Source organism: Amycolatopsis ultiminotia (assembly GCF_039536925.1).
Taxonomy (GTDB): Bacteria; Actinomycetota; Actinomycetes; order Mycobacteriales; family Pseudonocardiaceae; genus Amycolatopsis; species Amycolatopsis ultiminotia.
On sequence record NZ_BAAAZN010000014.1, the window covers coordinates 57,451 to 114,196 of the forward strand.

Genomic DNA, 56,746 nt, shown 5'->3' on the forward strand with positions numbered 1-56,746 from the left:
GGCCGCGGTCACCGGATTCGACCGGGCCGGATGGTACGTCGTGACGAAGGAGTGCTCGTGAAACTCGATGGCGTCGAGCTGCTGCGGGTCCGGATGCCGCTGGTGGCACCGTTCCGGACGTCGTTCGGCACGCAGCACGTGCGTGAGGTGTTGCTCGTGCGCGTGGTGACCCCGGACGGCGAGGGCTGGGGCGAATGCGTGACGATGGCCGATCCGCTGTATTCCTCGGAATACGTCGACGGCGCCGAACACGTGCTGCGGACCTTCCTGGTACCGGCGCTGCTGCACGGTGGAGAGGTGACCGCGAACAAGGTCGCTCCGCTGCTGGCGCCGTTCAAGGGACACCGGATGGCCAAGGCCGCGCTGGAGATGGCGGTGCTCGATGCCGAACTGCGCACGCACGGGATGTCTTTCGGGACGCTGCTCGGGTCCACAAAGGACTCCGTGCCGTGCGGGGTGTCGATCGGCATCATGGACACGATCCCGCAGCTGCTCGACGCCGTCGGCGGTTACCTCGACGCCGGGTACCTGCGGATCAAGCTCAAGATCGAGCCCGGCTGGGACGTCGAGCCGGTGCGGGCGGTCCGCGAGCGCTTCGGCGACGACGTGCTGCTGCAGGTGGACGCCAACACCGCCTACACCCTCTCGGACGTACCGCAGCTGCAGCGGCTCGACCCGTTCGGGCTGCTGCTGATCGAGCAGCCGCTGGAGGAGGAGGACGTGCGCGGGCACGCCGAACTGGCCCGGCACCTGCGGACCCCGATCTGCCTCGACGAGTCGATCGTCTCGGCCCGCTCGGCCGCGGACGCGATCGCGCTCGGCGCCTGCCGGATCGTGAACATCAAGCCCGGCCGGGTCGGCGGGTACCTGGAGGCCAGGCGGGTGCACGACGTCTGCGCCGCGCACGGCGTGCCGGTGTGGTGCGGCGGGATGATCGAGACCGGACTGGGCCGGGCGGCGAACGTCGCGCTCGCGTCGCTGCCCGGGTTCACCCTGCCCGGGGACACCTCGGCATCGGATCGCTTCTACCGCACCGATATCACCGAGCCGTTCGTGCTGGACGGCGGGCACCTGCCGGTGCCGGCCGGGCCGGGCCTCGGCGTCACCCCGATCCCGGACGCGCTGGCCGCGGCCGGTACCGGAAAGGTCTGGCTCGGTTCGTAGCCGCGGACGAATCCGGTGCTAGATTCGGTGCACCCGGACCAACCCGGTCCGGTGTCCGCGCGGTTTAAGGTCGGGTGGTGCTGACGCCGGTGCCTGCCAAACCCCACACGAGCCTGGCGCGCGTGCTCGAAGACCTCGGCGATGTGCTCCTGGAACCGGTCGCGGGCGTGCGGAGCCCGCGACGCACGCTCGGCGGGGTGGTCATCCACGATCCGCTGGACACCGCGCTGCCTTCGGCCAGTGCGGTGGTGCTGGGCGTCGGTGTGCGGGAGCCGGACGAGGTCGTGCGGCTGCTGCACAGCTACGGCGGCCGGGGCGCGGCGGCACTTGTCGTGCGGGTACCGGTCGAGCCGACGCCGGAGGTGCGCCGGGCCGCGGAGAAGTCCGGCGTCGCGCTGCTCGGCCTTGCCACCGGCGCTTCGTGGGCGCATCTCGCCGCGATGCTGCGCACCCTGCTGGCCGAGGGCGACGTCGGCGAGGGCAGTCCGCAGACCCTGGGCGGAGTGCCGTCCGGGGATCTGTTCGCGCTGGCCAACGCGGTGGCGGCGCTGCTGGACGGGCCGGTCACCATCGAGGACCGGGCCTCGCGGGTGCTGGCCTTCTCCGGACGGCAGGACGAGGCCGATCAGGGCCGGGTCGAGACGATCCTGGGCAGGCAGGTGCCCCAGCGCTACACCCGCGGCCTGACGCGGGCAGGCGTCTTCGAACGCCTCTACCGCGAACCGGGTCCGGTCTACGTCGACCCGGCGGAGCAGGACTTCGAGATGGACGTGCCGCGGGTGGCGATGGCCGTGCGCGCGGGCGACGAGATCCTCGGGTCGATCTGGGCGGCGGTGCCGGGGCCGCTCACCGCGGAGCGCACGCAGGCGCTCATCGACGCCTCGAAGGTGGTCGCGTTGCACCTGCTGCGGTTGCGGGCCGGCGCGGACGTCGAACGCAGGTTGCGGGCGGATCTGGTGAGTACCGCGCTGGAAGGCGGTCCGGCGGCACCCGAGGCGATCGCGCGGCTCGGACTGCTCGGCCAGCAGGCGACCGTGCTGGCGATGGGCCTTGCCGGTGATCCGGAGACCGAGCGCGGGGCGGACGACGTCCGCCGGGTGGCCGAACGCCAGCGGCTCGCGGACGCACTGGCCATGCACCTGAGCGCGGTCCAGCCGCGATCGGCGGTCGCACTGGTGGGCGAGGTCGCGTACGGGATCGTGCCGATGCCCGGCGGTGAGGAGGATTGCGCGGACCGGGCGGTGCGGCTCGCCGGTGCGTTCCTGGAACGCACCGGTCACCGGGTGGCCGCGGCGATCGGTATCGGCCCGCCTGCCACGGACGGGTCCGGATTCGGGCGTTCCCGCGCGGGCGCGGACCGGGCGCTGCGGGTGCTGCTCGCGCAGGACGGGCCGCGCCGGGTGGCCATCGTCTCGGACGTGCACGTGGACGCACTGATGCTGGAACTGGCGGATCTGGCGGCGGCCCGCGGCGACGAGGTGGGCGGGCCGCTCGCGCGGCTGCTGGACTACGACGAGCGGCACCAGTCGCAGCTCGTGCACACGCTGCGCTGCTGGCTCGACGCTTTCGGCGACGTGGTGGCAGCCGCGGCGAAGGCCTACGTCCACCCGAACACCTTCCGGTACCGGCTGCGCCGCCTGGCGGAGGTGGGCGAGATCGACCTGGACGATCCGGAACAACGGTTCGCGGCAATGCTGCAGCTGCGCCTGCTGCCAGGGCCACCGCCGGGCTCCGGCACCCCGACGGCGGGCGAGGGTTGATCGGGTTGGTGTTCGGGCCTGTGGTGGGTTGCGGTGGCCGGGTGGTGGGTGGTGCTTGACCGGCTTGGTGTTCGGGCGGCCGGTGGGTTGCGGCAGCCTGGCGGTGGGCGGGGGTTGATCGGGTTGGTGCTGGGGCGGCTGTCGGGTTGCGGCAGCCCGGTGGTGGGCGGGGGTTGATCGGGTTGGTGTTCGGGCCTGTGGTGGGTTGCGGTGGCCGGGTGGTGGGTGGGGGTTGATCGGGTTGGTGTTCGGGCCTGTGGTGGGTTGCGGTGGCCGGGTGGTGGGTGGTGCTTGACCGGCTTGGTGCTGGGGCGGCCGGCGGGTTCTGGCGGTCGGGTGGTCGAGGCGGGGCCGACCGCCTGCTGTCCGGGTCGGCTCCGGTCTTCTGGTGGTTCGGCGGTGGGCGGCGGGGGCTGACCGTCTGCTCCTGGTGGCCCGGTCCGGAAATGCCGCGCAAGGTTCGTGGTGCGGTACGAACCCCGGCCTCGCCGGGTTGTCCAGACTGGGGCACCGGCGGCGCAAGCCCCGGTCCGCGGACGAAAGGTCGACGATGACCACTGTGGACACCCAGGCCGGCGAGTTCTGGACTGCACGGCGGATCAACCGGACCGCGCTCGTGACCATGGGCGTCATGCTGCTGGCCTGGTCGGTCGACTACATCGACCGGTTCGCGATCAGCATGGCGCTGCCCTCGATCGGCGCGGAATTCGGGCTCGGCAAGACCGCGCAGGGCTGGCTGGTCACCGTCTTCGCGCTGGTCTACCTCGCCTGCCAGATCCCGGCCGGGTTCCTGGCCGACCGCTACGGCTCGCGCGTGCCGATGCTCGTCACGCTCGTGCTGTGGTCCGGGTTCACCGCGCTGACCGGGATGGCGGGCACCTTCGGGGTGCTGCTGCTGGTGCGTGCGCTGTTCGGGGTGTGCCAGGGGTGTTTCCCGGCCGCCTCGTTCAAGGCGATCGCCGAGCGGACCACCCCGGCCAACCGGGGCACCGCGGCCGGCGTGATGCTCTCCGCGAGCGGTATCGGGTCCGGGCTCGCACCGCTGATCGTCGGGCCGCTGCTGATGGCCGTCGGCTGGCGGCACACCTTCCTGTGGATGGCAGGCTGCGGCGCGCTGATCGGCGTCGCGGTGTGGGCCGTGCTGCCGAAGCGGCTGCCGGACCGGCTGACCCGCCTGCCGGGGGAGACCGACGCTCCTGCGGTGCCGCGGTCGCGGGTGCTGCGCGCGGGGGTGATTTGGAAGTTCGCGCTGCTGTTCTGCGTGACGAACATGCTCAGCTAGGGCCTGATCACCTGGGTGCCCAGCTACCTGGTCGAGGCGAGGCACCTGTCGCTGACGCAGACCGGCGTGCTCGCCGCGATCCCGATGCTGGTCAGCATCGGCACGACGATCCTCGGCGGCTGGCTGTTCGACCGGTTCTTCCACGACAAGGCCCGCTGGTTCCTCAGCGCCATCGCACTGGTGACCGTGGTGCTCCTGCTGCTGATGCTCTCCGCGGGCAGCACCACCGCGTTCACCGTCTACGAAACCCTCGCGGCCGGCGTGTTCGGCCTGGCCACGATGGGCGTGTTCGGGCTCCCGCTGCGGGTGCTGCCGCCCGCGCTGACCGGGGTGGGCGCGGGGATCATGAACTTCGGCGGCCAGGTGGCCGGCGCGGTCGCGCCGGTGGCGATGGGCTGGCTCGCCGAGCACTTCTCCTATTCGGCGGCGTTCGGTTTCCTCGTGGTGACCACCCTGCTCACCGCCGTGATCGCGTTCTGGGTGCCGCAGCGCGCCGAGGACTTCAGCCTGGCCGGGTGAAGACGGAAGGAGTGTCCGGTGCGGACAACGGAGATCACCGACCGGGCCGCCGCCCTCGGCGTGCGGGTCCGGTTGCATGCGGCCGACCTCGACGGGCCGGGCCGGGTGGCGATCGGAGCCGCCGAACCGGTGGTCACGGCGTCGGTGTTCAAGGTCCCGGTCGCGCTCGAACTCGCCCGGCAGGCCGCGGCGGGTGAGCTCGACCTGGCGGAGCCGATCACCGTCGCGCCGGGGCATCCGACGCCGAGCCCCTACGGGCTGGCCACCTTCCGGCACGAGGTCACCATGTCGTGGCACGACCTGGCGGTGCTGATGATCGGCATCAGCGACAACGTCGCGACCGACCTGATCCTCGCGCGGATCGGCCGGGACGCGGTTGCGAAACTGTTGCGGCATCTCGGTTTCGAGCACACCGTGGTCCCGCAGGACTGCGGGGAACTGCTGCGGACCATCGGGACGGACCTCGGCGCGGATTACGCCGACGGCGAACGGCAGCTCACCGCGCTCAGCCCGGCGCAGCTGGCGTCGTTGCGAGCGCTGCAGCCGGAGCACACCTGCCGCACCACCGCCGAGGAGATGACCCGGCTGCTCGGGCTCGTCTGGCGGGACGAAGCGGCACCACCGGCAGCCTGTGCGGACGTGCGGCGGTGGATGGGCCTGCAGGTGTGGCCGCACCGGCTGCGCTCGGGCTTCGCCGACGACCGCATCCGGATCAGCGGCAAGACCGGCACGTTGCCGACCGTGCGCAACGAGGTCGGAGTCGTCGAATACCCGGACGGCGGCCGGTACGCGGTGGCGGTCTTCACCGAAGCGGCCGACGCCAGGGGACAGGTGCCGGAACGGGACCGCTTCCTCGGGTTCGCCGCCGCACGAGCGGTCGGGTGGCTGCGGCCGTGACGTCCGGGCACGCCGGGTTCGTACCCGGTACCCGAAATCCGGCACCGGACTCATCGGTTCGGACGAACCGGCCTGCCCGCCGCCGACCTAGCATGGCGGCATTGCCGCGGACCGATCCGGACGGAAGGTGATCATGGCCGGACCCGACGAGCTGCGTACCCGGCTCGAAGATCCGCCAGTCCCGGCGCCCGGCACCCCCGTGGCCAGGGCGTGCACCGCCCGTCGTCCCGCCGATTCCGCCATCCCCAGGAGGCCGCTCGCATGACCCGACGCCCGCGTATCGACGACCTGGCCGGCCTGGCGTTCCCGCAGCAGCCCGCGTTGTCCCCGGACGGCGGCCGGATCGTGTACGTGCTGCGGACCGCCGACCGGGACACCGATCGGGACACCCATGCGCTGTGGCAGATCCCGGCCGGTGGCGGGACGGCGCGGCAGCTGACCCGGGGCAGCGCGGACACCGCCCCGGCGTGGTCGCCCGACGGTGCGCGGATCGCGTTCGTCCGGGCGCAGGACGGTCCGGGCCAGGTGTGGCTGCTGCCGTCCGACGGGGGTGAAGCGGAGCAGGTCACGACGCTTCCGCTCGGCGCGGGCAGCCCGGTGTGGCGGCCGGACGGCGGTGCGATCGCCTTTTCCGCACCGGTCGACCTCGCCGCCGAACCGGGGGAGGACGATTCCGCCCGGACCCGGCGGACGAGCGGGCCGGTGACCACCGAACGGCTGGACTTCAAGGCCGACGGTGCGGGACTGCTGGGCACGACCCGCAAGCACGTGCACGTTCTCGACGTCGCCTCCGGCGAAGTCCGGCAGGTCACCTCGGGCGACTGGCACGCCGGCGACCCCGCGTGGTCCCCGGACGGCGGTCTGCTGGCCTTCGCTGCCGCCCCCGATCCCCGTGCGGACCTCACTTTCCGTTCCGGTGCCTACGTTCTCGACCCGGCGGACCGCCTCGCCGAACCCCGCCTCGTCGGCTCCGGTGACGGCGTCTGCGACACGGTGACCTGGACCCCCGACGGCCGCGCCCTGCTCGTCGTCGGCCGCGCCGACACCCGGCCCGGACACGCCGGTCTGCTGCGCGTGCCGCTCGAGGGCGGGGAAGTCACGGATCTCGCGGCGGTCCTGGACCGCAACGTCATGCCGGGCGGTCCGGCCTACCCGGGCGCGGCCCCGCAGCCGAGCGGCGAGGGCGCGGTGCTGTTCTGCGTCCGGGACCGCGGGTGCACCCACCTCTACACGGTCGACATCGAGGGCGGCACGCCACGGCTCGTCGTCGGCGGCGCGGGCACCACGGTATCCGGGCTGTCGGTTGCCGGTGGCACCGCGGCGATCGTGCTGGCGACGCCCGCGTCGTACGGCGAAATCGCCACTGTCACCGGGGACACCGCGGAGGTTCGCACGCAGCACAGCCCCGCCGACATCGAGCCGTTCACCCACGAGGAGCGGGAATTCACCGTGTCGGACGGTACGGTCGTACAAGGCTGGTTGCTGCGCGACCCCGAGCGCAGTGGCCCGCTTCCGTTGCTGCTCGACATCCACGGCGGTCCGCACAACGCGTGGAACGCCACCGCCGACGCAGTCCACCTCTACCACCAGGAACTGGCCGCGCGCGGCTGGGCGGTGCTGTTGCTGAACCCCCGGGGCAGCGACGGGTACGGCGAAGCCTTCTACACCGCGGCAGTCGGCGCGTGGGGCCGGAACGACGCCCGTGACTTCCTCGAACCGCTCGATCAGCTCGTGGCCGAAGGGACCGCGGACGCGGACCGGCTCGCGGTGACCGGCTACAGCTACGGCGGCTTCATGACCTGCTACCTGACCAGCCACGACGACCGGTTCGCCGCGGCGGTCGCGGGCGGGGTGGTCAGCGACTTGGTGAGCATGGCGGGGACGTCCGACGCCGGGCACTATCTGGATGTCGCCGAACTGGCCGGGGCGGAGCGCGCGGACTCGCCGCTCGCGCAGGTCGGGCAGGTGCGCACCCCGACGCTCGTCCTGCACGGCGCCGCCGACGACCGGTGCCCGGTGGGGCAGGCCGAGCAGTGGTTCTCCGCACTGCGCGAGCGGGATGTGCCGACCCGGCTGGTGCTCTACCCCGGTGCGGCACATGTGTTCATTGTGGACGGACAACTGTCGCACCGGCAGGACTTCAACCGCCGCGTCCTCGGCTGGGTCGAGCAGTACGCCACGCAGCGGCCGCCGATCGACGCCGGGCACTGGCGGCGGCGGTTGGGCGAGCTGGCGCGCAAGCACCGCGTTCCCGGTGCCTCGCTGGGCATCCTGCGGCTCGGCGACGAGCGGCCCGCGCTGGCGAGCTGGGGTGTGCTGAACAAGGCGACCGGGGTCGAGGTGACCGAGGATGCGCTGTTCCAGATCGGCTCGATCACCAAGGTCTGGACCACGACCGTGGCCATGCAGCTCGCCGAGGAGGGCCTGCTGGACCTGGACGCGCCGGTCGCGGACGTGCTGCCGGAGCTGGCGCTGGCCGATCCGGACGTCGCGAAGCAGGTGACGATGCGGCACCTGCTGAGCCACACCAGCGGTATCGACGGTGACGTCTTCACCGACACCGGCCGCGGCGACGATTGCGTCGAGAAGTACGTCGGCCTGCTCGCCGACGTTCCGCAGAACCATCCGCTGGGTGCCACGTTCTCCTACTGCAACGCGGGGTTCGTGCTCGCCGGCCGGGTGCTCGAGAAGCTGACCGGCAAGCCGTGGGACGCGGTGCTGCGTGAGCGGCTGTTCGAGCCGCTCGGCCTGACCCACACCGTGACGCTGCCGGAGGAGGCGCTGCTGTTCCGCGCCGCGGTCGGGCACATCGCGCCCGAGGACGCCGAACCGCAGCCGGCGCCGATCTGGACACTGCCTCGTTCGATGGGCCCGGCCGGTCTCGTCACCGCGTCGGCGGAAGACGTGCTGGCCTTCGCCAGACTGCACCTCACCGGCGGCCTCGGCCCGGACGGCGGGCGCGTGCTCGGCGCGGAGCAGGCCGCCGCGATGACCCGGAAACAGGTGGACCTGCCGGACAAGCACAGCGTCGGCGACTCGTGGGGCCTCGGCTGGATCCGGTTCGTCTGGGACGGCCACCTGGTCCTCGGGCACGACGGCGGCACCATCGGCCAGTCGGCCTTCCTGCGGTTGCTGCCGGAGCAGGGACTGGCGGTCGTGCTGCTCACCAACGGCGGCAGCACCGGCGACCTGTACCACGAGCTGTTCCACGAGATCTTCGCCGATCTGGCCGGTCTCGAGGTGCCGAGCCCGGTGGAACCGGCCCCGGAACCACAGCCGGGCGACGTGCGCGAGTACCTCGGCGAGTACGAACGGGCGTCGCTGCGCATGGAGGTGTTCGAGGGCGAGCACGGCCTGCGGATCCGGCAGACGGTGCACGGCCCGCTCGCCGAAGTGGTGCCGGACCCGACAGCCGAGTACGACCTGCTCCCGGTGAGCGGTTCGCAGTTCGTCTGCCGCGCGCCCGGCACCCGCTCGTGGAGCTCGGTGGTGTTCTACACCCTGCCGACCGGGCAGCGATACGTGCACACCGGCGTGCGGGCAACCCCGAAGGTGTCCTGAACCGGTCACCCGGCAGCTGACCGGGAGCGTCCGGTATTTCGTCGTAGCCAGAGAATGCCGGCGGCGCGGCAAGGAGATCCGCCGCCGGCGCGCCGACGTGGCCGGCAAACGGCAGCGACGCCGGCCCAGTCCTCGTGATCGGACCTCCAGCAGCAACCCTCGCGACGGGGAGGCCGCCGCGAGGGCTGTCGTACGCTCGTCGTGATCGGAGCGTTCCTGGCCGAGCGAACCAGCAACCGACCGGAGACAGCCGTATGAGCTTGCCGCTGCCCGCCTCCTTCACGCGCCGTTCGGTGGACGCCGACGGCGTGCCGATCCACTGCGTGGTCGGCGGTTCCGGACCGCCGGTCCTGCTGCTGCACGGATACCCGCAAACGCACGCGATCTGGCACCACGTCGCGCCCGCGCTCGCGGAAGACCACACCGTGGTGCTGGCCGATCTGCGCGGCTACGGGGACAGCGGCAAACCCGCGCCGTCGCCCGGCGACGCCGAGTACGCCAAGCGCACCATGGCCCGGGACCAGGTGCTCGTCATGCGGTCGCTCGGTTTCGAGCGGTTCGCGGTGGCGGGCCACGACCGTGGTGGCCGGGTCGGGCACCGGCTCGCGCTCGACGTGCCGGAGGCGGTGTCCGCACTGGCGGTACTGGACATCGTGCCGACCCGGCACGCCTTCGCGCACGCCGACCGGGAGTTCGGGCTCGGCTACTACCACTGGTTCTTCCTCGCCGCGGGCGGCGGGATCCCGGAACGGCTGATCGGCGCCGACCCGGAATTCTGGATCACGGCCAGGATGCGCGCCCGCCACCACGGCGGAACACCGTTCGACCCGGCTGCGGTGGCCGAGTACGTCCGCTGTTTCGACGAGGCCGCGATCGCGGCGTCCTGTTCGGACTACCGCGCGGCGGCAGGGCTCGACCTGACCCACGACGAGGAGGATGCCGGCCGCGCGGTGCTCCCGCCGGTGCTGGCGCTGTGGGGCGAACACAGCTTCGTCGGCCGCACCTACGACGTCCTGCGGGTCTGGCAGGACTACGCCGGTGACGTGCGAGGCCAGGCACTGCCGTGCGACCACTACCTCCCGGAAGAACAACCGGAGCAGGTCACCGCGGCGTTGCGCGGTTTCTTCCGCAGCAACGGGTGAACCTCGCCGCGCACCGGGACGGTGCACCGACCGGAGCCGCTGCTCCGGCACGGGCGGCCGGTGCCGGACCATGCGTCCCTTGTGGATGGTGCCCGAAGCCGGAGAGGTTCCCGGGTCAGGGTGCGCCGAGCCAGGTGCGCAAGGCCTGGTCCAGCGTGTCCCGGTCCGGTTCGCCTGCCCAGGCGACGTAGCCGTCGGGCCGTACGAGCAGGGCGGCCGGTGCCTCGCCGTCGACCGGGGCCGTGGTGACGGTCCGCAGGCGGTCGCGATAGGGGACCGCCAGGTCCTGCCGGGTGCCGGACGGGTCCAGCAGGAGCGCGCGGCCGTCGTGCAGGTGGTCGGCGATCCGGGATCCGTCGGCCAGTTCGTAGTCGGGTGTGCTGGCGCCGACGAGCGGATGATCGCCGGGGAGCTGATATCGCTGCCCGACGCCGGAGATCTTCTTCGCGAAGTAGGTGGCACCGTCGACGGTCCGTGCCAGGTCGCCCACCACCTCGCGCAGCGCACGCGCGTGGCGGTCCGGGCGCATCAGCGCGATCTGGGCACGCGTCCAGTCCAGCACCCATGCGCCGATCGGATGCCGCTCGGCGGGGTAGGTGTCCAGCAGTCCCTCCGGTGCCGTCCCGCGTGCGGTGGCGGCCAGTTTCCAGCCGAGGTTCATCGCGTCGCCGAGGCTCAGATTGAGCCCCTGCCCGCCGAACGGGGGGTGCACGTGGGCCGCGTCGCCCGCCAGCAGCACCCGCCCCCGCCGGTAGGTGGTGGCCTGCCGGGTGTTGTCGGTGAACCGGGTCAGGCTGGTGATCCCGGTGACCGTGACGTCGGCGCCGGTCACGTACCGGATCGAGGCCTGCAGCTCCGCGGCGGTCGCGGGGGTGTCACGGTCGGCCGGTGCACCATCGAACGCGATGGTGGTGATCCGCCTGCGCGGCGGGTCGTTGACATAGACCCCGGTGGTGCTCGCGTGCCACCCGATCTCCAGGTCCGCCCCGCCCGCGATGTCGGCGACCGCGTGGTATGCGGTGATTTCCGGTGCGGTGCCGGGGAAATCGAATCCGGCGAGCTTGCGCACCGTACTCCGCCCGCCGTCGCAGCCGACGAGCCATCCGCACCGGATCGGGCCACGGCCGGTCGTGACCGTCACGCCCTCGGCGTCCTGTTCGAAACCGGTCACCGCCACACCGCGGCGGACCGGCACCCCCAGTGCGGCAGCGTGTTCGGCGAGCAGCGCCTCGACCTGCTTCTGGTGGACCAGGACGACCAGGTCCGGGGGACAGAGCCCGGCCAGGTCGGGGTCGGACTCGTCCAGCATCTCCGCATTCAGCGAAATCGCCGCGAAATGGCCTGCGAACCTCGGCAGCGCACTCGTGCCGTCCGGACGCCGGGTGGCCAGGAAAGAGCCGGACCACTCCTTCGCCGCCTGGGCCCGCCGCAGCGCGGGCAGCAGGCCGCGCCGGTAGAGCGCTTCGATGCCGGGCCTGGTGAGGGTTCCCGCCTTCAGGATCGGCGCGATCTCGGTCAGCCGTTCGAACAAGATCACCGACGCACCACCGGCCTGCACTTCAGCGGCCAGCATCAGGCCCGCGGGACCGGCTCCGGCGATCACCACGTCGTAGTCGAATGGGTACCCGGCGGCCCGGGGCTGCGGGCCGATGGCGGGGTCGGGCATGGTGCCTCCCTCCGAAGTGGACTGTTCCGGCCGGTGCCGGAGAAACCGCCGGGGCACCTGGATCAGCAGGGCTGCCGGGCGGTGTCGATCAGCCGCCGGAGGATCGGCCCGGCGACCTGCATCGCCAACCGGAGCGACGCGTTGTCCTCGGGGGAGAGCGTGCCCAGCAGATCGGCCAGGCGGTCGTGGCGATCGCGGAGACGGCCGGCCACCAGGGTGCGACCGGCGTCGCTGAGCGCGATGAGCGACGCCCGCCCGTCCTCGGGATCCCTGATCCGGACCACCCAGCCCTGCCGCTCCAGACGCTGCACCAGCTGGCTCATCGAGGGCTGGCTGACGCCCTCCGCCGCACCCAGCGTCGTGAGCCGTGCCGGGCCGTCCCGGTCGAGCCTGCCGAGGCACATGATCGCGGCGAACGTCGGGCCCCCGTGGTCGGTCAGGTGACGGAGCACCAGGCGCATGACCTCGTCGAAACCCTCCGCGATGTCGTTCTGCCCGTCGTCCATGGCTCATTTATATCATAGGCCTATGTAAATCTCCAGTGTCGGACCATGGCTGGCGAGACGCGAGACAGAAAATGGCAGCAAGTCCTGAGGTTCTCCCCTGGCTGAAATTATCCTAGGTTCATATGCATGCCATGCCTATGTATTTCCCTGGCTGCGGGCGCACAGTGGGTGACGTTCGACCGAATGCCCTGTCAGTGCCCGAGTGCTCGCCAGAAGCCGCAGTGGTGCTCGCGGTCGAAGTCGGCCGGTCCGATCCCGCCGTTGCCCGGCGCGAGCGACTGCACGTGTGCACCGGGGCCGTAGGCAGGCCAGTCCGGCGTGCCGGGGCCGTTGGGGTTTCCGGTGCGGGCGAACCGGGTCCAGTACTTGATCATGGTTTCGGACAGCCGGTGCTGATCGGGGTCGAGTCCGCGCTGCAGGCCTGCCACGTCGTAGAGGTACTGCAGTTCGGCGCTGTGGTAGGCGCCGGGGCGAAACGGCGGTTCCGGCTCGTCGCTGAGCCAGGGCGCGTGCCGGTCGGCGAACTCGTAGACGTAGGTCGGCACGTGACGGTCGAGGGAACGATCGGTCTGCGGGCGGGTGCAGGCCCAGGTGTGGTCGGTGAAAACGGCCGCGAAAGTCAGATCCGGCGCGCCGTACCGGCTGGTCGGGTACTCGGCCACGACCTTCGCGGTGTCCGCCGTCCCGAAGAACCCGGTCAGCTGCTGCCGGTAGTCCGCGGTGCTCATCCGCTGCCCGGAAAGCTGGTCGTAGGCGGCGACGTGCTGGCGCATCTCCTCACTGTTGCCGCCTTCGAGCACCGGCGCGTGGTGGAACCGCCCGTCGGCCAGCGCCGTCGCCGGCGGGACCGGGACCAGGCCGGCACCGGCCACCGGACCGAACATCTGCTTGACCGCCAGCAGCTTGTCCACCGGCCGGCGGCGCAGGCAGGCGGCGACCCGCGACCGATCGGTGCAGCCGAGATCGGCCGCCATCCGCGTGCCGTCCCGCTCGGCGTCGGCTCGGAGCCTGCCGAGCTGTTCGCCGGGATACGACCACGAGGCCGTCAGCGGGCACATGCCGCTCTCGATGATGGCCCGCTGGAACAAACCCGCGGACGACGGCGCGGTGAGCTGGGCACAGGTGCTGATCCCGCCTGCCGACTCGCCGGAGAGTGTCACGTTGTGCCCGTCGCCGCCGAAAGCCCCGGCGTTGCGCTGGATCCAGCGCAACGCGGCTTGCTGATCCTGCAGTCCGTAGTTGCCCGACAACGCGCCCGGTTGCTCGCGGTCCAGCGCCGGATCGGCCAGGAACCCGAGCGCGCCCAGCCGGTAGTTCACCGTCACCACCACGACATCGCCTTCGACGGCCAGCCGCCGCCCGTCGTACTGGTCGCTCGCGCCGGAGTAGAAACCACCGCCGTACAGGAAAACCAGCACTGGAAGGTTCCTCCCGGCGTCATGGTGCGGCGTGCTCAGGTTGAGGTACAGGCAGTCCTCGTCGGTGCTCGGTGTGGTCGCGTCGAATCCGGCGGTCTGCGGGCACGGTGAGCCCGGCCGTGTCGCATCCCGCACGCCGTCCCAGGCTGCCGGTGGTTGTGGTGCTCGCCATCGCAACGGACCGACCGGTGGTGCGGCATAAGGAATGCCGTCGAACGTGTCGTAGCCGGCGTGGACGGTGCCCTGCACCACGCCGGTGCCGATTCGTGCCGGCGCGGAGCCCGCTGCGGACGTGGCGCTCGCTTGGCCGCTCAGCAACGCGGCCACGACGGCGATCGCCACTGCGACGCCGGCCGTGCCGATATGCCGCCGCCCGACCCGGTCCGGTCCGGTGTCCCTGGTACCCAACGTCGCCCCCTCCACCGGCGGTCGCCGGTCACGAGGGAACGGTAGGGCGGCTGCGTACCCGCCGGCCATCCGGAAAGTCCCGGAGATTCCCCCCGGGCGTCTCCGGGCACCGAACCGGGTGTCGTACGGGCAACGCGGGATAGTGTCCGAAGTGGACTCCGCTACTCGTCGGCCGTCCGCCGGGCGGGCCCGTTCGCACTGCGGGGGACGATCGGGACGGCGCCGAGCGCGCTCAGCACGGCCATGAAGCCGTTCTCGATCTGGGTGCCGGTGCTCGGCCAGTAGCCAGGGGTGGAGCAGACCTGCTCGTCGCAGACGGTCGGGGGCGGCCCGGCGCAACCGGTCGCGGCGAGCACGACGGCGCTGGCCAGTGCGGCGAGGCGGAACCGGGACACTGCAGGACGTTTCATGGCAACCGGTCTCCTCAGGCGCGGGCGGGTCGGGGAGTGCTCGTGGACACCAGCCACAGCACGCCGATGGCCAGCAGGATCGCGATCACCGCCTGGTAGTACCCGGTGAGCACGCTGACCAGCGAGCCGAGCGCCGCCACCACTTCCACGAACAGCGCGAGCCCGCGGGCCCACGGGCGCCGGGGCAGTGCGGCCGCGGCGAGCGCGACGAGGACCACGATCACCGGGTTGAGCACGATCACCAGCCACACCGGCACCGGGACGTCCTGGCCGTGGTCCAGCCGCACGCCGATGGTGAGCAGCTGCACGATCCAGATCCCGAGCGAGGCCACCGCTTGGCCGAACATCACCGCCTGTGCGGTCCTGACCTGCCAACCGATCACGATCGGCTCCCTCCTCGACGCCCTTGCAGGGACGATAGCCGCCGGACCCGGGGACCCCTCCCGGTCCGTGCCGGAAGCGCGCCCGGCGGCGCGGATCAGCCGCGCCGGCGCCTGCCGACGATCAGCCGGTATCCGCCGAGGATGACCAGCGCGCCGAGCACCGCGAGCCCCCAGGTGCGCAGGTCGAAGAACGTGCCGAGCTGCGTGTGGAACAGCGTCTTGCCGATCCAGCCGCCCACGAAGGCACCGCCGATGCCGAGCAGGATGGTGATGATGCAGCCGCCCGGGTCCTTGCCCGGCATGAGGGCCTTCGCGATCACCCCGGCGATCAGTCCCAGCACGATCCACCCGATGACGCCCACGATTGTCCTCTCGTCCGTCCGCTGTTCGAGCGCACAGGATGGCATGGACCGGTGGGCGTCCGGTGCGGGGGCGGGGTCAGCCGGGCGGCAGGGTGAGCAGCCGGCCGCAGAGGGTTTCCACGGCCACCGCGATGCCGGGGTCGAGGCGCAGGTGGGGAGTGCGCGCGGTGTCGTGCGCGACCGACAGTGCGGCGTGCACCCGGATCCGCGCGGCGACCGGATCGAGTGCGGGCCGGGTCAGCCGCAGCAGGTGGGTCCATTCGCTGACGTAGTCGTGCTGGGCACGGCGCGCGAGGTGGAGTTCGTCCTCGGGCAGGTGGTCCATTTCCGTGATCAGCAGGCCGAAGATCTCCGGGTGGGTGTGGCTGTGCGCGACGTAGGAGGTCACGAGCCGGCGCAGCGCGTCGGCCGCTCCGGTGGCCACCCGGTAGCTGGTGGAAACGTCCATCGCCAGGCCGGCCGCGCCCCGCTGCAGTGCGGTGACGAGCAGATCGAGTTTGGTGGGCCAGTGGTTGTAGACGCTGGGCCCGGTGATGCCCGCCGCGTTGCCGATGTCCTCGATGCCGACCTTGGCGTACCCGTGCGCGGCGAACATCGGGATCGCCCGGCCGAGCAGTTCCTCCCGGCGCGACGCGGGCACCAGCGGGGGTCGCGGTTCGCCCGCCGGGACCGCGGGGGGCAGCCGGATCTCGGTCTCCAGCACGGTGGTGACGAGTTCGGCGATCAGCCGCTCGTGCTCGGGGCGGGGAAGGTCGAGGTGGTGGAACGACGGACTGGCCAGCACGGACAGGACCGACCAGGCCAGCAGGTCCGCGGCCCGGCCGTCGAGTCCGGGGCGCACCGAACGGGCGTGGTTCGCAAGGCCGGCACCGAGCTCCCGGATCATCTCGCGGAGCCTGCGGTGTGCCCCGGTGCCGAGGTCGCGTGCTTCGCGTTGCCACAGCAGGCCGAGGTAGCGCCGGTCGAGTGTCAGTGCGGCCAGCGCACCGGCGGTCTCGTCCGGGTCGGCACCTGCCAGGGTGCCCACCAGGTCGAGCGCCGGGCGCAGACCGTACTCGACGGCGTTCGCGAGCACGTCCTCCTTCCCGCTGAAGTGGCGGTACAAGGCGGAGGGGCCGATGCCGACCGCGGCGGCCAGATCGCTCATCGCGACCTGGTGGTAGCCGTGCTTGGTGAACAGATCCACCGCGGCGGCGAGGATCAGTTCGCGCCGGTTGCGCGGGCGGGTGCCCCGCGCCGGCACCGGTACGTGATCGGCCATCGGCTCCTCCTCGGATGCGTGCCCGCCCGTGATCCGCAGGCCACGGGCGCCGCCATCGGGTCCGGACGCTAGTTCTGCGGGGCGAAGAAGGTCCGGACCGCGTAGCCGAACCACTGGTTGCGGAAGGCGATGGCGGCCCGGCTGACCGTGGCCTTGGGGGCCACCATGTCGAAGCCGTGGAAAGCACCGGGGTACTCGCGGAACTCGACCGGCACGCCTGCCGCACGCAGGTTCTCCACGTAGTGCACGGTCTCGTCCCGGAAGGCTTCGATACTCCCGACGTAGGTCATCGTCGGGGGAAGGCCGGCGTAGTCGGTTTCGCGGGCGGGTGCCGCGTAAGCGGGCACATCCGGGGTCCCGTACAGGTCCCCGAGGTAGAGCTTCCACGCCGAGCGGTTGGTGCCCGCGTCCCAGACCGGCGCGTCGTTGTCCAGCGTGGACGGAGTGTTCCCGCGGTCCTCGATCATCGGATAGATCGGCATCTGGAAAGCGATCCGGACTTCGGCCTTGTCCCGGGCGTACAGGGTCGTGGCCGCGGTGAGCCCGCCACCGGCGCTGCCGCCGCCGACCACGAGCTGATCGGACCGGACGCCGAGGCGGGCGGCCTGCTCCTTGAGCCACCGCAGGGCGTGGTAGCAGTCGTCGAGAGCTGCCGGGTACGGCGCTTCGGTGCTGAGCCGGTAGTCGGGTGCCACGACGACGGCACCGCTGCCGAGGATCAGCGGGGTGAACGCCGATGCCTCGAGTTCGGCGGCCCCGGAGGCGTAGCCGCCGCCGTGGATCCACAGCAGGCCGGGCGCGTCCGGCCGGTGGGTGGCCGAGCGATAGACCAGCACCCGCAACGTGGATCCGTCCGGCCGGGCGATGCGCTCCTCGTGCCGGATCAGGCCGCGTGGCACCCTGGCTCGCAGCCATCGGTCGGCGAAGCCCGGCAGCGGACCGGATCCACGCAGGTCGTCTTCCGAGCGCGAGGACTTGAGGACCCGGCGCAGCACCTGTGCCCGTCGGCGGAGTTCCGGATCGATCATGTCGTGGCTTACCCGCATTCCCGCTCCCTGCGTCACTGCTCGAACCGGTGTGGTCCGGCGCAGGCCACCAGGTCGTGCCACTTCGACCGGTGGCACCCGCGAGGACGGTGCACGCGGTTCTGAAGGCCTCCCGGCATTCTCCCAGTCTGCCGAGGCCGATCCGATCCGGCCCGCTGCGGCGCTAGATGAAGAACCCGCCGCCGCAGATCAGGGTCTGCGCGCTGACGTAGTCGGATTCGGGCAGGCACAGCAGGTACACCGCGCCTGCCGCCTCGGCGGGGGTGCCCGCCCGCCCGAGCGGGATCATCCGCTCCATCGCGCCGAGCAGGTCCGGGTTGACGCCCACCGCGATCTCCCTGCCCTGGATGTCGATGCTGGCCCCGCCGTCGGCGGGGGCCTCGGTGAGCCGGGTCCGGATGAGTCCGAAGGCGACGGTGTTCACCGTGACGTTGTACCGGCCCCATTCCTTGGCCAGTGTCTTGGTCAGACCGGTCACGCCCGCCTTGGCCGCCGCGTAGTTGACCTGCCCGGCGTTGCCGCCGAGACCGGCGATGGAGGAGATGTTGACGACCTTCCGGCACGGCACCGGCTCCCCGGTGGCCTTGGCCTGCTTGACGAAACCGGAGATGATCGGCTGTGCGGCGCGCAGGATCCGGAACGGAGCCTTCAGGTGCACGTCGAGGATCTGGTCCCACTGCTCGTCGGTCATCTTCTGCACCACGGAATCCCAGGTGTAGCCGGCGTTGTTGACGATGATGTCGAGTCCGCCGAAGGTGTCGACGGCGGTCCGGGTGAACCGCTCGGCGAATCCGCTGTCGGTCACGCTGCCGGAGCAGGCGATGGCCCGTCCGCCCGCGCTCTCGATCGCGACGACGGTGTCCTTGGCCGGTTCTTCGTCGAGATCGTTGACCACCACGGCGGCGCCGTCCGCGGCCAGCTTGCGGGCGATCTCGGCGCCGATCCCACGGCCGGAGCCGGTGACGATCGCGACCTTGCCGCTGAGCTTTCCCATGTTCGTCCTGCCTTTCAATCGAGATCGACGACGGCGTCGCCGGTGAGGGTGACCGTGCCGTCGTCCAGCGCGACGGTCAGGTCGAGGGTGGCCTGTCCGTCCACAACGGACGCGACGCGGGCGGTGCAGGTGGGCCGGGCGTGCACCGGGGTGATCGCGGAGAACCGCACCTGCCACGAGCGGATGCGTTCCTGCGGAACCAGTTCGGTCAGCAGCCTCCCGAGGTAGGCCATCGACAGCATGCCCTGGGCGAACACGTCCTCGAGCCCGGCCGAGCGGGCCACGTCCAGATCGAGGTGGATCGGGTTGTGGTCGCCGGAGGCGCCTGCGAACAACGCCAGCGTGGTCCGTGAGATCGGCTCGGCGGCCAGCGGGGGCAGCTCGGCCCCTTCGGTGAGTGCAGTCATGTCCGGACCTCCGGGTTGCGCACCACGATCACGCTGGTCGCGTCGGCGATCGGTGTGCCGTCGCGGGTGATCTCGGTGAGTTTCGTGAGCAGTTCCAGCGCGCCGCCCTTCTTCACGGTCACGTCGGAGATACGCGTGGTGAGGGTGAGCGTGTCCCCGGCGTAGGCGAGGGCGTGGTAAGTGAACGACTGCTCGCCGTGCAGCACCCGGCGCAGGTCGACGCCCAGTCCGGTGAGCCAGCCGAACGGGTCGGGCCGTTCGAGTTCCAGGCTGAAGTAGAAGCTCGGCGGAACCGGGAGGTCCGGGTGCCCGGCCGCGACGGCACTGTCCACATCGAAGTAGTCCGGATCGGTTTGCCCGGTGGCACGGGCGAAGAACGCCAGCCTGCCCCGTTCGACCGGCACAACCAGCGGCGGGAACTCGCGTGCCAGTGCGGCGTCGGCATCGACGGCCATGCTCAGCCCACCTTCTCGTAGAGGGTGACCACGGCGGCGCCGCCGAGGCCGATGTTGTGCTGCAGGGCAAGGGACACGTCCTCGACCTGCCGCGCACCCGCATCGCCGCGCAGCTGCCAGACCAGCTCCGCGCACTGCGCCAGGCCGGTCGCGCCGAGCGGATGCCCCTTCGACAGCAGCCCGCCGGACGGATTGGTCACCACCCGGCCGCCGTAGGTGTTGTCGCCGTCCGCGATGAACTTCTCCGCGGTGCCCTCGCCGGTGAGCCCGAGTGCCTCGTAGCTGAGCACCTCGTTGGTGGTGAAGCAGTCGTGCAGTTCGACCACGGCGATGTCCTCCGGAGCGACCCCGGCGGTTTCGTAGACCTGCCGCGCAGCCGTGGCGGTCATGTCGTAGCCCACCAGCCGGGTCAGGTCACCGTCGAACGAGGCCGGGGTGTCGGTGGTCATCGCCTGTGCGGCGATCGCGACGTCGGTGCGCAGGCCGTGCGCCCTCGCGAACTCCTCGCTGACCAGTACCGCGGCGCCGGCCCCACAGGTGGGCGGGCAGCATTGCAGCCGGGTCAGCGGTCCGAAGATCTGCGGCGAGGCCAGCACTTCCTCGACGGTGACCGCGTCGGTGAACACCGCGTACGGGTTGTTCGCCGCATGCCGGCGTGCTTTCACCGAGATCTGGGCGAACACCGCCGGGTCCATCCCGTATTTCTCGCAGTATGCCGCGCCGGCACCGCCGAAGTACCGGGGTGCCAGCGGTACTCCCGCATGCTCGCCCTGCACCTTCGCGGCCACTTCGTCGAAGCGGTCGAACGCACTGGGCCGGTCGTCCCAGTGCTGTTTGAGGGCGCCGCGTTGCATCTGCTCGAACCCGAACGCCAGTACACAGTCGGCCGCCCCGGAAGCCACTGCCTGGCGGGCGAGGAACAGTGCCGAGGACCCGGTCGAACAGTTGTTGTTGACGTTGACGACCGGGATCCCGGACATCCCGACCCGGTAGAGCGCGTTCTGGCCGCTGGTCGAATCTCCGTACACATAGCCGGCGTAGGCCTGCTGCACCGCGTCGAGTTCGATCCCGGCGTCGGCGAGCGCCGCCTTCACCGCGCCCTCGGCCAGTACGTCGTAACTGTCGCTGCGGCTCGGCGTCGAGAACGGGACCATGCCGACCCCGGCCACTGTCACTCGATCCATGATCAATCACCTTTCGACTAGTAATTATTCACTTAGTACCGCATCAGCAGTTGACTTGGGAAGAAGATCCGAGCACTGTGTTCGGTAACACGCTTGCCGAGATTCACAAACGGAGTGGCAGATGTACCTGACCCAAGGCCTGCACCGCGGTGTCCAGCAGCGGCCGGACGAGGTGATGACAGTGTTCGGGCAGCGCCGCCGTACGTTCACCGAGGTGGCCGAGCGGGTGGCCCGGCTGGCCGGTGCGCTGCGCGGGCTCGGCGTCGGCCGCGGCGACCGGGTGGCGATCCTGGCCTTCAACTCCGACCGGTACCACGAGTACCTGTTCGCGGTGCCGTGGGCGGACGCGGTGCTCAATCCGGTGAACATCCGCTGGAGTGCCGAGGAAATCGCCTACTGCCTGCGCGATTCCGGGACCCGGGTGCTGTTCGTCGACGACGCTTTCGCGGCCATGGTGCCCGCGTTGCGCGAGGCCGTGCCCGAGCTGGCCACGGTGATCCACCTCGGCGAGGGTCCGGGCCCCGAGGGCAGCCTCGGGTACGAGGAGCTGATCGACGGTGCGGATCCGGTCGACGACGTGCGCCGCGGGGGAGCCGAGCTGGCCGGGCTGTTCTACACCGGCGGGACCACCGGGAGTCCCAAGGGCGTCATGCTCTCCCACGCCAATCTGCAGGTGTCCTGGCTCGGCTCGGCGGCCACCGGCAACCTGTGCCCGCCCGGTGCGCGGGTGCTGCACGCGGCACCGTTGTTCCACCTCGCCGGTCTCGCCGCGTGGGGCGCCGCGGTACTGGTCACCGGCAGCCACGTGTTCATCCCGGCGTTCGAGCCGGTCGCCACGCTGTCCGCGATCGCCGAGCACCGGATCACCGACGCATTGCTCGTGCCCACCATGATCCAGCTCCTGGTCGACCATCCGGCACTGCACCGGCACGACCTCGGCAGCATGCGCAACGTGCTCTACGGCGCGTCGCCGATCCTGCAGGCGGTGCTGGAACGGGCGATGAAGGCGTTCCCGTCCGCCAGGTTCACGCAGGCCTACGGCATGACCGAACTTTCGCCGGTCGCCACTTTGCTCGGTCCCGACGACCACGATCGCGGCTTCCTGCGCTCCGCCGGTCGTGCCGGGTCGCACTCCGAGGTCCGGGTGGTCGGCCCGGACGGGAATCCGCTCCCCGCAGGGGAGGTGGGGGAGATCGCCGTGCGCGGCGGGCATGTGATGCAGGGTTACTGGAACAAGCCCGAGGAGACCGCGGCCGCGATCCGCGACGGCTGGATGCACACCGGCGATGGCGGTTACCTGGACGAGGAGGGCTATCTCTACGTCGTCGACCGGCTGAAGGACATGATCGTCACCGGTGGCGAGAACGTGTACTCCGCGGAGGTGGAGAACGCACTGGGCCGGCATCCCGCGGTGGCGCAGTGCGCGGTGATCGGCGTGCCGGATCCGGACTGGGGCGAGCGGGTGCACGCGGTCGTCGTGCTGCATCCGGGCGAGACGCTGACCGTCGAGGAGCTGCGGGCGCACGTCAAGGAGTCGATCGCCGGCTACAAAGCACCGCGGAGCCTGGAGATCGTCGACGGCATGCCACTGTCCGGCGCGGGCAAGATCCTCAAACGCGAGCTGCGCGCGAAGCACTGGTCCGGAGAAGACCGGCAGATCCGCTGATGCACCGGCCGACCGGCTCCACCGGCTCCACCGGTCCACCGGCCGACCGGTCCACGGCCTACCGCCCGCGGCTCACCGGCTCCACGGGCCCATGGTTCACCAGCCCATTAGCCCGGCCAGCCTCATTAGCCCGTCCAGCCTCATTAACCCGACCGGTCCCGCCAGTCCATCGAGCTCACTAACCCCATCAAGCCCGCCAGTCCGTCCAGCCCCACTAGCACTATCAAGCCCGCCAGCCCGGCCAGGCTCACTAGCACCATCAAGCCTGCCAGCCCGGCCAGGCTCACTAGCACTATCAAGCCCATTGGCCTCATCGGGCCCATCAGGCCCATCAGGCTCCGTCGAGTCTCCCGAACCCACGATCCGGTGACCTGCTATATAGTCGTTGCCTAGGTTCTAGGCAGTGTCTAGACTGGTGGTTACGCAGGACGGCTGTCCGGCGTTCGTCCCGCTCTGGAGGTGGCTTGAAGTGACAGGTGCGCAGCGGCCGGGAACCGTTGCCCGGTGGTACGACCGGGCGATGGCACGGCGGTGGAAACTGCCGGCAGCGCGGAACGAGGTCGCGGTGCACCGGGATCTCGCGGTGCGCGCGCGGGACGGGATCGTGCTGCGTACCGATCACTACCGGCCGGTCGGCACTGCGGGGCGGGGGACGGTGCTGATCCGCACCCCGTACGGACGGGGCTTGCCGATCAACAGCGACGCGCGGCTGTTCGCCGGACAGGGCTACCACGTGGTGGTGCAGAGCTGCCGCGGCACGTTCGGCTCCGGCGGGCAGCTCGTGCCGCTGGTGTTCCCCCTGGAGACCGACGATGCGCTGGACACCGTGGCCTGGTTGCGTGAGCAGCCGTGGTTCGACGGGCGGCTGGCCACCTACGGCGCGTCCTACGTCGGCGCGACGCAGTGGGCGCTGCTGGTCGAGCCGCCACCGGAACTGCGCACCTCGATCGTCATCGCCGGTCCGCACGACGCCGGCCACTTCGCTTTCGGCACCGGCGCTTTCCTGCTGCGCGACCTGCTCGTCTGGGCGAAGGTCTCGCTGGTCAACCAGAAGCGGTTCGGTGTGCTCGCCACCGTGCTCCTGTTCGCCAATTCGGCCAGGGTCACCGCGTCCACCGTGAACGCGCTCCCGCTCGCGGGTGCCGTGGAGAAGGCGTTGCGGTACCGGGCACCGTGGTTCCGGGACCTGCTGGCGCATCCGGATCGGGCCGACCCGTTCTGGGAATCCCGTCAGGCGAACGCCGCGCTGGAGAAGGTGCAGGTACCGGTCCGGCTGGTCGGTGGCTGGCAGGACCTGATGCTGGGGCAGACCCTGCGCCAGTACGAGGTGCTGCGCGGGCGGGGGCTCGACGTGACGCTGACCGTCGGGCCGTGGATCCACCAGGTGGCCACGGCCGGCGGCGAGGGCGAGTTGCCCGCGGCCAACCTCGACTGGCTGGCCGAGCACCTCGCCGGGGAGCCGGTGCGGCGGCGCCCGCAGCAGCCGGTCCGGATCCACGTGGGCGGTGCGGGCGAATGGCGGGAACTGCCGGAATGGCCGCCGCCCGCCCGGGAATCGGTGCGGTACCTGCAGCCCGGCGGACAGCTCGCCGAGCAGCAGGTCCCTGGCGGCAGTTCGTCGTTCACCTACGACCCGGTCGATCCGACCCCGACCGTCGCCGGACCGTTGATCGACCAGAGCGCCGGGGTGCGGGACAACCGCGAACTGGAGGCCCGGCCGGACGTGCTCACCTTCACCACCGCGCCGCTCACCCGGGACCTGGAGATCATCGGCACCCCGGTCGTGGAGCTCGGCCACCGCCGCAGCAACCGGCACGCGGACCTGTTCGTCCGGCTCTGCGACGTCGACCGGGAAGGCCGCTCCCGCAACTTCTCCGAGACGCTGCTCCGGCTCGACCCCGCCACCGGGGACGGTGTGGTGCGGCTGCCGCTCGACGCCTGTGCGCACCGGCTGGCCGCGGGCCACCGGCTCCGCCTGCAGGTCTCCGGCGGCTCGCACCCCCGTTACCTGCGCAATTCGGGAACCGGTGCACCACCCGCCACCGCCACCGAACTGCGGCCCTGCCGGCACACCATCGACCACGCCACGTCCAGGGTGCTCCTGCCGGTGAGTCCACAGTAGACAGCGACGGTCACCGCGGTGGTGCGGTGGCCGTCCAGTTGCGGACGTCCGGCCGGTGGCCGGCAGGCTTGCCGCCGACCTGCACCCCGGGGCTGACCAGCCGGCTCTGGTACTCCGGGGTGAACATCCGGTACACCGATGCCGGTGCGGTGGCACTTGCCTCGTCGAGGGTGGCCCGCACTTCGGCGGGCACCGTGAACTCGAGTGCCGCCATACCGGAGGTGAGCTGGTCGACGCTGCTCGCCCCGATGATCGCGGACGCGACCCCTGCCCGGGTGGCGACCCAGTTGACCGCGACCCGGGCCATCGGGACGCTGAGCAGGCCCGCGGCCTCCTCCAGCGGCTTCAACAGCTGCCATTCCCGATCGCTCCACGACGTCCCCGTCCCGCTGTGCCTGCCGCGCTCACCGTGCCGGTACTTGCCGGTGAGGAAGCCGCCCGCCAGCGGGCTCCACGCGGTGATGCCGAGGCCCAGCTCCAGTGCCGCCGGGACGTGCTCGGTCTCGATTTCGCGCTCGATCAGGGAGTAGGGCAGCTGGAGGTTCACCATCGGGGTGAGGTGCTGCGCGTCGGCCAGCGTCTGGGCGCGGGCGGCGTACCAGGCGGGGACGTCGGACAGGCCGGCGTAGCGGATCTTGCCCGCACGGACGAGGTCGTCGAAGGTGTGCAGGACCTCCTCGACCGGGGTGAGCCGGTCCCAGGTGTGCAGCAGGAACAGGTCGACGTAGTCGGTGCCCAGCCGGCGCAAGGATGCTTCGAGCGCCCGGATCAGGTGCTTGCGCCCGTTGCCGCCTGCGTTCGGATCGCCGGGATCGACGCTGTTGGTGGCCTTCGTGGTGAGCACGACCCGGTCGCGGACCTTCGCCTCGGCGATCAGCCTGCCGAGGATGGTCTCGCTCTCGCCCGCGGTGTAGAAGTCCGCGGTGTCCAGGAAATTCCCGCCGAGTTCGAGGTACCGGCGGAAGATCGGCCTTGCCTGCTCCTCGGTTTTGCCGTAGGCGGCGTGGAAACCGCCGGTGCCGAAGTTCATCGTGCCCAGTGCCAGCCTGCTGACGCGCAGTCCGGAGCGGCCGAGGAGGTAGTACTCGTCGAGTGCCATGGATGTTCTTTCCCGATCGGACGATCCGCGGGCCGGCGGCCCGGGAAAGTCAGGCGTGTGCAGGGATGACGAAGTCGACGGTCTTGCTGTCCAGTACGTGGTGGTCCGGATCGGCAAGGCCGATCCGGATCCGGTGCGGTCCCGGCGGCAGTGCCTGGATGATCAGTGGTTCGCCGCTGCCGTCGGCCCAGTGCCAGGCCGCGTCGTCGACCGTCACGTGCAGGTGGCCGATCCGCGGGGAGACGTCGAGCGCGGCCGGGCCGTAGACCGGCACGATCCGCAGGTTCTCCGCGCGGTAGCGCAGCACGACCAGCCCGTTGGCCAGCTGTTCGGGCAGCGGTGCGTCGACGACGAGTGCGGGCGGCGGCTGCTGTGGCAGCGGCACGACGGGTGCGGGTGGCCAGTCCGGGACGGCGGCCGGGGCGGGCTGGGCAGCCGCCGAACAGGCGGTCAGGACGAGCGCGACCGTGGACAGCAGGAGCGGCAGGCGACGGGGCATGCGGCCACGCTAAGGACGTACCGGAGACCTTCGCGCCTGTCGGATGACGCTATCGGGGTACGTCGGTACTCAACGGCCGTGACCGGGGCCGCCGGGGAAACGTCCGGAGTGGGCGGCGTTTTCGGCATGCCGGGTCCGGCCGGGGAAAGCGGCCGGCCGCCGGCGGGTTGGGTATCGTCGCTGCGGGGCAGTGCCGAGGGGAGGATCGTCGCGATGCTGCACGGACGCCGGGCCGAGCTGAAGGAACTCGGTGAGCTGCTGGACGGTCCCACCGAGCGCAGTGGCGTGCTCGTGCGCGGCGAAGCCGGGATCGGGAAATCCGCGCTGGTCGCGGAAATCGCCGCCGCGGCGCCGGTCGCCGGGCTTCGCGTGCTGCGGACCACCGGCTCCGTGGCCGAGCGGCACTTCGCCTACGCCGGCCTGCACCAGCTGCTCTACCCGCTCCGCACGGGGGTGGCCGCCCTGCCCGTGCCGCAACGCACCGCCCTGCGGATCGCGCTCGGGCTGACCGGCGACGGCGAACCCAGCGGCTACCTCACCGGGCTGGCGGCGCTGAGCCTGCTCGCCGAAGCGGCCTCGGCTCAGCCGGTGCTGATCGTCGCCGAAGACCTCCAATGGCTCGACCGCGCCAGTGCCCAGGTCCTCGCCTTCGTCGCACGGCGCATCGAAGCCGAGCCGATCGTGGTGGTCGGAACGCTGCGCGACGGCACACCTTCGCCGCTGACCGAGGCCGGTCTCACGCCGATGACGCTCGAACGACTGTCCGATGAGGACTCCGCAGGGCTGCTCGACGCGGTCGCCCCCCGGCTCGCCGGTGCCACCCGGACCCGGGTGCTCTCCGCGGCCGCCGGGAACCCGCTGGCGCTCACCGAATTGCCCTCGGCGGACTTCAGCGGGTCCGATCCGGTGCTGCCGTTGACCGAACGGCTCGAGCGCACCTTCACCGACCGGCTCGCCCCGCTGCCCGCCCCGGTTCGCGCCGCACTGCTCGTCGCCGCGCTCAACGAGCGCGACGTGCTCGCCGAAACCCTTGCGGCCGTGGAGTTCCTGCTCGGTGTCCCGGCCGGGCCGGAGATGCTGGTCCCGGCCGTCGAGGCGCGGCTGGTCGAGCTCGATGCCGCCGCGGTGACCTTCCGGCATCCGCTGATGCGGTCGGCCGTTGCGGCCGCGGCCGGCTTCGCCGAGCGCCGCGCGGCCCATCTCGCACTCGCCTCGATCCTTCCCGCCGAGCCCGACCGGCAGGCCTGGCATCAGGCGGCCGCCACGGCAGGCCCGGACGAGCAGATCGCCCTCCGGCTGGAAAACACCGCAGCTCGGGCCCGCGATCGCGGCGGGATCGCCGCGGCAGTGGCGGCGCTGGAACAGTCCGCGCGGCTGAGCGGCACCGCTGCCCGGCGTGCGGACCGGCTGCTGCGCGCTGCCGAGCTGGCCGTCGAGTCGGGTCATCGCAGCGAGGCCGAACGCCTGGTCCGGGAGATCCCGCCGGACGAGCTGACGTCCCGGCGGCGTACCACCGTGAGCTGGCTGCTGAGCGGTTTCGAGGACGGCGTCGGCGAAGACCTTTCCCGGGTGGCGGAGCTGGCCGGGCTGGCGAGGGACGTGGCCACGGACGGGGAAACCGCGGCGGCGACCCGGATCCTGTGGGGCGCCGCCATGCGGTGCTTCTGGAGCGAGCCCGGCCCGGCCGTCCGCCGGGCGCTGGTGGCAGTGGCCGACCGGCTGCCCGTTCCGGACGGCGACCCGGCCACGGTCGCCGTCACGGCGTACGTCGCGCCCTTCGACCGTGGCGAGGTGGTGCTGCGGGGGCTCCGGAAGCTCGCCGGGACGGCAGGCACCGACCCGGAGGTCGACCGCTACCTGGGCAGCGCGGCCCTGCAGGTCGGAGCGTTCGACCTGGCCGCACGGTTTTCCGCGGCCGCCGCGCCCGGCCTGCGCGCACAGGGCCGGCTCGGACTGCTGCCCCGGGCGCTGGCCGTACAGGCGTGGAGCCAGGCCCGGCTCGGCGATCTGGCGGCCGCGGTACCGGCCGCCGCCGAGGCCGCGCGGCTCGCGCAGGAGACCGGTCAGCCGTACATGTACGGGCTGGCCACCGCGGTCCGGGCGGAGATCGCCGCGTTGCGGGGCGAGTACCGGCAGGCCGGGGCTCTGGTCGTCGAGGCCGAACGCGTCGGGCTCGCCGCGGGTGCCCGGCCGGTGCTGGCCACGGTGCAGCTCGCCCGCGGCCTGATGGCACTGGGGGAGGGCCGCTTCGAAGACGCTTTTGCCGATTTGAAGCGGGTCCTGGACCCGGCGTCCCCGTCGTACCAGCTGGCTTTGCGTGCGTACTGGCTTTCCGAATTCACCGACGCCGCCGTCCGCGCCGGGCAGACCGACGCCGTGCGCGACATCTTGCCTGAGATGGAATCGCTCGCGACGGTGACGTCGTCCCCGGCGTTGCACCTCGGATTGCGGTACGCCAGAGCCGTACTCGCGCCGAACGACGAAGCCGAAGACCTTTTCGCGGCAGCCCTGAGCGCGGATCTGACCGGGTGGCCGGCTGAACGTGGACGCGTCCACCTGGCGTTCGGCGAGTGGTTGCGGAGGCAGCGGCGGATCGTCGAGTCGCGGACGCATCTGCGCACCGCGCGCGAGACGTTCGACGCGCTCGGCCTGGCCGCGCTGGCCGAGCGCGCCCGGCGGGAGCTGCGCAGTGCCGGGGAATCCAGTCCGAACCGCGATCCGGACGCGTACGACAAGCTGACGCCGCACGAGCTGGGCATCGCGCAACTGGCGGCCGAAGGCCTGACGAACCGGGAGATCGGGCAGCGGCTGTACTTGTCGCACCGCACTGTCGGCACCCACCTGCACCGGATCTTCCCCAAACTCGGCGTGCGCTCCCGCGCTGAACTCGCGGCCCGGTTGAAGACCGTCGGCGACTGAACGCGGCTCACCGCCGACTTACCCCGGCTGCGTCGTCCGACGGGCGCGAAAGCCGCGACGGCGTCCCTAACCTCGCCGTCGTCGGAATGTCTTTCGCACGGGAGTCCAGATGATCAGCAGGAGACGGTTCACGCAGGCGTTCGCGGCGGGGCTGGCGGCGACTTCACTGGCTGCGTGCTCGTCGCCCGCCACGTCCGCGGGACAGCCGGCTCGGTCACCGGACCTGCGCGCGGGTTCGGGCAAGAACACCGCGCTCGGCCCGGTCAAGCACGCCGACGCCGGACCGGTCACCATGGCCTACGTCGAGTACGGCCCGGCCACCGGGCAACCCGTTGTGCTGCTGCACGGATGGCCCTACGACCCGTACAGCTACGCCGATGTCGGGCCGCTGCTGGCCGCCGCGGGGTACCGGGTGATCGTGCCGTGGCTGCGCGGCTACGGCACGACGACGTTCAAATCCGCGCAGACCGTGCGCAACGGCCAGCAATCGGCCGTGGCGCTGGATGTCGTCGCGCTGATGGACACGTTGAAGATCGAGAAAGCGGTGCTCGGCGGGTACGACTGGGGTGCGCGCACGGTGGACATCATCGCCGCGTTGTGGCCGGAACGGTGCACTGCGGCGGTCGCGGTGAGCGGGTACCTCGTGACGGACCTCGAAGCCAACCAGCAGCCGTTGCCGCCGGCCGCGGAACTGGGCTGGTGGTACCAGTACTACTTCGCGACCGAGCGCGGCCGCGCCGGTTACCGGGCCAACCGCCACGATTTCGCCAAGCTGATCTGGAAAACCGCGTCCCCCCGCTGGAATTTCGACGACGCGACGTACGAGCGCAGCGCGGCGTCGTTCGACAATCCGGACCACGTGGACATCGTCATCCACAACTACCGCTGGCGCCTCGGCCTGGCCGAGGGCGAGCCGCAGTACGAGCGGTACGAGCAGAAGCTGCAGACGGGCCCGCCGATCACCGTCCCGTCGATCACGATCGGCAGCGACTTCGACGGTGCGGCGAAAGACGGGTCGCCGTACCGGGCGAAGTTCACCGGCGCGTACGAGCACCGGATCCTCGACGGCATCGGCCACAACGTGCCACAGGAGGCACCGGAGCCGTTCACCCGGGCGATCCTCGACGCCGGCCGGATGTGACGGCCCGCCGGGGCACGCTCCGGTCCGGGCAATTCCGCCGGACCCGTTGACCTGCCCCTTCGTGACCTCTAAGCTATCACTACACTATGTAGCGAAATGAGGTGCGATGTCCGGACGGGCGCGGATCGCGGACGGGGTGACGGCGTGAGTGATCTGCATGAGCTCTCCGCGTCGGAACAGGTGCGTGCTTTGCGCGCGGGGGACGTCAGCTCGCATGATCTGACGGAGCACTACCTGGCCCGGATCGATCGGCTCGACAGGCAGCTGGGCGCCTTCGTGACGGTCGACGCGGAGGGTGCCCTCCAGGACGCCGCCCGCGCAGATGAACTGCTGGCTCGAGGTGAGCCCGGACCGCTGTGCGGGCTTCCGCTCGGGATCAAGGACCTTTTCGCCACAGCCGGCACCAGGACGACCTTCGGCTCGGCCACGACGGCCGAGTACGTCCCGGCGGAGGATTCCTGGACTGTGGGGCTCCTGCGCAGCGCGGGTGCGGTGCTGCTCGGCAAGACCAACACTCCGGAGTTCGGTGCGACCTGTTACACCGAGAACGACGTGACGACGAGGCCTGCGGTCACGCCGTACGATCCGGGCCGCTACTCGAGCGGCTCGAGTGGCGGTGCGGCCACGGCGGTCGCCGCCGGGCTCCTGCCGGTGGCGCACGGCAGCGACAGTGCAGGCTCGATCCGTACGCCGGCCGCGACCTGTCACCTCGTCGGCGTGAAACCGAGCCGTGGCCTGGTGAGCCCGGCGCCGGCGATCGGCTTCGTCTCCGCCGGGACGGAAGGGCCGATCGCCAGAACGGTGGCAGACGCGGCGCTGCTGCTGGACGTGATGGCGCACCCCGCGCCCGGCGACCTCTACGGCTGGCGGCCCACCGGCGGTTTCGCGGATGCGGCCACCCGCACACCCGGTCGCCCGTTGAAGATCGCGCTGTGGACCGAAACCGGGGTCGACGGCGTCGAGACGCATCCGGAGTCGGTACTGGCCGCGCAGCGCACCGCGGCGCTGCTGCGCGAACTCGGTCACGACGTGCGGGAGATCCCGATCCCGGTGACCCTTGCCGAACCGGTGCAGCAGGCGTTCGTCGCCTGGTTCGGGTATTCGGTCTCGGCGGCGGTCTCGGCCCTGGTCCCGGCAGAGCGACGGAACCTCCTCCAGCCCTACAGCCGGTACCTCGCCGAGGCGGGGGACGCGTTGTCCGGCAACGAAGTCGTGCAGACCCAGTCGGTGCTCGCGCGCTACGCCGGCGGTTTCCTGGGTGCGCTCGACGAATTCGACGTCGCGCTGACTCCCACCACCAGCGCCCCGCCGGTGCGGATCGGGCACTACCACGAGCACGGGGTGGAAGCGGTCGGGAACCGGATGCTGAACTGGTCCTGTCATACGCCGTGGGCAAACCTGACCGGTCAGCCCGCGATCTCTGTGCCGTCGCATGTGGACGGTGACGGACTGCCGCACGGCGCGCAGCTGGTGGGCCGGCGGTGCCACGACGCCGAACTTCTCTCGCTCGCCGCGCAGCTCGAGGACGCGGCGCTCTGGGAGGATCACCATCCGTCCTGCTGGTCCTAGCGAATGGCTGTCCGCATGGAATCGAACCGTCCTCCGGTCCGGCGAGCACTGGACCCCGGCTCGGGCCTGACCGAGCACGTCGTCGCACTGCCCGGCGGACGCCGGATCCGCACCATCGTGGCCGGCGAGGGACCCGGTCCGCTGGTCGTGTTCGAAGCGGGCATGAGCGCGCCCGCCGCCACCTGGGTGCACACCCAGCGCGAAATCGCCGCACACCACCGCACCCTGTCCTACGACCGGGCCGGATACGGCGGCAGTGATCCCGACCCGCAGGACCGGACGCTCGAACGCATTGTCGACGACCTCACCGCGCTGCTGGACGTGCTCGGCGAAACCGCTCCGGTCGTGTTCGTCGGGCACAGCTGGGGAGGACCCGTCATCCGGCTTTTCGCCGAACGGCATCCGGCCCGGGTCGCCGGGCTGGTCCTGGTCGATGCGACCATCGCGGAGAGCATGTCGCCGAAGAACGCGAAGGTGACCGCGGCCTCGTTCCGGCTGATGGCGGTGCTGGCCCGGTTCGGCGGCACGGGGCTGATCAGGAAGATCAGCCTGCCGCACGGTTCCTCGGCGGAGATCAGCCAGCCTGACCTGGCGATCATGATGCGGGATTACGCCTGCGCGCGGGCGATGCGGGCCGGGGTCCGGGAGGCGAAACAGATCCCCGCCGCACTTGCGGTCATGCGCAGGCTGCAGGCCGCGAGCCTGCCCGACGTCCCCACGGTCTGCCTGCAGGGCGGGCGGATCGACCGGGGAATGGCCACCCTGCGCCCGCTGCTCAACCGGATCGCGGCCGAGCAGATGGCGGCCGCGCCGAACGGCAAGGTGATCGTCGTCGGCGAGGCGGGGCACCTCATCCCCCAGGAGTGCCCGGCACCCGTGCGTGACGCGATCCTCGAACTGGTCGCCGCCACGAAGGCAAGCTGACCGCTGACCCGGTCCGGCGGAGGCAGCGGCCACCCGGACCACGGCCGGTTGTGCGGGCCGTGGTGGTCCGCTCCGGTACGCGCGGCTGTGACATCGGTGTGGTCCCGGTGTTTCCCGTACCACGGCAGAAGCCCGGATTCAGCGGTCCGGTGCGGTCGCGTCGAGGAATTCGTCGAGGGTTTCCCGGATGAGGCGGGCCAGCGGATGCCTGGTGTCCGCTCCGGCCCAGCGGGCGATCGCGAGCTGGAACACCGCGACCGCGGACCATGCGGACACCGCGGCGGCCCGCTCGGCGACCCCGCGGTCGCGGAGTGCGGCGGCGACGGTGTCCGCGAGCGCCGATCCCTTGGCCACCTCGCGTTCCCGTAGCTCGGGGCTCGCGGCGACGATGCGGCTCCGCTGGGCCGCGGCGGCACGCTGGTGCTCGAAGATCTCCTCGGCCGCGGCGGCGAATCCGGCCGCGGCGGCGTGCAGCGGCCCGGTCGATTCCGGCTGTGCGCGGATTTCGGTGCCGATCAGCTCGTCCATCCGGTGCATGTCCGGGAACACCACCTCGCGTTTGTCGGCGAAGTGGTGGAAGAAGGTCCGCCGGTTCAGCCCGGCCTGCTCGGCGATCTGCGCGACCGTGGTGTTGTCGTATCCCTGTTCCTCGAACAGTTTCAACGCCGCCAGCCGGATGCGCCCGTACGCGTCGGGTTCCCATCTGGCCATGGGCCGATCGTAGCCTGCCCGGTCCGGCAGAGTGATTGCACTGAGTGGCATCACCGGCTATGGTGATGTCACCGGGTGCAATCACCGGGTCCGGACCACCGTCCGGAGCAGTTCACGATGGCCGAACCGCCGCACTGCGGGAATCGGGATGACCGCCGGATCGCCGGTGGTCACGTGCCGGACCGTGCCCGCGGCGCTTTGCCCTCCATTGTCCCCACTCGCCGCTGCGCAGCGGTCTGTCCAAGGAGAACACAACTCATGCACGTTTTCGTCACCGGAGCCTCCGGCTGGATCGGCTCGGCCGTGGTCGATGAACTCCTCGCCGCTGGTCACGAAGTCACCGGACTGGCCAGGTCGGATGCCTCCGCCGAAGCGCTGCAGGCGCAAGGTGCCCGGGTGCACCGCGGCAGCCTGGACGACGCCGGCAGCATCCGGCCGGCCGCCCGCGCCGCCGGGGCCGTCATCCACCTGGCGAACAAACACGACTGGTCCGACCCCGCGGCCTCGAACCGGGCCGAGCGGGAGACAGTGCAGGCCATCGGGGACGCCCTTGCGGGTACCGACCGGCCCTTCCTGCTCGCGTCCGGCGTCGCGGGCCTCAGCCAGGACCGGCCCGCCACCGAGGAGGACGCCTCCCCGTTCCACGGTCCGGACTCGCCGCGCGGCGGAAGTGAGAACCTCGCGCTGGAGTTCGTCGATCGTGGCGTGCGCGCCGTGAGCCTGCGCTTCGCGCCGTCGGTGCACGGCACCGGCGACCGCGGATTCGTCGCGGCCCTGGTCGCGATCGCCCGCAGCAAGGGCGTTTCCGGCTATCCCGGTGACGGCACCAACCGCTGGGCGGCCGTGCACCGCAGCGACGCTGCCCGCCTGGTCGCCCATGCCCTCGACAAGGCGCCCGCCGGGGCACGGCTGCATGCCGTTGCCGAGGAAGGGATCCCGACCCGCGAAATCGCGCAGGCGATCGGCCGCGCTCTCGACCTTCCGGTCACCGCGGTCGCCGCGGACGAGGTTCCGGACCACTTCGGGTGGATCGGCACCTTCTTCGCCGGGAACCTCGCCGCAGCCAGCCACACGACCCGCGGCCTGCTCGGCTGGACCCCCACCGGGCCGACCCTGCTCGAAGACATCGCCGCAGGCGCGTACGTGGGCTAGGTCTTGTCCTTAAAGCCGGATGAGCAGGGTGGCCAGGTCGATGATGGCTCGGAACTGTTTGAAGCGGTTGGAGCAGCGTTCGACGACGTTGCGGCGTGTAGGCGGTGGAGTCGAAGCCGGGTGAGCGGCCGCCGTGGCTGCCGCGGCGTGCCCGGTTGTTCTGCTGGTCGCGGCGTTCGGGAATGGTGGCGGCCAATGGCATGATCACCGGGCTTGTTCTGCCCGCCGCTGGAGCGGTTCGCCCCCCGTGCGGGGCGCGGTGGCACGGCGGGCGCCGGCGTGCTGATGAGCGCGCACGATGGACGAAACGACCTACACCTCACGATCCAGCTCATCACTCGCCTCGGCGATCACCCGGACCTTGCCCACCAGCATTGCGAGAGTGCCGTTGCGAGACCAGCGCCAGAACCGGTCACAGACCGTCTCCCACGGCCCATACCGCTACGGCAGATCGCGCCATACCACCCCGGTCCTGGCCTTGAACACCTAGGCCGCGTCCGGCAAGGCCGCGGTCCAGGTGATTACGGCGTGCAGAACTACCGCGGAGCGGTAGACGGTGGTGGGTTTGTCATGGCGGGTGGCCGAGCGGCGCCGTTGTCGGAGCAGGGCGAAGCCGCGTTCGATAGCGGTTGTGGCTGCGATCAACGTTTGTCGGACGCGCAGCCACCGCATGCGCAGCGGATTGCGTTGCGCGCCAAGGGGATTAGGCCGTCCGGGGGGTGCTCAGGTCCGTACGCCGGTCGTGGTCAGGAACCGGTGTACGGACTGGGCGAGCACATCGAGATCGTCCGGCGTCATGGGCCGGTGCCCGAACGTCCGGCGATGCATCAGCGGGCCCTCCAGCAGGTTGCCGACCAGCGGCAGATCGGGGACCTCGGCGATCTCGCCGCGGCGTACGGCCCGTGCGATCGCGTTCACCAGCGGTTGCGACCGCAGTGCGCTCATCCTGCGGAAGGTGGCGTCGGCGTCGGTGTCGTGGCGCAGGTCGGCGAGCAGCCCGAGCAGGCCGTCGTTCCACGCGGGCGACCACGCTGCGGCCAGATCGCCGACGAACGCACGGAGATCGGAGTACAGCGAACCGGTGTCGGCATCGGCGACGGGCGGCAGGAATTCGGCGAGCACGTCGGTGACCAGCCGTGCTTTGCTGGGCCACCTGCGGTACACGTCGCTGCGGTGCGCCTTCGCCCCGGCCGCGACCTGTGCCAGGGCCAGTGCGTCGTAGCCGTGCTCGGTGAGCATCGACCAGGCGGTCGAGAGCAGCCGCTGCTCGAGATCGGGATCCCGTGGCCGTCCTGGCACTCGCGTCTCCCATTCACTGCAGATGGTGACGTCATGCTAATCCGCCCGTCCGGCCGTCACAAGCGGCGCTCGGTGGCCGAGGATCCCACGGTACGGAATGCATGGCTGCGCAAGGCACGAGTCGGCGTGTAGAGTCCGATCCCATGCGCGGGATGATCATTCTCCGGCGCGTCGGCTGAGCCAGGTAGCCGGCGCGCAGGAACTCGTGCGCTCCGGGACCTGGTCCGGATCTTTCGCAGAATTCTTCTCGAGGAGATCCCCCATGAGTCATTCCGCCGGCGTTGTCTCGCGTCCGGAACCGGAGGGCCGCCCGGCCTCCGCCGCCGAATTCCCCCTGCACCGCTCGCTGACCGCGCACGTGGTCGGCGGTCTTGCCGGCGCGCTGCGGGTCGTCACCCTGCTGCACAGCCGCCGTTACGCCGTTCGCGGCCTGAGCGTCGACGTGCGGGAAGGCGTCGTCGAAAGCCGGGTGAGCGCCACGGTTCTGCTCACTGCCGCGGAAGCCGATCTGCTGCTGGAAAGGCTGCGGCGGATGCCGGCCGTGGTGTCCGCCGAAAACGCCTGAGCCGGCCGTCGATTTCCGGGCCGGCCGTCGGCGAAAAGCGATCCGGAAATGCCACCGGCCGGCGGGCGGGATTCCCGTTTCCGGTCCGAAGCCGGCGAATCGGGGGCCGCGCGGGTCAGGTCGAATCAGGTCAGGACAGATCGGACAGTGCCGGGCTGAGCTGCTCCAGCTGTTCGATGCCGGTGCCGAAGTCCGTGCCGATCGGCAGCATGAGCGACACGTGGTCGGCCCCGGCCGCCAGGTGCTCGCCCACCTTGGCCGCGATCGCGTCCGGTCCGCCGTGCCCGATCGTCGCGTCCACCACCCGGTCGCTCACGTCGGCGATTTCGTGTTCCGGGTAGCCGAGCCGGGCGAGCGCGGCGGCGAACGGCGGACGGCTGAAGCTGGCCGCGGCCTGTTGCCGGGCGGCTTCCCGTGCCCGCTCCGGATCCTGGTCCGGGACCACGGACAGCGCGACGACCAGAAGCTTGTCCGGGCCGAGCAGCGCACGGGCCTCGGCGGTGCCTTCCGGGGGCAGCCCGGCAGGCAGCGCGCCGTCGGCGATTTCGCCTGCCAGCGCGAGCATCTTCGGGCCGTTGGCGCCGAGGATCCGGGGATAGACCGCATCGGCGGCGGGCGGCGAGGCCGGGACCGTCATCCGGTGCACGTAGTCGCGCAACGTGGCCAGCGGGCGGCCGAACTCCCGGCCGGTGCCCGCGGCCTGCTCCGGGTAGCCGACGCCGAGACCGAGCACGAACTGGCCGGGGTACGCCTGTGCCAGCAGCGCTGCAGCGGCGTGCGCGGTCTGCGGTTCCCGCGCCCAGATGTTGGCGATGCTGGTGCCGAACACCACCCGTCGGGTGGCCGCGAGCAGCACGGCCAGTTGTGTGAAGGCGTCCTTGCCGATCACTTCGTTGGTCCAGACGGCGTCGTAGCCTGCCTGCTCCAGCCGCACGGCGGCGTCGCGCTGGCGGTCGGCCGACGGCGTGCTGGTGAAGGAAACCGGCAGCAATGCGCCGACCGGTCCCAGTGCGGGGCCGGCACCGGGAGCGGGTGCGTTGTCGGCAGTGGTGTTCACGCGGAGCCTCCTCGGGATCAACCGGCCGGGGAGACCGGCCGTCGGCTCCACTGTGCTGGCACCGCACGGGCACGGTCCAATGAGCGTTGTGCAAGAGGTGTTCCGTTCCGGGCAACACCGCTGGTCATCGAGCTGATTCCGGGGTGAGGCTAGACTGGGCGCATGTCGGGCCCCGTGCCGTCACCCGCCGATCTCGACCTGCGCCTGGTGCGGTGTTTCACCGTTCTCGCCGAGCACCGGCACTTCCGCCGTGCCGCGGAAACCCTGCATCTCACCCAGTCGTCGCTGAGCAGGCAGATCGACCGCCTGGAACGGCAGGTGGGCGCCCGGCTGCTGAACCGCACGCCGCGCGGCACCACGCTCACCGAGGCCGGTGCGGTGTTCCTCCCGCTCGCCGGTGAAATGCTCCGGTCGACCGAGCAAGCCGTCGCACGCACCCGTGCCGCCGCACAACCCGGCCGGATCACCATCGGGTACATGGCGAACCTCATCGTCACCCCGGCGGTACGCGAACTGCGCCACCGCCATCCCGAGGCGAACGTGCGCACCCGGCACCTGGACTGGCGCGAGACCCGTGCGGCGCTGCTGGGGCACCGGGTCGACGCGGCGGTGACGCGGCTTCCGTTCGCGACCGGCCAATTGCGCGTCACGGTGCTCTACGACGAACCCCGTGCGGTGCTGATGCCCCGGGACCACCGGCTGGCGGGCAAGGAATCCGTGACCGTCGACGACATCGCGGACGAGCCGCTGGTCCGTGCGGCCGATCCGGTCTGGGACGCCTTCTGGTGCATCGATCCCCGCCCGGACGGCAGGCCCGCCCCCGGCGGTCCGGTGATCGAGCAGGTCGAGGACAAGTTCGAACTCGTCGCGAGCGGCGAGGCGATCGCGATCATCCCGGACAGTGCCGGATTCCTCGGGCTGCGCCCCGATCTCACCGCGACGCCGCTGGCGGACGCCGAGCCGAGCCAGGTCGTCGTGGCGACTCGCGCAGACGACCACAGCCCTCTGGTGACGGCCTTCGGCAGGTACGCCCGCGCACACCTCACCGGCCCCGCGGCGACACTCGGGCCCGGCGCCGCATCCGCGCGAGCCTGACCCGAGCTTCCCGCACCCTGCGCACCGCCCGGATCGGCGACCGCAGGGACCAGCGCCGGTGAGGTGCTGGATCCAGGTCACAGTCTGCACCGCGCCGAAGGGCCAGACTCCGGTTACCGGACGAACGGCAGCGCCGCCGCCGTAGCCGGCACGTGGTGGGTCCTTCGGGCCCGGTTGGAGGCGAAATGCAGACACTCGACCTGGTGGACGCCCTCGACGGCGTCGAGTTCGGACACGGTGTGCACCTCGACGCCCAGCTGGCCGGGGACGGGGACCGCGTCGCCCTCGTGCTCCCGGGAGCCGAGCGCGCCCGCGAGAACTCCGCTTTCGTGGCCGCACTGGCGGCGGACCATTCGGTCGTGCTGCCGAGTCATCCGGGCTTCGGCCGCTCGCCCCGGCCGGGCTGGTGCTCGTCGGTCGCCGATCTCGCGGATATCTACCTCGACTGGCTCGAGCGGGCCGGGCTGACCGGCGTCACGCTCGTGGGCCTGCAGTTCGGCGGATGGGTCGCGCTGGAGATCGCGGTCCGGAAGCCGGCCAGGATCTCCCGGCTGGTGCTCGTCGACTCGGTGGGCGTCAAGGTCGGCGGGCCGCTCGACCGGGACATCGTCGACATCTTCGCGACCCCGCGCGCGGAGCTGGAGCGGCGCCTCTACGCGGATCCGGCCTTCCGGCTGGGCGATCTCGCGCTCGCCGCGGAGGACGACGTCCTCGAGCTGGCGCGCAACGAGGAAGCGCTGGCCACCTACGGCTGGGAGCCCTACCTGCACGATCCCCGGCTGGCCCACGCGATCGGCCGGATCGCGGTGCCCACCACGGTCGTCTGGGGCGGCCGGGACGGGATCGTCACCCCGGAGTACGGGCGCGCGATCGCGGCCCGCATCCCCGGCGCCCGGTTCGAGCGGATCGAACAGGCCGGTCACCGTGCGCAGGTCGAGCGTCCGGACGAGGTCGCCAAGGTGATTTCCGCGCTCGCCGCCTGAATCCACCCGAAACCGGAAGGAGCGCTCCCGATGCAGTACTGGCACTTCAGCGAATGTGCTTACCCGGACCTGCCGGATCCGCGGACCTACGACTCGATCCGGGTCAGCCTCCCCAATGGCGTGCTCGACACCGGTCGCGCAGCCGCGCTGTGGGACCGCTACCTGCGCGAATGGCAGGTAGCCGACGAGTACGGGCTGAACGTGATGGTCAACGAACACCACGCCACCGCGACCTGCATGACCTCCGCCGCCCCGGTGATCGCCGGCGTGCTCGCGCGGGCCACCCGGAACGCGCGCATCCTGCTGCTCGGCAACCCGCTGGCGAACCGGGCGGATCCGGTGCGGGTCGCCGAGGAAATGGCGCTGGTGGACCTGCTCAGCCACGGACGGCTCGACGTCGGATTCGTGCGCGGGGTGCAGTACGAGGTCGCCGCGACGAACTCCCGGCCGGTCCGGATGACCGAACGGCTGTGGGAGGCGGTCGAGCTGATCACGCGTGCCTGGTCCACGCACGACGGCCCGTTCAACTGGGAGGGCGAGTTCTTCCACCACCGCCAGGTCAACATCTGGCCGCGGCCGCACCAGCAGCCCACCCCGCCGGTCTGGGTCACCGCCGGTTCGCCGGGGAGCACCGTCCCGATCGCCGACCACGGCTACCGGCTGGCGACGTTCCTGGCCGGGTTCGAGGGGACGCGCAAGATCTTCCAGGCCTACCGCGATCGGTGCGCGGAGACGGGAAAACCGGCCCCGGAGGACGACCGGTTCGGCTACGCCGCACTCACCTACACCGGGAAGACCGACGCGGAGGGCATGGCGGGCGCGCGCAAGCTGCTCTGGTATCTGCAGAGCAACAAGGTCGCCAAGGAGTTCACCTTCCCCCCGGGCTACCTGCCGTATCAGGTGCGCGCCGCGGCTCTGCGCGGCCCGCAGGCGGCCACGCCCGGTGCCCCGGCCACGTCGCCGCTCCCGGACCTCACGGCGATGTCCGTCGAGGATCTCATCGAGCAGGGGATCGTTTTCGCCGGCAGCCCACAGACCGTGGCCGGGCAGATCGAGCGCTTCCACCGGCACGTGGGCGGAGTGGGGCACCTGTTGCTGATGGGCCAGGCCGGCCACCTGGGACACCAGGAAGCAGTCGACGGGATCAAACGGTTTGCCGAAGACGTCACGCCGCTGCTCGACCGCGTCACGGATCGGGTTCCCCGATGAGCACCACAGTGGGCAGGCTGATGGGGAAATCCGCAGTGGTGACCGGTGCGGGGTCCGGTATCGGCGCGGCGACGGCGGAGCTGTTCGCCCGGGAGGGTGCGAAGGTCGTGGTCGCGGACATCGACCTGCCGAGCGCGTCGGTGACCGTGGACCGCATCCGCGAGGAGGGCGGTGTGGCCGAACCGTTCGCCGCAGATGTTTCCGACGAGGCAGCGGTCGCCGACCTGGTCGCGTTCGCCGCCGGAACCCACGGTGGTCTGGACATCCTGCAGAACTACGCCTCCGACCGGAGTGTCGTCACCGCGGACGTCGAGGTCGCCGATGCCAGCCTGGCGGTGTGGTCGAAGCAGCTGAGCGTGGACCTCACCGGATGCATGCTCACCTCGAAATACGCTGTGCCGCACATGCTTCGGGCCGGCGGAGGCGCCATCACGAACGTTTCGTCGGTCGTCGCCTGGCTGCCGCTCGCGGCGCGCCCGGCGTACGCCACGTCGAAAGCCGGGGTGCTCGGTCTGTCGAAGTCGCTGGCCACGGAGTACGGGAAGCAGGGGATCCGGTGCAACGTGATCGCTCCCGGGCACATCGTCACGCCGGCCACCGAGAAGCAGTTCTCGCCCGCCCAGACCCAGGTGATGCTGGACCACGTTTCCGCGCCACGGCTGGGCCGGCCCGATGACGTCGCACTGGCCGCGTTGTTCCTGGCCTCACCCGATTCGGCGTTCATCAACGGTCAGGTGCTGGTGGTCGACGGCGGGTTGTCCGCCTACGCGCCGATGGTCCCGTCGTTCCGCCGGCTTGCCGCCGATGGCTAGCCGGACAGCCGGCGCGTGCGGCGGAACACCAGCCAGGAGCGGACGGAAGGCGGGATCGGCATGCGAGTGATGGTGACGGGTGGGTTGGGAGTGAACGGGGCTTGGGTGGTCCGGGACTTCCTCGGCCGCGGCCATGCAGTCTCCGTCTTCGAGAACCGTGCGGACACCTCGCTCATCGAGGACGTGGCCGCGCAGGTCGAGGTTGTCGTGGGCGACGTCTGCGACGGTCCGCAGCTGACGGGCGCGGTGGCGCGCCTGCGTCCGGACTGCATCATCCACCTGGCCGCGGCGGTCGACTGCGAGCGCAATCCGCAGAAGGCGATCTCGGTGAATGTCGGTGGCACCGCCAACGTCTGCGCCGCGGCTGTGGCTGCGGGGGTGCGTCGTGTGGTGTACAGCAGTTCGAAAGCGGTGTACGCGCCCGCCACGGAGGAGTTCGGTTTTCCCACCTACAAGCCGATCGGTGAAGACGACCATCTCGGTCCGATCGGGATGTACGGCATCACGAAGGCGGCTGCGGAAAACGTCATGGACTGGTACGGGCGGACCTCCGATGCCGAGTTCGTCAACTTGCGCTTCGGCACCATCTTCGGACCGGGCAGGCTGCAACGCCACGAAGGCACGATCAACACCTACAGCTCCATGATCGAGCTGCCGGCGCAGGGTCGCCGGTTCGCGCTGGAACACGGTGGCGAGGAAGGCGACGACATCGTCTACGTCCTCGATGTCGCTGATGCCATCTCGTGCGTCGCTCTGGCGCCGGCGCCGCTGCGGCACCGGGCTTACAACGTCGCACACGGGAGCGTGCTGACGATGACCGACTACGCCGCAGCCATCCGCCGGGTCGTTCCCGACGCCGCGCTCGAGGTGGGTCCGGGGCGGAACCCGATGAACTACGTGGACCCCTACTACATGGCATTGGACGGCACCCGGATGTTCGAAGAACTAGGCTGGCGCCCGCGGTTCGACGCGGAGCGTGCGGTGCGGCACTACTACGAGCTGGTGAAGGCGCGGCCGGAGGTGGCGGGAGCGTGAAGGCCGCTTGCTACCGCAGCCTCGGCCCGGCTGCCGAAGTGCTCGAACTCGTCGACCTCCAACTGCCGGAGCCCGGCCCGGACGAGGTGCGGGTCCGGATCGTCACCTCGGGCATCAATCCCACCGATTGGAAGACCCGCGCCGGGCTCCGCAACCGCGAGCCGGACGGGTTCCAGGTTCCGCATCACGACGGCGCTGGGGTGGTGGACGCGGTGGGCAGTGCCGTCACCGGACTCGTGCCCGGCCGTCGGGTGTGGCTCCACCTGGCGGCGTTCGGCAACCGCTACGGGACTGCGGCCGAGTACGCGCTCGTACCGGCCGCACGCGCCGTTCCGCTTCCCGACGCCGCCTCCTACGACCTCGGGGCCTGCCTCGGCGTGCCCGCTCTCACCGCCGCGCACTGCCTCGGCGGGCGCCCGGGGGCGGTGGCCGGGCGGACGGTGCTGGTCGCGGGCGGAGCAGGTGCCGTGGGGCACTTCGCGATCGAACTGGCCAAGCACGCCGGCGCGCGGGTCGTCGCGACGGTGAGTTCGGAAGAGAAGCGCGCGCGGGCCGAAGCGGCCGGGGCGGACCTGGTCGTCCGTTACACGGATGCCGATGCGGCACAACGGATTCTCGACTTCGCGGGCCGCGTCGACCGCATCGTCGAGGTGGCGATCGGGGCGAATCTGGACCTGGATCTGGCCGTGCTGGCGACCGGCGGCACCATTGCCTCGTACGCCGCGGCGGGAGAGCTGGCGCTGCCCGTCGGCCGGTTCATGGTCGAGAACATCACCCTCAGCTTCGTGCTGCTGTACGGGCTGTCCCCGGCACAGCTGTCCGCCGCGGTTTCGTGGACGTCCGAGGCGCTCGACGCCGGTGCGCTCACGAGTCTGCCGATGCTGCCGTATCCGCTGGAGCTGGTGGCGCAAGCGCAGGACCGGGTTGCGGAGGGTCCGGTGGGGAAGGTCGTCCTGCGGGTGGCGGAGGACTGATGCGGTTCGAGGGCAAGACCGCGATCGTCACCGGCGCCAGCCGGGGGATCGGCTTCGGGATCGCCGAACGGCTGGTGGCCGAAGGCGCGCGGGTGCTGATCACCGGTCGCAGACAAGAAGCACTCGACGCGGCCGCCGCCCGTCTCGGCGGCCCGGACACCGTGCTCGGGGTCGCGGGCAAGGCCGACGACGCCGAACACCAGGCGACGGCCGTCCGCCGGGCGATCGAGCGGTTCGGCGGTCTCGACCTGCTGGTCAACAACGCCGGCATCAATCCGTGGTACGGCCCGATGATCGAGCTGGACCTCGGGGTGGCCCGCAAGGTCGTCGAGGTCAACTGCCTGGCCGTGCTGTCCTGGACGCAGCAGGCGCACCGGGCCTGGATGCGCGAGCACGGCGGGGCGGTCGTCAACGTGTCCTCGCACTCGGCGATCCGGCCCGAACCGGGCGTCGGCGTCTACGGCGCCAGCAAGGCGATGCTCGTCGCGATGACCCGGCTGCTGGCGGTCGAGCTGGGCCCGGACATCCGGGTCAACGCCGTGGCACCCGCGGTGGTCAAGACGAGGTTCTCGGCCGCGTTGCACGAGGGCCGCGAGGACGAAGTCTCCGCGGCGTATCCGCTCAAGCGGCTCGGTGAGCCAGGGGACGTCAGTGCCGCCGTCACGTTCCTGTTGTCCTCGGATGCCGCGTCGATCACCGGCGAGCTGATGGTCGTCGACGGCGGGCTCACTCTCACCGGGGGAGCGGACCGATGAGCGTCACCGGTCAGCGCATCGTGGTCACCGGCGCGGCCGGCGGCATCGGCAAGGCACTGGCCGCACGGCTGATCGCCGGGGGAGCACAGGTCGTGGTCAACGACCTCGACCCGGTCGCGACCCGGGCGAGCGCCACCGAGCTCGGTGCGTACGCGGTTCCGGGCGACGCTGCTTCCGAGGCCGGTATCGCTGCTCTGCTGGCGGCTGCCCGCGATCACTTCGGCGAGGTCGACGCCTGGTTCGCGAATGCCGGCATCGTCGCAGGCGCGGGCATCGACGCGAGCGAGGCCGACTGGGCGGCGAGCTGGGAGGTCAACACGATGGCGCACGTCCGCGCGGCCCGGCTGCTGGTGCCCGGCTGGCTGGCGCGGGGCGGCGGCCGGTTCGTCGTCACCGCCTCGGCCGCGGGCCTGCTGACCGCGCTCGGCACCGCGCCGTACTCGGTGACCAAACACGGCGCGGTCGCCTTCGCCGAATGGCTGTCCGCCACCTACCGGCACCGCGGGATCGTGGTGCAGGCGATCTGCCCGCAAGGGGTGCGGACCGGCATGCTGGCCCCGCCGGGGCCGATGCGCGACATCCTGGCCGGCGACGGCGTGCTCACTCCCGGGGACGTGGCCGAGACGACCTGGCGGGCGCTGCAGGACGACCGGTTCCTGATCCTGCCGCAGCCCGAGGCAGGCGAGTACTACCGCAGGCGCGCCGGTGACCCCGACCGGTGGCTGGGCGGGATGAACGCACTGCAGCGACTGCTCGAGAACACCCACTCCTGATCGGAAGGCCCCCATGAAGGTAGGAAAGATCGACATCATCCCGGTGCTCGACGGCGTGGCGGACCTGCCGATCGAGGCCGCCGCGACGCATGCGCGAGGGTCGGCGTGGGACTGCGGGCACCAGCCGCTCGACGAGCGGGGGCGGATCCGGATGGGCGTCGGCTCGTTCCTCGTGCGGATCGGGAGCCGGACGGTCCTGGTCGATCTCGGCGCCGGTCCCGGTCCGCTCCACGAGGCGTTCCGGACCGGGGGCCTGCTGGCGAACCTGGGCCGTACCGGTGTCGCCCCCGGGGACGTGACCGACGTGGTCTTCACGCACCTGCACATCGACCACGTCGGATGGTCGACGGTCCGCGGCGAGGTGACCTTCCCGCGCGCGACCCACTGGGTGCACGCCGCGGACTGGGCGCACTTCATGACCGGGGCCCCGGCCGATCCCGACCTCGATCCCCTCGTCCGCGGCATCCTCGCGCCGATCGAAGGGCAGCTGGCGACGTTCGACGAGGAAACCGAGCTGCTGCCCGGCCTGCTCGCCCGGCCCGCACCCGGCCACACCCCCGGCTCCACCGTCTTCGTCGTGAGTGACGCCGGGGAACGCGCCTTGCTGCTCGGCGACGTCACGCACACCGTGGCCGAGCTGACCGACCCTGAATGGGAAGGAGCGTTCGACGTGGACCGGACGGCCGCGAACGCCGTGCGCAACCGGATCGCCGCCGAACTGGCGGCCTCCGGCGACGTGTTCGCCCCGGCGCACTTTCCCGGCCTGGCCTTCGGCCGCCTGGTCACCGCCGACGGACTCCGCCGGTTCGCCTGGGCGTAGCCGCAGGGCTTCAGTAGTGGACCGATCCGCGGTTGCCGGCGGCCACGGTCACCGCGTCGCCGGTGACCGCGGCCGCGCGGGGGGAACACAGGAAGACGACGACGTCCGCGAGCTCGTCCGCGGCGACCAGGCGGCGGAGGCTCGTCGTGGCGCCGAGATCGGCCCGCACCTGCTCCTCGGTGCCGCCGGTGGCGGCTGCCCGGTCCGCGACGAGCGCGGGGGTGCGCTCGGTCTCCACCATGCCGGGGTGCACGACGGTGACCCCGATGCCGTGCGGTCCGAGCTCGTCGGCGAGGTTGGCGGTCAGCGCGGCGACCGCCACGTTGCGGATCGTGCCGGGGATGGAGCCGGTGCGGCGGGTCGCGAGGCCGGAGATGTTGACGATCCTTCCCCGGCCCTGCGCGATCATGTGCGGGGCGACTGCGCGGGCACAGCGCAGGTAGCCAAGGACCTTGGTGTCGAAGTCGGTCGCCACGGCGGCGTCGGTGAGGTTCGCGAGGCCGGCGGGTGCGGAACCGAACGAAGGCTGCGCGGCGCAGTTCACCAGCACGTCCACCCCGCCCCAGACGCCGGCGACCTCGTCGACCATGGCTCGCACCGAGGTGTCGTCGGTGGTGTCCGCGGGAGCCACGAGCACCTCGGCACCGCCGCCGCGGAGGCTGTCCGCGGCGGCCTCGAGCCGCTGCTCGTCGCGGGCCGCGAGCGCCACCCGCGCCCCTTCCGCCACGAGCACACGGGCGACTGCGAGCCCGATCCCGCGCGAGCCACCGGTCACGATCGCCCGCGCACCGTCCAGACCCAGATCCATGAACAACTTCCTTTCTACCGACCGCGTGGTGCGGTCCGGATGGCCGCCGCGGTCGAAGCAATGGCCGGTTCCCCGGCGTCGCACAGATAAGCCAGAATCCGTTCGACCGCGGTCGAGACGTCCTCGGCGCATTTGTCGGCCAGACCCCGGGTGACCGCCTCGTCGCCGGTCCAGCGTTCGCCGCCGTAGAGCAGCAGTCCGGCCGGGCCCGGACCGACGATCCGGACCAGCCGCCGCACGAAGACCGGCTCGTAGACGAGGCCGTGCCGGAGCGCGGGTATCCCGAATTGTGCCGCGGGAGAACAGATCCGGACATCGCAGGCGAGCGCGAGGCTGCAGCCGGCGCCGAAACACGGGCCGTCGATCTCGGCCAGTTTCGGCGGTTCCAGGTCGCTCAGCGCGAGGACGACCTGCTCCGCGAATTCCCGGTAACCCGCGACCTGCACCGGATCCGGAGACCGCATCTCGGCCAGGTCCGCGCCCGCGGAGAAGCTCCCGCCGGCACCTCGCAGCACCACTGCGGCGATGCCGGCGGTCTCGCCGATCGACCTGATGTGCCGCAGCAGGCTTCGCCACATCTCCGCCGACATCGCGTTGCGCTTCTCCGGCCGGTCGATGGTGAGCCGGGCAACGCGGCCCTCGATGTCGAGGCGCATCGGATCGGTCATTCCCGGCCCGCTTCCGGTCGCGTCTCGGCGCCGACCACCCGGTCCCGCACCAGTGCCCGGATCTCCTCGTCGCCGACGCCCAGCTCGGACAGCAGCGCAACGGTGTCCTGCCCGACACCGGGCGCTTTCCGGTGTGCCCGCGGTGCGCCGTCGGCGATGAGCGGCGTGTTCACGATGTGGTGGTGCCCGAACCGTTCGACGTCGTTCGGGAACATTCCGCGTGCCGCGTACTGGGAGTCGTCCAGCATCTGCGGGATCGTGTTGACCGGCCCGCACGGAACACCGGCCGCGCGGAGCCGCTCGATCCAGAGATCTCTCGGTGCCGTGCCGAACCGGGCCTGGAGCAGTTCGGCGAGCTGCTCGCGGTGCTCGAAGCGCGCGTACTCGCCGTCGAAGCGCGGATCGCCGGAGAGATCGAGCTCGAGCACCGCGCAGAAATCCTTCCACGAGCGTTCGGTCACGCCGATCACGAGAACCGCGTCGTCGCCACAGGTGAACGCCTCGTACGGTGCGGTGAGCCGGTGCGCGGTACCGAGCGGAGCCGGGGCTTCGCCGCTTCCGGCGAAATCGGCCACCTCCCACATCGACCACCCGGCGATGGTGTCGGCCAAGGACACGTCGAGGTGCGCACCGCCGGACCCGGCGCGAGCGCGGAGCACTGCGGCCAGCACCCCGATCGCGCCCCACATGCCGGTGCCGAGGTCCCCGATGGGGTAACCGGCCTTGGCGAGCCGGCCGTCGGTGCCGCCCGTGACGCTCAGCAGGCCGCCGTAGGCCTGCGCGACCAGATCGATGCCTTTCGCGTCCCGCATCGGCCCGGACTGGCCGAAGCCGGAAATCGAGCAGTACACCAGATCCGGGCACTCGTCCCGCAGATCCTGGTAGGCCAGCCCCTGCCGGGCCAGTGCGCCGACCCGGAAGTTCTCCACCAGCACGTCCGAACGCCGCGCCAGTGCCTTGACGACCTCCCGTCCGCGGCCGGTCTTGAGATCGACGGCGATGCTCCGTTTGTTGCGGTGGACGAGGTCGAACGGGAGCGGCCGCCGGTGCGGGCCGACCAGCCGGCGGCGCAGCGGATCACCGTCGACCGGCTCCACCTTGATCACCTCCGCGCCGAGGTCGGAAAGGATTGTCGTGCAGTAGGGGCCGGCCAATGCGCCGGTGATGTCCAGTACGCGGATCCCGCCGAGGAAATGCGGACCCGCCGGTGTGCTCGCGGCGGACACGGGATCAACCACCTTCCCCTGCGCGGGCCGTGGCGGGGCGGGGCGTCCGCGTCACGGCCTTCCGCAGCACCGCGACCTCCTCGGCCAGTTCACGCCGGCTCACCGCGGCCTCCCGCACCGCACCGGAACCGTGGTACGTACCGGGAAACAGGTGCACTTCCACCGGTACCCCGGCGGCCAGCAGCGCTCGTGCGTAGTCGATCCCTTCGTCGCGCAACGGATCGAACTCCGCGACGGAAACGTAGGTGCGCGGAAGACCGGTCAGATCGTTCGCCCGCGCAGGTGCGGCGTACGGCGGGACCGCGCCGGTGCCCCTGCCGAGCGGCCCGAGGTAGGCCGACCAGCAGAGCTCCGCGTCCCGGCGGTGCAGTGCGGGGGTGTCGGTGAAGCGGATGCTGCTTGCGGTGGCGAGCCGGTCGTCCAGCACCGGCGATTTGAGGAACTGGAAACAGATCGGCGGCCCGTTCCGGTCGCGTGCGAGAAGTGCGGTCGATGCCGCGAGGGCGCCGCCGGCGCTCACCCCGTGCAGGACGACGAGCGACGGGTCGACGTCCAGGGCGGCGGCTCGCTCGTGCAGCCAGGCGAGTCCGCAGTAGACGTCCTCGACCGGGGTGGGGAAAGGCCACTCGGGCGCCAGCCGGTACTCCACCGCGACGACCACGGAGCCGACCTCCCGCGCGATTTCCAGGGTCCGGAGATGATCCGTTTCGAGATCGCCGAGGATGAACCCGCCGCCGTGCACGTGGTAGACGACGCCCCGGTTCGTGCGGTGTTCCGGCCGGTACACGCGGAGCCGGAAGCTCTCCCCGTCCTCCCCGGTACCGGAATGCTCCTGCACGGTCACACCCTTTTCGAGTGCGTCGGAGCGGCCGGAACCGGCGAAGCGGCTCGAGGTGATTTTTCGCGCTTGCGCGATATCGGTGCGGTCGATCCGGGGCAGGGCCGATATCGACGGCGTCAGCTCTTCGTCCAGGTGATAGGTACCCAATTGTCCCTCACTTCGGTGCGTGCTTGCCGGATCTGCCTAGCGACCCCGCAGATCCGTCGAGATGAACGACCGCAGCAGCCCCGGGTCCTCGATCCAGATCTGGCGCCGGGAACGCCGGATCGCGCCGGTGTCGCTGAGCTTCTTGAGCGCCCGCGCGACGACTTCCCGCACCGATCCGATCGCGTGCGCGAGTTCGGTCTGATCCGTCTGCACGAGCAGTCCCCTGACCGTGGGCGTCGCCATTTCGAGCAGATGCCTGCTCACCCGCTGCTGCACCGAGCCGAACAGGTTGTCCTCGAGGTAGGCCACCGTTTCGTAGGTGGATTCCGCCAGGTACACCGCGACCCGGTAGCACAGATCGGCCCTGGACTGCATGAGCCGCCGGAAGGTCTGCGGGTTCAGCAGCGAAACCTGGCACGTGGTCACGGCTTCCAGTGAGGACGGCGCACCGTGGGTGAGCATCGCGGGCACCGCGCTGATGTGCCCGACCGTCAGGTACCGGGTGGTGACCTCGCGTCCGTCCCAGGAGGTGATCTTCGCCCGGATCCGTCCACTGTGCACGAGCGCGACCCGGTAGTCGCCTTCGTCCGCCCGGCAGATGAACTCCCCGGCGGGGTAGGTGACCTGCCGGCTGTCCCCGAGCAGCGTGTCCCGGATTTCCGGGTCCTGCCCGGAAAGGAAGCTCTTCGACCACGCCTGCAGCGCGGCCGCCGACGGGTGCGGGTCGGACGGGTTCATGGCAGGGCTCGCCTCGTCTCTGGGCTACCGGTCCTTCGCGGCTGCTACCGGGCCGCCGGATCCGGCCGGCCGAGGCCGAACTGCGCGGTGTGCCTCGAGCGCGGGTCCCGTTCGGGCCACGAACCGGACTCTACACATCGGAGGAATCGGCGGGTGATGTCGTTGAACTGCGGTGGATCTTCGAGGTTCGGCACGTGCCCGCTGTGCGGGAGGATCTGCAGCCCGCACGAGGGCACCGTCCGTTTCAGCAGTAGCCCGGTGGACAGGCACGCCTCGTCCTCGTCGCCGGTGACCACGAAAAGCGGTACCGGGAACCTGCTGAATTCGCCGGCCAGCTCGTGCAGTGCCGGACGGCGGCGCTGGATTTCCAGGATCGTGTGCGCCAGCCCTTCCGCGGAATGTTCGGAGAACTGGTCGATGAACTCGTGCCACGCCGGTTCGTTGCGGTGTTTCAGCTGTATTCTGCTGGGCCCTTCGGCCGCCTTGCGCCCGACGAAGGCCGGTCCACGGGAGCGGAGGTGCTCGGCGACCGCGCCGGCCTCCGCCAGATAGGCGGTGCGGTGCGCCGGATCGGACCCGGAGCCGACGCTGACCGCCATGACCGAGCGCACCCGGTCCGGATGCCGCAGTCCCAGCTGCAGTGCCGTGTAGCCGCCCATCGACAGCCCGACGACGTGCGCGGTGCCGACGTCCAGTGCGTCCAGTACGGCGATCGCGTCGTCGACGGCTCGTTGCCAGGAGTAGGCCGAGGGCGCCGCCGGAACGTCGGACGGCGGGTACCCGCGCGCCGCGTAGGTGATGCAGCGGTAGTCGTGCGCGAGCTCGGCGACCTGTCCGGCCCAGCTCCGGTGGTCGCCTGCGTATTCGTGGAGGAAGAGCACCGGAATCCCGTCCCCGGTGTCGGTCACGTGCAGGCGGATTCCGTCGGAGGTCCGCACCGGTGGGCACGTCGTCATGTCTCCTCCTTTTCGGCGTGCGCCGGGGCGTGCTGCGGGTCATGCCGGTCCCGCTCGCCCCCGGCTCCGCCATACTTCCGTGCGCCGGCGAGCCCGTCTGTGACTCGCGTCCGGGCAACTGCGCACGGGGTGTGCGGAGCGGCCGGATCCAGGTCACAGTCTTCGCGACCGGGGCGGGGCAGACTCCGGCTACCGCCGCGACCGGGCCGGACGCCGGTGGCGGCCCCGGGACCGCACGCGGCCGGGTCCTCGACGCCCCGATGGAGGCATTGTGCACACGCCCGACGTTTCGAACCGTGAAGACAGGCCGGCACCCGATCCGGTCCCGGTGGCCGTCGCCGAGCTTTCTGCAGGCCGGCCGGTGATCGTCGTCGACGACGCCGAACGGGAGAACGAAGCCGATCTCGTCGTCCCGGCAGCGGACGCGACGCCCGCTCGGATCGCGTTCATGATCCGGCACACGACCGGGATCCTGTGCGTTCCGATGCCCGGGGTGCTCCTCGACCGCCTCGGGATCGGCCTGATGGTGCGGGACAACACCGAACCGCAGCGAACGGCGTTCACGGTCAGCGTCGACCACGTGGACGTCACGACCGGGGTGAGTGCGGCCGAGCGCTGCGCGACCGCGAACGCGTTGGCCGATCCGGAAGCCGCCGCCGAGCAGTTCACCCGGCCCGGTCACGTGTTCCCGTTGCGCGCCCGCGAAGGCGGAGTGCTCGAGCGGGCCGGGCACACCGAGGCCGCGGTCGACCTGCTCACACTGGGCGGAAAGGAGCCGGTCGCGGTGATCTCGGAGCTGATCAACGACGACGGAACCATGCTGCGTGGTGCGCAGGTCGGTGCCTTCGCCGCGGCCCACGGGCTGACCGTCGTCACGGTCGCCGACCTGGTTCGGTACCGGCTCCGCCACGAAACACTGGTGGAGCGCAGCGGCAGTGCCACGCTGCCCACTGCCTACGGCGAATTCCGGGCCGTGTCCTATCGCTGCGTCCTCGACGGCGTCGAGCACCTGGCGCTCGTCATGGGCGACCCGGCCGACGCACCACCCGAGGGCCTGGTGGTCCGGGTGCACAGCGAATGCCTGACGGGTGATCTGCTCGGTTCCCAGCGCTGCGACTGCGGTGCCCAGCTCGCCGCATCCCTCGACCTGATCGGCCGACGGCGCCGTGGCGTGCTGATCTACCTGCGTGGCCAGGAGGGCCGCGGAATCGGGCTGGGGGACAAGCTTCGCGCCTACGCGTTGCAGGAACACGGTCACGACACCGTCGACGCCAACCTCGCACTCGGCCTGCCGGTCGACTCCCGCGAGTACGGGGCAGGCGCACAGATGCTCAGCGACCTCGGTGTCCAGCGGATGCGCCTGATCACGAACAACCCGGCGAAATACGGTGGCCTGGAAGGGTATGGCATCGAGATCACCGGCCGCTGCTCGTTGCCGACGACGGTCACCGCGCACAACGTCGACTACCTTCGTGCCAAACGTGATCGGCTCGGGCACCAGATCACCGTTGCACTGCCCGGCGATGCAGTGAGTGCGTGAGCGGACATGGTGGTCTACCTCTCCGGCGACGGGACCGGAGCGCCGCAGCTGCGCACGGCCGAGGATCTGCGCACGTTGTCCGTCCGGGTGGGGATGCGCACGCCCGACCGGGAAACCCTGTCGCGGACATTTCGCGCGGCAGGGGCAGGGGAGTTCGCCGGCGACCACGCCTGGCTCGACATTTCCTGGCTGCGGTCCGCGGCAGGCGAACGCGACCAGGACTGGCACGACAGGTTCACCGGCATGCTCGGCCACGCGGCGGCGCACGGCTGGCTCAGCGCCGACGGCAGCCGGGTGCGCGCCCACGTCGACCGGGAGCAGGCCGATGACCACTGACCGCCTGCCGTCCCCGGCCATCACGAGTACGCGTTACCGGCAGGTGCTCGGGCAGTTCGTCACGGGAGTGACCGTCGTGACCGCGATGCCCGACGACGGCCCGGTCGGGTTCACCTGCCAGTCGTTCGGCGCGCTCTCGATGGATCCCCCGCTCGTGCTGCTCTGTCCCGGCAAGGGCTCGACCTCGTGGCCGAAAGTGGCCTCGACCGGCCGGTTCGCGGTGAACCTGCTGGCACAGGACCAGATCGCGGCGGCCCGTGGTTTCGCGGTGCGCGGGAGCGACAAGTTCGCGGGGGTGCGCTGGAGCGCAGGCGGGTTCAGCGGCGCACCACTGCTGTCCGGCGCGCTCGGCTGGCTGGAATGCGAGATCGCGACCGTGCACGAGGCCGGGGACCACTGGATCGTCGTCGCCCGGATCCTCGATCTGGCCGCGGCCACCGGCCGGCTGCCCCTGACCTTCTTCCGCGGCACGCTGGCCGGTCTCGGTGCGCCGCCGCCCGGACCCGGCGGGCGTTCCTGAGCCGAAGCCGCCGAACCCAGGTCACAGTCGTGCGCCGCCGCGGGAAGCGAGACTCCTGCTCGCGTGCAGCGTCCCTATGATCGGAGGACAACGATGTCCCAGTCATCCCCGTCGGCCGCGGAAAGCCGGATGCCCCCGGTGGATGCCGGCCCCGGCGGCAGCTCGCTCCCGCGCCGGGCGGTCCTCGCGGCGGGCACCGGAAACGCCCTCGAGTTCTACGATTTCGCGATCTTCGCGTCTTTGACGCCGGTCATCTCCGGGCTTTTCTTCCCCTCCGGTGACCCGCTGGCCGCGATCCTGTCGACGCTGGCCCTCTTCGGCGTCGGTTTCGTCATGCGGCCGGTGGGCGCGATCGTGTTCGGGCGGATGGCGGACCGGCTGGGGCGCAAGATCCCGCTCGCCGTTTCGGTGCTGATCATGGGCGTGACCACGGTGCTCGTCGGGGTCATGCCGACCTATCCCCGGGCCGGGATCGTGGCACCGATCCTGCTGTGCCTCGCCCGGCTGCTCCAAGGGCTTTCGGTGGGCGGGGAGTTCGGCACATCGGCCAGTTTCCTGGTCGAGCACGCACCAGGGGACCGTCGCGGGCGCTACGGGTCCTACGCCTTTTTCTCCTCCACTGCGGGGAGCGTGCTCGGCACGCTGGTGGTGTTGATCCTGACCGTGGCAATGCCGCCGGACGAGCTGGAAAGCTGGGGCTGGCGGCTGCCGTTCCTGCTCGGGTTCCCGCTGCTGGCGATCGGTGTGTACCTGCGCTACCGCATCGCGGAGTCGCCGGAGTTCGAGGAGATCAAGGCAGGCAACGCCCGCGCGAAGAGCCCGCTGCGCACGTTGTTCCGGCAGCACTGGCGAGCGTTCCTGACGGTCATCGGGATCTGTGTCGGCTTCAGCATCGCCTCGTCCACGGTCCAGGCTTTCGTGCTCACCTACATCCGGAGCGTGCTCGGGATGCCCGCGGTGCCGGCGCTCGGCACCGTGGTCGTTTCCACGACCGTCGGGGTTTTCCTGGTGCCGGCATTCGGCTACCTCTCGGACCGGTACGGCCGGAAACCGATCCTGCTCTTCGCCTGTGCGCTGACGGTGCTGCTGCCGCTGCCGGCGCTGCTGATCATCGGGCTCCGGGGATTCGGGCCGGTGCTGCTCGGGCAGCTCGTGCTCTGGATCCCGGTCGCCGCGTTCGGGGGCGCCATTCCGGCCCTCTTCGCCGAATTGTTCCCGACCCAGGTCCGGGTCTCCGGTTTCGGCATCGCCTACGGCTTCGGATCGGCCATTTTCGCCGGTACCGCCCCGTTCGTCGCGACTTTGCTGATCGAATCCACCGGTAACGACCTGGCGCCGGCCTGGTACATGGTCGCGGCCGGGATCGTCACCTCGGCGGTGGTGCTTGCGTCGGTCGGCCGGAAGCGGTCCACGTAGAGTTGTTCGCGGCGGCTGCCGGGGGCTTCACTTCCCGGTGGGCAGCGGTGCGCCGGCGGCGATCGGAGACAGGCCGTCGAGCAGCAGCGCGAGGTAGCGGGACCAGCCGGTGCCGGCGGCGTCTGCGCTGGCCACCAGCATGGTGACCAGGCAGGGGAAGTCTTCCGGCGTCAGGTCCGCGCGCACCGAGCCCGCCTGCTGGGCCCTGGTCAGCACCTCGTGCAGCGGTCGCAGATAGCGGCCGGTGATGCCGGTGGTCCGGGCGTTCCCGCCGGCCAGCGCGAGCACACCGGGGTGCGTCACGAACGCGGCGGTGCATTCCGACAGCACCGTTTCCAGCGCGTGGCGCGGGTCGGGGTCGGCGGCGGCACGGCGCAGGACCGGCTCCACCCGCTGGGCGAAGTAATCCTCGAGCACCGCGGTGAGCAGGTCGTGCCTGGTGGGGAAGTGCCGGTAGAGCGTGCGGGCGCTGATCTGCGCGCGATGGGCGATCTCCTCCAGGGAAACCTCGCTGCCCAGCTCCTCGACGGCCGCACGGGCGGTGGTGACGATGGCGATCCGGTTGCGTCGGGCGTCCGCTCGCACGTGCCCGCCGATGCTCTCGTCCACCGCGCCACGCTAGCACCGGGACGATAAGTGACAGTTCTCTGACAGTTATGCCATGCTCGGTGCATGGAACTGGGCATCGTCACCTTTCCGACCGACTACGGCATCGGTCCCGTCCGCCTCGGCGAAGCAGTGGAGGAGCGCGGGTTCGGCTCGCTTTTCCTCACCGAGCACACCCACATCCCGACCAGCAGGCAGACGCCGTACCCGGTGGTCGCGGCGGAGCCGCAGCCGCTGCCCCGCCACTACTCGCACACCTTCGACCCGCTGGCCGCACTCGCCGCGATCGCCGCGGTGACCGACCGGATCGGCCTGGGGACCGCGGTGTCCCTGGTGAACCAGCACCATCCGATCACGCTGGCCAAACAGGCCGCGAGTGTCGACCGGATCTCCGGCGGGCGGCTGGAGCTGGGGGCCGGCCCGGGGTGGAACGCCGAGGAGATGGCCAACCACGGCGTCGATCCGGCCCGGCCACTGGCCCGGATGCTCGAGCACGTCGCCGCGCTGAAGGTGATCTGGGCCCACGACGAGCCGGAGTTCCACGGCGAGTTCGTCGACTTCGACCCGATCTGGTCCTGGCCCAAGCCCGTCCGGCAGCCACCGGTGCTCATCGCGGGCGTCGGGCCGAAGGTGCTGGACCGCGTGCTGAGCCACGGCGACGGCTGGCTGCCGCTCCCGTTGTTCACTGCCGAACAGCTCGGCGGACGCATCGCCGAACTGCGCCGCCGTGCCACCGAGGCCGGCCGCACAGTGCGCGTCACCCTCTACGGAGGCAGCCCGGAAGCCCTCGGCTCCTACGAACACGCAGGGGTGGACCGGGTTTTGTTCGAGCTGCCCGACCACGAGACGCCCGGCGAGGCGCTGCGCGCACTCGACCACCTGGCCGGCTTCCTCCGCTGACCGTCCACTGTGCTCGGTCACCGTCCCTGCGACGAGCGTG

The 56,746-nt window shown here is 71.2% G+C and carries 52 protein-coding genes and 1 pseudogene (1 of these 53 cut by a window edge); 29 read left to right on the forward strand and 24 right to left on the reverse strand.

Going from position 1 to position 56,746, the window contains the following annotated elements; genetic code table 11:
• The 7 genes and pseudogenes from ABD793_RS28475 to ABD793_RS28505 form a co-directional block, all read left to right on the forward strand.
• Positions 1-61, forward strand: the 3' portion of a protein-coding gene (locus ABD793_RS28475) for a GNAT family N-acetyltransferase (RefSeq protein ID WP_344865481.1). Its footprint begins 812 nt before the window's first position; only the last 61 of its 873 coding nucleotides appear in the window; its start codon lies off the left edge, out of view; its stop codon occupies positions 59-61.
• Positions 58-1,164, forward strand: coding sequence for an o-succinylbenzoate synthase (gene menC / locus ABD793_RS28480; RefSeq protein WP_344865483.1), 1,107 nt, complete (start codon positions 58-60; stop codon positions 1,162-1,164). Before ABD793_RS28475 ends, menC begins: the two co-directional genes overlap by 4 nt.
• A gap of 77 nt (positions 1,165-1,241) precedes the next feature.
• The gene (locus ABD793_RS28485) at positions 1,242-2,924 is read left to right on the forward strand and encodes a PucR family transcriptional regulator (protein WP_344865485.1); all 1,683 of its coding nucleotides are present in this window, start codon (positions 1,242-1,244) and stop codon (positions 2,922-2,924) included.
• Between the two features lie 631 nt (positions 2,925-3,555).
• Positions 3,556-4,725, forward strand: a pseudogene (locus tag ABD793_RS28490) (MFS transporter).
• An 18-nt stretch (positions 4,726-4,743) separates the two neighbouring features.
• On the forward strand, positions 4,744-5,622 hold the full coding sequence (locus ABD793_RS28495; protein ID WP_344865487.1) for a serine hydrolase: 879 nt from the start codon (positions 4,744-4,746) through the stop codon (positions 5,620-5,622).
• A gap of 261 nt (positions 5,623-5,883) precedes the next feature.
• Complete coding sequence (locus ABD793_RS28500) at positions 5,884-9,183, forward strand: serine hydrolase (RefSeq protein WP_344865489.1); 3,300 nt, start codon at positions 5,884-5,886, stop codon at positions 9,181-9,183.
• 254 nt (positions 9,184-9,437) lie between these two features.
• Positions 9,438-10,325, forward strand: coding sequence for an alpha/beta fold hydrolase (locus ABD793_RS28505; RefSeq protein WP_344865491.1), 888 nt, complete (start codon positions 9,438-9,440; stop codon positions 10,323-10,325).
• A 115-nt stretch (positions 10,326-10,440) separates the two neighbouring features.
• Here the strand turns inward: ABD793_RS28505 and ABD793_RS28510 are convergent, their stop codons facing one another.
• From ABD793_RS28510 to ABD793_RS28565, 12 genes are all read right to left on the reverse strand, one after another.
• Positions 10,441-11,991 carry an FAD-dependent monooxygenase gene (locus ABD793_RS28510; RefSeq protein ID WP_344865493.1) on the reverse strand — a complete coding sequence of 517 codons (1,551 nt, stop codon included), beginning with the start codon at positions 11,989-11,991 and terminating at the stop codon, positions 10,441-10,443.
• Positions 11,992-12,053: 62 nt separating this feature from the next.
• Positions 12,054-12,497, reverse strand: a complete 444-nt coding sequence (locus tag ABD793_RS28515; RefSeq protein ID WP_344865495.1) for a MarR family winged helix-turn-helix transcriptional regulator — start codon at positions 12,495-12,497, stop codon at positions 12,054-12,056.
• A gap of 191 nt (positions 12,498-12,688) precedes the next feature.
• Positions 12,689-14,323 (reverse strand): carboxylesterase/lipase family protein, encoded by a 1,635-nt coding sequence (locus tag ABD793_RS28520; RefSeq protein WP_344865497.1) that lies wholly within the window; start codon positions 14,321-14,323, stop codon positions 12,689-12,691.
• Between the two features lie 161 nt (positions 14,324-14,484).
• On the reverse strand, positions 14,485-14,733 hold the full coding sequence (locus tag ABD793_RS28525) for a hypothetical protein (protein WP_344865499.1): 249 nt from the start codon (positions 14,731-14,733) through the stop codon (positions 14,485-14,487).
• 14 nt (positions 14,734-14,747) lie between these two features.
• Positions 14,748-15,116 carry a hypothetical protein gene (locus tag ABD793_RS28530; protein ID WP_344865501.1) on the reverse strand — a complete coding sequence of 123 codons (369 nt, stop codon included), beginning with the start codon at positions 15,114-15,116 and terminating at the stop codon, positions 14,748-14,750.
• 95 nt (positions 15,117-15,211) lie between these two features.
• Positions 15,212-15,478, reverse strand: coding sequence for a GlsB/YeaQ/YmgE family stress response membrane protein (locus ABD793_RS28535; protein ID WP_344865503.1), 267 nt, complete (start codon positions 15,476-15,478; stop codon positions 15,212-15,214).
• A 76-nt stretch (positions 15,479-15,554) separates the two neighbouring features.
• Positions 15,555-16,739 carry a TetR/AcrR family transcriptional regulator gene (locus tag ABD793_RS28540; RefSeq protein WP_344865505.1) on the reverse strand — a complete coding sequence of 395 codons (1,185 nt, stop codon included), beginning with the start codon at positions 16,737-16,739 and terminating at the stop codon, positions 15,555-15,557.
• 68 nt (positions 16,740-16,807) lie between these two features.
• Complete coding sequence (locus tag ABD793_RS28545; RefSeq protein ID WP_344865507.1) at positions 16,808-17,785, reverse strand: alpha/beta hydrolase; 978 nt, start codon at positions 17,783-17,785, stop codon at positions 16,808-16,810.
• A 163-nt stretch (positions 17,786-17,948) separates the two neighbouring features.
• On the reverse strand, positions 17,949-18,779 hold the full coding sequence (locus ABD793_RS28550; RefSeq protein WP_344865509.1) for an SDR family NAD(P)-dependent oxidoreductase: 831 nt from the start codon (positions 18,777-18,779) through the stop codon (positions 17,949-17,951).
• Positions 18,780-18,793: 14 nt separating this feature from the next.
• Positions 18,794-19,186, reverse strand: a complete 393-nt coding sequence (locus ABD793_RS28555; protein ID WP_344865511.1) for a MaoC/PaaZ C-terminal domain-containing protein — start codon at positions 19,184-19,186, stop codon at positions 18,794-18,796.
• Positions 19,183-19,641: a MaoC family dehydratase N-terminal domain-containing protein gene (locus ABD793_RS28560; protein ID WP_344865513.1), complete on the reverse strand. Its 459-nt coding sequence runs from the start codon at positions 19,639-19,641 to the stop codon at positions 19,183-19,185. Before ABD793_RS28560 ends, ABD793_RS28555 begins: the two co-directional genes overlap by 4 nt.
• Before the next feature lie 2 nt (positions 19,642-19,643).
• Positions 19,644-20,825: a lipid-transfer protein gene (locus ABD793_RS28565; protein ID WP_344865515.1), complete on the reverse strand. Its 1,182-nt coding sequence runs from the start codon at positions 20,823-20,825 to the stop codon at positions 19,644-19,646.
• A gap of 121 nt (positions 20,826-20,946) precedes the next feature.
• On the opposite strand from ABD793_RS28565, the gene ABD793_RS28570 reads away from it, so the two are divergent.
• Positions 20,947-22,491 (forward strand): acyl-CoA synthetase, encoded by a 1,545-nt coding sequence (locus tag ABD793_RS28570; RefSeq protein WP_344865516.1) that lies wholly within the window; start codon positions 20,947-20,949, stop codon positions 22,489-22,491.
• A 469-nt stretch (positions 22,492-22,960) separates the two neighbouring features.
• Complete coding sequence (locus ABD793_RS28575) at positions 22,961-24,613, forward strand: CocE/NonD family hydrolase (RefSeq protein ID WP_344865517.1); 1,653 nt, start codon at positions 22,961-22,963, stop codon at positions 24,611-24,613.
• 10 nt (positions 24,614-24,623) lie between these two features.
• Here ABD793_RS28575 and ABD793_RS28580 read toward each other — a convergent pair whose 3' ends face one another.
• Positions 24,624-25,712: an aldo/keto reductase gene (locus ABD793_RS28580; RefSeq protein ID WP_344865519.1), complete on the reverse strand. Its 1,089-nt coding sequence runs from the start codon at positions 25,710-25,712 to the stop codon at positions 24,624-24,626.
• Between the two features lie 49 nt (positions 25,713-25,761).
• Entirely contained in the window at positions 25,762-26,211 is a 450-nt protein-coding gene (locus tag ABD793_RS28585; RefSeq protein WP_344865520.1) for a DUF6130 family protein, read from the reverse strand.
• A gap of 213 nt (positions 26,212-26,424) precedes the next feature.
• On the opposite strand from ABD793_RS28585, the gene ABD793_RS28590 reads away from it, so the two are divergent.
• The 4 genes from ABD793_RS28590 (at position 26,425) to ABD793_RS28605 (ending at position 32,764) form a co-directional block, all read left to right on the forward strand.
• Positions 26,425-29,130 carry an AAA family ATPase gene (locus tag ABD793_RS28590; protein WP_344865521.1) on the forward strand — a complete coding sequence of 902 codons (2,706 nt, stop codon included), beginning with the start codon at positions 26,425-26,427 and terminating at the stop codon, positions 29,128-29,130.
• A gap of 109 nt (positions 29,131-29,239) precedes the next feature.
• The gene (locus ABD793_RS28595; RefSeq protein ID WP_344865522.1) at positions 29,240-30,271 is read left to right on the forward strand and encodes an alpha/beta fold hydrolase; all 1,032 of its coding nucleotides are present in this window, start codon (positions 29,240-29,242) and stop codon (positions 30,269-30,271) included.
• A gap of 144 nt (positions 30,272-30,415) precedes the next feature.
• Positions 30,416-31,840: an amidase gene (locus tag ABD793_RS28600; protein WP_344865523.1), complete on the forward strand. Its 1,425-nt coding sequence runs from the start codon at positions 30,416-30,418 to the stop codon at positions 31,838-31,840.
• Positions 31,841-31,855: 15 nt separating this feature from the next.
• Positions 31,856-32,764, forward strand: coding sequence for an alpha/beta fold hydrolase (locus ABD793_RS28605; protein WP_344865524.1), 909 nt, complete (start codon positions 31,856-31,858; stop codon positions 32,762-32,764).
• A gap of 138 nt (positions 32,765-32,902) precedes the next feature.
• Here the strand turns inward: ABD793_RS28605 and ABD793_RS28610 are convergent, their stop codons facing one another.
• Positions 32,903-33,475: a TetR/AcrR family transcriptional regulator gene (locus ABD793_RS28610; protein WP_344865525.1), complete on the reverse strand. Its 573-nt coding sequence runs from the start codon at positions 33,473-33,475 to the stop codon at positions 32,903-32,905.
• Between the two features lie 258 nt (positions 33,476-33,733).
• Here ABD793_RS28610 and ABD793_RS28615 point away from each other — a divergent pair, with 258 nt between their 5' ends.
• Positions 33,734-34,627 (forward strand): SDR family oxidoreductase, encoded by an 894-nt coding sequence (locus ABD793_RS28615; RefSeq protein ID WP_344865526.1) that lies wholly within the window; start codon positions 33,734-33,736, stop codon positions 34,625-34,627.
• Positions 34,628-35,350: 723 nt separating this feature from the next.
• Here the strand turns inward: ABD793_RS28615 and ABD793_RS28620 are convergent.
• On the reverse strand, positions 35,351-35,926 hold the full coding sequence (locus ABD793_RS28620) for a TetR/AcrR family transcriptional regulator (RefSeq protein ID WP_344865527.1): 576 nt from the start codon (positions 35,924-35,926) through the stop codon (positions 35,351-35,353).
• 262 nt (positions 35,927-36,188) lie between these two features.
• Between ABD793_RS28620 and ABD793_RS28625 the strand changes: the two genes are divergently transcribed.
• Complete coding sequence (locus ABD793_RS28625; RefSeq protein ID WP_344865528.1) at positions 36,189-36,491, forward strand: hypothetical protein; 303 nt, start codon at positions 36,189-36,191, stop codon at positions 36,489-36,491.
• Between the two features lie 130 nt (positions 36,492-36,621).
• Here the strand turns inward: ABD793_RS28625 and ABD793_RS28630 are convergent, their stop codons facing one another.
• Positions 36,622-37,548 carry a TIGR03620 family F420-dependent LLM class oxidoreductase gene (locus tag ABD793_RS28630; RefSeq protein ID WP_344865530.1) on the reverse strand — a complete coding sequence of 309 codons (927 nt, stop codon included), beginning with the start codon at positions 37,546-37,548 and terminating at the stop codon, positions 36,622-36,624.
• Between the two features lie 162 nt (positions 37,549-37,710).
• On the opposite strand from ABD793_RS28630, the gene ABD793_RS28635 reads away from it, so the two are divergent.
• From ABD793_RS28635 to ABD793_RS28675, 9 genes are all read left to right on the forward strand, one after another.
• A complete protein-coding gene (locus ABD793_RS28635) occupies positions 37,711-38,643 on the forward strand; it encodes a LysR family transcriptional regulator (RefSeq protein ID WP_344865531.1) in 933 nt (310 codons plus the stop codon).
• A 185-nt stretch (positions 38,644-38,828) separates the two neighbouring features.
• Positions 38,829-39,626, forward strand: a complete 798-nt coding sequence (locus ABD793_RS28640) for an alpha/beta fold hydrolase (RefSeq protein ID WP_344865532.1) — start codon at positions 38,829-38,831, stop codon at positions 39,624-39,626.
• 30 nt (positions 39,627-39,656) lie between these two features.
• The gene (locus ABD793_RS28645; RefSeq protein ID WP_344865533.1) at positions 39,657-40,835 is read left to right on the forward strand and encodes an LLM class flavin-dependent oxidoreductase; all 1,179 of its coding nucleotides are present in this window, start codon (positions 39,657-39,659) and stop codon (positions 40,833-40,835) included.
• Positions 40,832-41,647 carry an SDR family NAD(P)-dependent oxidoreductase gene (locus tag ABD793_RS28650; RefSeq protein ID WP_344865535.1) on the forward strand — a complete coding sequence of 272 codons (816 nt, stop codon included), beginning with the start codon at positions 40,832-40,834 and terminating at the stop codon, positions 41,645-41,647. The genes ABD793_RS28645 and ABD793_RS28650 overlap by 4 nt, the downstream gene beginning before the upstream one ends.
• Positions 41,648-41,716: 69 nt before the next feature.
• Positions 41,717-42,682, forward strand: a complete 966-nt coding sequence (locus tag ABD793_RS28655) for an NAD-dependent epimerase/dehydratase family protein (RefSeq protein WP_344865777.1) — start codon at positions 41,717-41,719, stop codon at positions 42,680-42,682.
• Positions 42,679-43,656: an NADPH:quinone reductase gene (locus tag ABD793_RS28660; RefSeq protein WP_344865536.1), complete on the forward strand. Its 978-nt coding sequence runs from the start codon at positions 42,679-42,681 to the stop codon at positions 43,654-43,656. The genes ABD793_RS28655 and ABD793_RS28660 overlap by 4 nt, the downstream gene beginning before the upstream one ends.
• Positions 43,656-44,411: an SDR family oxidoreductase gene (locus tag ABD793_RS28665; protein WP_344865538.1), complete on the forward strand. Its 756-nt coding sequence runs from the start codon at positions 43,656-43,658 to the stop codon at positions 44,409-44,411. Before ABD793_RS28660 ends, ABD793_RS28665 begins: the two co-directional genes overlap by 1 nt.
• Entirely contained in the window at positions 44,408-45,184 is a 777-nt protein-coding gene (locus ABD793_RS28670) for an SDR family oxidoreductase (protein WP_344865540.1), read from the forward strand. Before ABD793_RS28665 ends, ABD793_RS28670 begins: the two co-directional genes overlap by 4 nt.
• Positions 45,185-45,197: 13 nt before the next feature.
• Complete coding sequence (locus ABD793_RS28675; protein WP_344865542.1) at positions 45,198-46,004, forward strand: MBL fold metallo-hydrolase; 807 nt, start codon at positions 45,198-45,200, stop codon at positions 46,002-46,004.
• 10 nt (positions 46,005-46,014) lie between these two features.
• Here ABD793_RS28675 and ABD793_RS28680 read toward each other — a convergent pair whose 3' ends face one another.
• Genes ABD793_RS28680 through ABD793_RS28705 form a run of 6 tightly spaced genes read right to left on the reverse strand, consistent with a single transcriptional unit; the run spans position 46,015 to position 51,388 of the window.
• Positions 46,015-46,812, reverse strand: a complete 798-nt coding sequence (locus ABD793_RS28680; protein WP_344865544.1) for an SDR family NAD(P)-dependent oxidoreductase — start codon at positions 46,810-46,812, stop codon at positions 46,015-46,017.
• 14 nt (positions 46,813-46,826) lie between these two features.
• The gene (locus ABD793_RS28685; protein WP_344865546.1) at positions 46,827-47,480 is read right to left on the reverse strand and encodes an enoyl-CoA hydratase/isomerase family protein; all 654 of its coding nucleotides are present in this window, start codon (positions 47,478-47,480) and stop codon (positions 46,827-46,829) included.
• On the reverse strand, positions 47,477-48,706 hold the full coding sequence (locus ABD793_RS28690; protein ID WP_344865548.1) for a CaiB/BaiF CoA transferase family protein: 1,230 nt from the start codon (positions 48,704-48,706) through the stop codon (positions 47,477-47,479). The genes ABD793_RS28685 and ABD793_RS28690 overlap by 4 nt, the downstream gene beginning before the upstream one ends.
• Positions 48,707-48,710: 4 nt before the next feature.
• Entirely contained in the window at positions 48,711-49,694 is a 984-nt protein-coding gene (locus tag ABD793_RS28695) for an alpha/beta hydrolase (RefSeq protein WP_344865550.1), read from the reverse strand.
• Between the two features lie 36 nt (positions 49,695-49,730).
• Positions 49,731-50,432 (reverse strand): Crp/Fnr family transcriptional regulator, encoded by a 702-nt coding sequence (locus tag ABD793_RS28700; protein WP_344865552.1) that lies wholly within the window; start codon positions 50,430-50,432, stop codon positions 49,731-49,733.
• A gap of 44 nt (positions 50,433-50,476) precedes the next feature.
• Positions 50,477-51,388 (reverse strand): alpha/beta fold hydrolase, encoded by a 912-nt coding sequence (locus tag ABD793_RS28705; RefSeq protein WP_344865554.1) that lies wholly within the window; start codon positions 51,386-51,388, stop codon positions 50,477-50,479.
• Positions 51,389-51,716: 328 nt separating this feature from the next.
• Here ABD793_RS28705 and ABD793_RS28710 point away from each other — a divergent pair, with 328 nt between their 5' ends.
• The 4 genes from ABD793_RS28710 (at position 51,717) to ABD793_RS28725 (ending at position 55,200) form a co-directional block, all read left to right on the forward strand.
• Entirely contained in the window at positions 51,717-52,928 is a 1,212-nt protein-coding gene (locus ABD793_RS28710) for a bifunctional 3,4-dihydroxy-2-butanone-4-phosphate synthase/GTP cyclohydrolase II (protein WP_344865556.1), read from the forward strand.
• A 6-nt stretch (positions 52,929-52,934) separates the two neighbouring features.
• Positions 52,935-53,264 (forward strand): hypothetical protein, encoded by a 330-nt coding sequence (locus tag ABD793_RS28715; protein WP_344865558.1) that lies wholly within the window; start codon positions 52,935-52,937, stop codon positions 53,262-53,264.
• Positions 53,254-53,784 (forward strand): flavin reductase family protein, encoded by a 531-nt coding sequence (locus ABD793_RS28720; RefSeq protein WP_344865560.1) that lies wholly within the window; start codon positions 53,254-53,256, stop codon positions 53,782-53,784. Before ABD793_RS28715 ends, ABD793_RS28720 begins: the two co-directional genes overlap by 11 nt.
• A 93-nt stretch (positions 53,785-53,877) precedes the next feature.
• Positions 53,878-55,200, forward strand: coding sequence for an MFS transporter (locus ABD793_RS28725; protein ID WP_344865562.1), 1,323 nt, complete (start codon positions 53,878-53,880; stop codon positions 55,198-55,200).
• 27 nt (positions 55,201-55,227) lie between these two features.
• Here the strand turns inward: ABD793_RS28725 and ABD793_RS28730 are convergent, their stop codons facing one another.
• Positions 55,228-55,809 (reverse strand): TetR/AcrR family transcriptional regulator, encoded by a 582-nt coding sequence (locus tag ABD793_RS28730; RefSeq protein WP_344865564.1) that lies wholly within the window; start codon positions 55,807-55,809, stop codon positions 55,228-55,230.
• 63 nt (positions 55,810-55,872) lie between these two features.
• On the opposite strand from ABD793_RS28730, the gene ABD793_RS28735 reads away from it, so the two are divergent.
• Positions 55,873-56,706, forward strand: coding sequence for an LLM class F420-dependent oxidoreductase (locus ABD793_RS28735; RefSeq protein WP_344865566.1), 834 nt, complete (start codon positions 55,873-55,875; stop codon positions 56,704-56,706).
• The last annotated feature ends 40 nt before the right edge of the window (positions 56,707-56,746 follow it).

What these genes read in the sequence shown, in the direction of transcription:
- ABD793_RS28560 (WP_344865513.1), bottom strand. Translation starts at nt 19,641, where the DNA reads ATGGCCGTCGATGCCGACGCCGCACTGGCACGCGAGTTCCCGCCGCTG.
- ABD793_RS28655 (WP_344865777.1), top strand. Translation starts at nt 41,717, where the DNA reads ATGGTGACGGGTGGGTTGGGAGTGAACGGGGCTTGGGTGGTCCGGGAC.
- ABD793_RS28720 (WP_344865560.1), top strand. Translation starts at nt 53,254, where the DNA reads ATGACCACTGACCGCCTGCCGTCCCCGGCCATCACGAGTACGCGTTAC.
- ABD793_RS28605 (WP_344865524.1), top strand. Translation starts at nt 31,856, where the DNA reads ATGGAATCGAACCGTCCTCCGGTCCGGCGAGCACTGGACCCCGGCTCG.
- ABD793_RS28725 (WP_344865562.1), top strand. Translation starts at nt 53,878, where the DNA reads ATGTCCCAGTCATCCCCGTCGGCCGCGGAAAGCCGGATGCCCCCGGTG.
- ABD793_RS28585 (WP_344865520.1), bottom strand. Translation starts at nt 26,211, where the DNA reads ATGCCCCGTCGCCTGCCGCTCCTGCTGTCCACGGTCGCGCTCGTCCTG.
- ABD793_RS28675 (WP_344865542.1), top strand. Translation starts at nt 45,198, where the DNA reads ATGAAGGTAGGAAAGATCGACATCATCCCGGTGCTCGACGGCGTGGCG.
- ABD793_RS28670 (WP_344865540.1), top strand. Translation starts at nt 44,408, where the DNA reads ATGAGCGTCACCGGTCAGCGCATCGTGGTCACCGGCGCGGCCGGCGGC.
- ABD793_RS28540 (WP_344865505.1), bottom strand. Translation starts at nt 16,739, where the DNA reads ATGGCCGATCACGTACCGGTGCCGGCGCGGGGCACCCGCCCGCGCAAC.
- ABD793_RS28685 (WP_344865546.1), bottom strand. Translation starts at nt 47,480, where the DNA reads ATGACCGATCCGATGCGCCTCGACATCGAGGGCCGCGTTGCCCGGCTC.
- ABD793_RS28515 (WP_344865495.1), bottom strand. Translation starts at nt 12,497, where the DNA reads ATGGACGACGGGCAGAACGACATCGCGGAGGGTTTCGACGAGGTCATG.
- ABD793_RS28625 (WP_344865528.1), top strand. Translation starts at nt 36,189, where the DNA reads ATGAGTCATTCCGCCGGCGTTGTCTCGCGTCCGGAACCGGAGGGCCGC.
- ABD793_RS28570 (WP_344865516.1), top strand. Translation starts at nt 20,947, where the DNA reads ATGTACCTGACCCAAGGCCTGCACCGCGGTGTCCAGCAGCGGCCGGAC.
- ABD793_RS28635 (WP_344865531.1), top strand. Translation starts at nt 37,711, where the DNA reads ATGTCGGGCCCCGTGCCGTCACCCGCCGATCTCGACCTGCGCCTGGTG.
- ABD793_RS28525 (WP_344865499.1), bottom strand. Translation starts at nt 14,733, where the DNA reads ATGAAACGTCCTGCAGTGTCCCGGTTCCGCCTCGCCGCACTGGCCAGC.
- ABD793_RS28555 (WP_344865511.1), bottom strand. Translation starts at nt 19,186, where the DNA reads ATGACTGCACTCACCGAAGGGGCCGAGCTGCCCCCGCTGGCCGCCGAG.
- ABD793_RS28615 (WP_344865526.1), top strand. Translation starts at nt 33,734, where the DNA reads ATGCACGTTTTCGTCACCGGAGCCTCCGGCTGGATCGGCTCGGCCGTG.
- ABD793_RS28665 (WP_344865538.1), top strand. Translation starts at nt 43,656, where the DNA reads ATGCGGTTCGAGGGCAAGACCGCGATCGTCACCGGCGCCAGCCGGGGG.
- ABD793_RS28545 (WP_344865507.1), bottom strand. Translation starts at nt 17,785, where the DNA reads ATGCGGGTAAGCCACGACATGATCGATCCGGAACTCCGCCGACGGGCA.
- ABD793_RS28700 (WP_344865552.1), bottom strand. Translation starts at nt 50,432, where the DNA reads ATGAACCCGTCCGACCCGCACCCGTCGGCGGCCGCGCTGCAGGCGTGG.
- ABD793_RS28510 (WP_344865493.1), bottom strand. Translation starts at nt 11,991, where the DNA reads ATGCCCGACCCCGCCATCGGCCCGCAGCCCCGGGCCGCCGGGTACCCA.
- ABD793_RS28735 (WP_344865566.1), top strand. Translation starts at nt 55,873, where the DNA reads ATGGAACTGGGCATCGTCACCTTTCCGACCGACTACGGCATCGGTCCC.
- ABD793_RS28645 (WP_344865533.1), top strand. Translation starts at nt 39,657, where the DNA reads ATGCAGTACTGGCACTTCAGCGAATGTGCTTACCCGGACCTGCCGGAT.
- ABD793_RS28715 (WP_344865558.1), top strand. Translation starts at nt 52,935, where the DNA reads ATGGTGGTCTACCTCTCCGGCGACGGGACCGGAGCGCCGCAGCTGCGC.
- ABD793_RS28650 (WP_344865535.1), top strand. Translation starts at nt 40,832, where the DNA reads ATGAGCACCACAGTGGGCAGGCTGATGGGGAAATCCGCAGTGGTGACC.
- ABD793_RS28500 (WP_344865489.1), top strand. Translation starts at nt 5,884, where the DNA reads ATGACCCGACGCCCGCGTATCGACGACCTGGCCGGCCTGGCGTTCCCG.
- ABD793_RS28610 (WP_344865525.1), bottom strand. Translation starts at nt 33,475, where the DNA reads ATGGCCAGATGGGAACCCGACGCGTACGGGCGCATCCGGCTGGCGGCG.
- ABD793_RS28550 (WP_344865509.1), bottom strand. Translation starts at nt 18,779, where the DNA reads ATGGGAAAGCTCAGCGGCAAGGTCGCGATCGTCACCGGCTCCGGCCGT.
- ABD793_RS28580 (WP_344865519.1), bottom strand. Translation starts at nt 25,712, where the DNA reads ATGGCACTCGACGAGTACTACCTCCTCGGCCGCTCCGGACTGCGCGTC.
- ABD793_RS28590 (WP_344865521.1), top strand. Translation starts at nt 26,425, where the DNA reads ATGCTGCACGGACGCCGGGCCGAGCTGAAGGAACTCGGTGAGCTGCTG.
- ABD793_RS28680 (WP_344865544.1), bottom strand. Translation starts at nt 46,812, where the DNA reads ATGGATCTGGGTCTGGACGGTGCGCGGGCGATCGTGACCGGTGGCTCG.
- ABD793_RS28640 (WP_344865532.1), top strand. Translation starts at nt 38,829, where the DNA reads ATGCAGACACTCGACCTGGTGGACGCCCTCGACGGCGTCGAGTTCGGA.
- ABD793_RS28595 (WP_344865522.1), top strand. Translation starts at nt 29,240, where the DNA reads ATGATCAGCAGGAGACGGTTCACGCAGGCGTTCGCGGCGGGGCTGGCG.
- ABD793_RS28705 (WP_344865554.1), bottom strand. Translation starts at nt 51,388, where the DNA reads ATGACGACGTGCCCACCGGTGCGGACCTCCGACGGAATCCGCCTGCAC.
- ABD793_RS28565 (WP_344865515.1), bottom strand. Translation starts at nt 20,825, where the DNA reads ATGGATCGAGTGACAGTGGCCGGGGTCGGCATGGTCCCGTTCTCGACG.
- ABD793_RS28505 (WP_344865491.1), top strand. Translation starts at nt 9,438, where the DNA reads ATGAGCTTGCCGCTGCCCGCCTCCTTCACGCGCCGTTCGGTGGACGCC.